Below are 57,671 nucleotides of genomic sequence, written 5' to 3' on the forward strand. Positions count from 1 at the left end.
CCGCATGCCGAAGACTTGCTTGGCTACCCGCTCAGCGACTGGCTCAAACCGGGGTTCTGGCGCAGCATCCTGCACCCGGAGGACGCCCTCTGGGCCCAGGCCTACTGCGACAGCGAAACCGCAGCCGGGCGCGACCATAGCCTGGACTATCGGGTGATACGGGCAGACGGCCAGCCCCTGTGGGTACGCAACATCGTCAGCATGATCGAACACGGGCCCCAGCCGGTGATGCGCGGGCTGATGATCGACATCAGCGAAACCAAGCGCACCGAGGACGCCCTGCGCCTCTCCGAGCAAAAGTTTGCCTCGGTGTTCCAGCAGTGCCCCGACATTCTGCTGATCGCCCGCCACAGCGACGGCTGCCTGCTGGAGGTGAACGAAGCCTTCGAAGAGCAGATTGGCATGACCCCGGACCAGGTGCTTGGCCGCAGCGCCACCGACCTCAACCTGTGGGGCGTCGAAGGTTCCGGCCCGCCGCTGCTCGAGCGCCTGCACCAGGGCGGTATCCGTAACCTGGAAATGAGCTTCCGCCGCAGCAACGGCCAACTCTTTACCGGCCTGACTTCGGCCGAAACGTTCGAACTGGACGGCACCCCCGCGCTGGTAGTGGCAGTACGCGACATCAGCCAGCTCAAGGAGACCCAGCAGCAGCTGCAAACCTCAGAAGAAAAGTTCGCCAAGGCTTTCCACGCCTCGCCCGACGGCCTGCTGCTGTCGCGCCAGAGCGACGGTTTGCTGCTTGAGGTGAACGAAGGCTTCTGCCGCCTGACCGGCTACGACCTCAATCCGACCATCGACCAGACCTCGCTGGACCTGGGTATCTGGGTCGACCTCAACGAACGCAAACGCATGGTCGACCAGCTCAACCGTGACGGTTTCGTGCGTGACTTCACCTGCCATATCCGCCGCAGCGACGGGCAGATCCGCCTGTGCGAGCTCTCCGCCAGGCCCCTGCCGATTGGCGGCGTCGACTGCATGCTGACCATCGCCCGCGATATCACCGAGCGCCACCTGATGCAGGAAAAACTGCAGCTGGCCGCCACCGTGTTCGAGAACACCGCCGAAGGCGTGCTGATCACCGACATCGACCAGCGCATCAGTGCCGTCAACCGCGCTTTCAGCGAAATCACTGGCTACAGCGAGATCGAAGCCCTCGGCCAGACCCCGCGCCTGCTTGCCTCCGGCCAGCACGACAGCGCCTTCTATGCCGCCATGTGGCACCAGCTGACCGCCGAGGGCCACTGGCAAGGCGAGATCTACAACAAGCGCAAGAACGGCGAACTGTACCCCGGCTGGCTGACCATCAGCGCCGTACGCAACAGCGAACGCGAGATCACTCACTTCGTTGCCGTGTTCGCCGACATTTCCAGCCTCAAGCATGCCCAGGCCAAGCTCGACTACCAGGCCCACCACGACCCATTGACCGGCCTGCCCAACCGGGCCTTGTTCGAGAACCGCCTGCAGGCCGTGCTCACCTGCGCGCAGGTGTCCAACCGCCAGGGCGCGGTGCTGTTCCTCGACCTCGACCGCTTCAAGCACATCAACGACAGCCTCGGCCACCCGGTCGGCGACTTGCTGCTCAAGGGCATTGCCCAGCGCCTCAAGGAGCAGGTGCGTGACGTCGACACCGTGGCCCGCCTGGGCGGCGACGAGTTCATCATCCTGCTGCCGGGCCTGCACAAGCCCAGTGACGCCAGTACCATCGCCAACAAGCTGCTGGCCTGCTTCATCGCCCCGTTCCAGGCCGGTGAGCACGAATTCTTCACCAGCGCCAGCATCGGCATCAGCCTTTATCCACAGGACGGTACCGACGTTGCCACGCTGATCCGCAACGCCGACGCTGCCATGTACCGCTCCAAAGCCAAGGGCCGCAACCGCGTCGAAGCCTACACCCGCGACCTCACCGCCCAGGCCAGCGAGCGTATCGCCCTGGAGCATGAGCTGCGCCGTGCCGTCGAACGCAACGAAATGAGCCTGTGCTTCCAGCCCAAGCTCAGCCTCAAGACGCAGAGCCTGGTCGGCGCAGAGGCGCTGATCCGCTGGAGCCACCCGACCTTTGGTGAAGTGCCTCCGGAGCACTTTATCCACCTGGCGGAGGAGAACGGCACCATCCTCCAGCTCGGCGACTGGGTACTGGAACAAGCCTGCCGGCAGATGCAGGCCTGGAAGCAGCACTACGAACCCTTCGGCCCCTTGTCGATCAACCTCGCCGGCGCCCAGCTACGCCAGCCACACCTGGCCCGGCGCATCGAGCAGTTGCTCAAGCACCACCAGCTCAAGGCGGGCGACCTGCAGCTTGAGATCACCGAAAACTTCATCATGAGCCAGGCTGAAGAAGCCCTGGCCGTGCTGTACCAGTTGAAAAAACTGGGCGTGCAACTGGCCATCGACGACTTCGGCACCGGCTATTCATCGCTGAGCTATCTCAAGCGCCTGCCGCTGGACATCCTCAAGATCGACAAGTCGTTCATCCGCGGCCTGCCCGACGACCCGCACGACGCCGCCATCGCCCGTGCGATCATTGCCCTGGGCCGCAGCATGCAACTGACCATCATTGCCGAGGGCGTGGAAAACCAGGCTCAGCAACGCTTCCTGGCGGCCGAGGGCTGCGAGCAGATCCAGGGCTACATCGTCAGCCTGCCACTACCGCCAGGGGAATTCGCGGCAACGTTTCTTCGCATAGCACTATCGGATCTTTCAGATGGCACTGGTGCGAAACCCTCGTTATAATCCGGCCACTTACTGAGGGCCTATAGCTCAGTTGGTTAGAGCAGAGGACTCATAATCCTTTGGTCCACGGTTCGAGTCCGTGTGGGCCCACCAACCTTGAAGCCGCGTACTACGCGGCTTTCGGCTTTTTGGGTTTGTGGCAGCCGGATCAGTCCTATGGTCCGAAGGTACAAATTAGGTACAGTGCGGCTTCGCTTGCACGCCTTTGGAGTCCTTCAGATGGCCACAATCGTCAAAACCCCTGCCGGCACCTGGAAGGCCGTCATCCGCAAGACCGGATGGCCGACCAACGCCAAAACCTTCCGCACCAAGCGCGACGCGGAGGATTGGTCACGACGCACCGAAGACGAGATGGTGCGGGGTGTGTACATCCAGCGCAGCGGTTCTGAGCGCATGACGCTGGAAATAGCGCTCAAGCGCTACCTGACCGACATTACACCCACAAAGAAGCCTACGACTCAACGCGGTGAGATCTCCAAGGCTAAAAAGCTGACGGAGCATCTGGGCAAGTATTCTCTCGCAGCCCTTTCCGCTGAAACCATTGCCAACTATCGCGACAAGCGCCTTAACGAGCCAGGCCGCGCAGGCACGACCAGCAACAACACCGTTCGCCTGGAGCTGGCTCTACTGAGCCACGTTTTCACGGTCGCGATCCAGGAGTGGGGGCTGGGCCTGACGTTTAACCCCGTGTTGAATATACGCAAGCCAAGCCCCGGGGAGGGTCGCAATCGTAGGCTCTCGCCGGATGAGGAACGGCGGCTGTTCGCAGAGGTGAATCGGCATAGCAATCCAATGCTTGGGTGGATCGTTGGCATCGCTCTGGAAACTGGCATGCGCTCAGGTGAAATCGCTTCGCTACGCAGACCTCAGGTGGATATAGAGCGACGCATCGTAAGACTGGTTGACACGAAAAATGATGGTCAACGAACTGTGCCACTGAGCAAGCGAGCCACAGAGCTTTTCAGAGCCGCGATGATGAATCCAGCTCGCCCTAGCGAGTGCAACCTGGTGTTTTTCGGTGAGCCCGGTAGAGATGGAAAGCGCCGCCCCTATGCGTTCACAAAAATCTGGGGGCTGTTGGTTAAGAAGCTCCAGCTATCCGACTTTAGATTTCACGACTTGAGGCATGAGGCTGTCAGCCGCTTGGTGGAAGGTGGTCTTTCCGACCAAGAGGTATCAAGCATCAGTGGCCACAAATCGATGCAAATGTTGAAAAGATACACACATCTACGCTCCGAAGATCTAGTAGCCCGGCTGGACAACATGTCAAAAAACAAAAAAGTTTAGCTAAAAATTCAAAACAGTTTAGCTAAACCCCAGCACTATAGCCGCACCACACCAAGTGAAGTTAAAATTTAGCGGCTAAAACAGCTACGACTCTAAATAAGTTGAGCTAAAACAAGAACGGAGAACTATAGCTAAACTATCCAGCTGTCAAGCCAATATTCAAAAAGTTCTTTATAAATTTGCGCTAGGTGTCATAGGATATGCGAAATTAAGCGGAGGACACCTAGCATGACCACTGAAGAATATATACGCGACTTATTCTCTGGGGCTCCACTTTTGTCCCTCGAACAGCTTGCGGAGGTGCTACACAGAAGCAAGGATGGCTTGAGGATCAGTCTGAGTGGCGACAATGAGATATCGAGAAAATTCCTCCCCTGTAAGGTGAGAATTGGCAGGAGGATTTATTTCAGAACCGCAGATGTAGCCAAGGTGCTTGAGCAGGGCTGACGAAGATGTCTATATCCCTAGTTGTAAAAAGAAAGGTATCCAGCCATTTCACAATTATCCCTAACGATGTAATAAGCGACTCAAACCTGAGTTGGAAATCGTTGGGCCTACTTGTGAAATTACTATCACTACCTCCAGGCTACCCATACCTGACGGTGGAATCGCTATCTAAGAAAAACGGCACTGGCACAGCCGCAACCAGGAGCGGATTGCAGGAGTTGGAGGACGCAGGCTACTTGAGTATCAAGCGCACCCATGACTCCCGCGGACGATTCGCAAAAACGGTATGGCATATATCTGACGAGCCCCATAGCCAAGCCTCCGCTGCACCATATTGCGATAACCCGAACATGGATAAACCGCACACGGAGCAGCCGCACCAGGGAAAACAAGCACATATAAATACTAACAAAACAATAAAACCAAGAAATAAGAAAACTACTACGTCCCTCGACGATGTACCGGTAGCCGATGGTCCGCCGCTGCGGTTGACGGCATTGGTATCAGCTGAAACGAGAAGCCAAATTTTCAAGGCGCTGGAGCAGGTTGCTCCCGTTGACCAGCAACGCATGCTGGACGAACTGTCGGCTGCGATCAAAGCGGGATCTATCAAAACTACAGCAGTCCGGTGGTTTCACGGAATCATCAAGCGATATCGAGATGGCAGCTACAACTTCAAGGACCGAGCACCTGCGGGGAAACCTACGCGTGACGATAACGCACCTCACTTTACCTCGGCAGACAACCCGGAAATAGGCCCGTCAAGTGTCAAGAACGAGAACCGGTCGACCGTAGGAAAGGAGTACTTGAAGAAGTTAAGGACAAATAGGTCTAGCTCTGGCATATCACCAGTCCGAATTTTGACAAATGAGAAACCAGGCCCTAGCTCTGAGGTTTAGTCATCCATGAGGTTGAGATGAAACCCCTTACCATACGGATCGCAGAACGAGTAATCGCGACCTACCCTCCTTCAGACCCGAGTACCAATTTGGCCAAGTTCATCTTGCTACGCGAGGAAATTCTGCAAGCGATTGAAGGTGGTTGGTCCTTACTAGGGATCTGGAAGACTTTGCATGATGAAGGATCTATCGACTTTGGCTATCAAGCTTTTCGTCGTTACGCCAGGAAATTACTACCCATAAACTGCGGTGTTCATTAGCTATTGAGCACCGTTGCTTAGCCGAACAATCGTTGTTCTAGAGTTCAACAACCGACCATTTCCGTTGTTCAAGCGATCAGCTCATAATTAAACGCTCTAGCGCACATGTTGCTTGCCTGAGTTCACTACTGACGCTCATCTCAGCTACACGAATATTCAGGGCAAGACAGGTGAAGTTAGCTAACCGACAAGTCGGCTAGCTAACTTCACTTGCGTATTCGCGCCTGTAGCACTCAAAGCAGGGAGTCGCTGCCGCGACTTTCTGAGCACCACAAGCCTCATCATGCCCGGCATCAAAATTAGGATGTAGCATCTTGAAGGCCGCCGCAACGTACCGTGCTAGGGGCCAGTGCAAAAATAGGCCTTCATTAAGAACCACTCCTCTGTCAGCTCTTCAAGGCCCATCCCAACCGCTAAGGAGTCTGGCTGGCCAGACCTGAATCTACCCGAGCCCGAGAAGACGAACGGCCACTCAGATTGACCATGGCAGCTTATCTGGGAGTAGAAGAGGTCTAAGACTACCGCAAATTCACGATGACCCACTTGGGCAGGGATAAGGATGCGAGGGGAATCGCGACTTACATTTGATGCCCGCGGAAGGCGCTGTAGTCGCAAACGGGCAGTCGGCCACGACTGAAAGCCAATATTAGCCTCACCGATCACCTTGCGCGGCAGTTCAATGTCACTGAGCCAAATTACACAATGAACAATAAGCTAGAACGCTTAATTAATGCCAAAAGCTGCCCCCTCAGCAGAGAGCTTCAGGAGCAACTCTCAAAGTTCTTATGCGGTATGAGCCATACCCTTTTGCTCCGCCTCAATCTCGGCGATCAACATAGCTACTAACCTCTCGGAGTCGATATCCGGGACACCGAAACGTCCGTAATACCTTGCAAATTTAGCCTGTATTGCCTCTGCAAACGGCGTATCAACAGTCGCAACCCGATTATATCTTGCGAAAGCTTCGAGTTCGCCGTACTGCACCTGAGACAACATTTGAAAATCGGCAACCAAATGCGGAAGGAACGAGGTTCCAGGCAAATACTTATATCTTTCCGGCTGCAATCCTGCCAACTTTCTATTATCAGCCAGAATACCTTTCAACTCAGTTCTTTTTGTTTTGCTGACTGCCGAATTTTGCATTATTAATTCCCTAATGCTCGAAAGCTCAGGAATTTCCTTGAGGGGGGTGCAGCGCACCAACAAAACATTATCAACTTTCCCTTGGGCGAAATCACACGCAGGGTTAACAACTAAGTAAAACCCGCCCTGCTCGGAATCTACAACAATATCTCCCAGCCCAATTCCATAGCTCACTGGAGGATATATATAGTATTCAACAGGGTGGATTTTTTCCAGGCCAAGGTCATGTTCCGGATTGAAAAATTTTCTTATTGAACTTGAACTCAATGAGCTAGCAAGTCGTCTCGCTAGAAGATATGCAACCTCACCGTCTTCGCTCAAGTCATCAGCCGAAATTCCACCATTCTCGACATGATCCCAGAGGTACTTCCTCTGCTGCTCTTTGATGTACCTTATCAGGCTTGGTAGTTTTGTATCGAAGGAATATTTAACTGCCGCACTAAGCTCTTCATGGGCGCCCTTTCTGACAACCTTAACAAAACGACCTTCAAGATCCTTGATTTTTTCAGCGTAGCCAGTATGAAAAACAACAGGGGTAAATTGATGCTGCTTCAAGCTTGCAAGAATTCTTTCCCCTCCGTAACTCTCAGAACTTGCATCATCCTCTGCGTCATCTTGAAGATCGAGAACTAAAAGATCAAAGCTGCTGTTTTCGACCAACACAAGCGCTTCGTTAAAGCTTTTTGCAGTCACGCACGAGACAACGGAGTCTCCCAGAAAACCTTCAGATTCGAAAGTCTCCTTGAGCATTTCCAGTATTTCTTCGTCGTCGTCTACGATCAAAAAATTCCATTTATTACTCATTAAACTCTCCTGCGCAAAGTAATTCTAAATGCAGCGCCGCCCAGCGAATTGCTCTCCATCAGTTCCAGGCTTCCGCCGTAGTAGTCGCTCACAATATCGCCAACTATAGATAACCCAAGCCCGACTCCATCACTTTTGGTGCTAAAGTATGGCTCGAATATGGACTCTCGATTTTCCCAAGCCACGCCTGGGCCACTATCAGCAAGGATTATCTCAACCGAAGTGTCAGCGTTCCGTTTCACGGTAGCCGCAACGATGCGGGAATTATCTGGGACCAAGCTCAGCCAATACAAACTGTTCTGCATAAGATTAACGAATACTTCTTGCAGCTCAGCGGGGTCTACTTTAACGAGTGTCTGAGTATCTGAAATGGTGAATTTAATCTTCAGCCTCGTAAAATCATCACTTAACAACTCCTGAGAGTCTTTGATTATTTGCTCCATGTATAGCTGGGCCGGACGCCCTCGCCTTCGACCGCCAAAAGGTTCTATCCGTTTAAAAACACCATCAAGGACCTGGCCCTGTTTCAGTATTTTTTCAAAGCGATCTAGTAGAGATGTTAAGTTCGGTCTTTCTATAGACTTGGATATTTCCCGAGCAACACTATCGTACCCCAACTTAGCATAGCCCACAATTTTTGATAAAGGGTGCCGACCTTGATGTAGCAGCCCATCAATTAGCTGACCTAAGGTCGCCAAGCCGTGATACCTGGCGACTACCAGCTTGAGCTCACCTAATCTACTGGCAAAATCTTTCTCGACTTTCTGAACCATTTCAAATGCAACTTTGTCAGACGGGTGATTATCTGACAAATGAGACTTAATCTGGTCAAAATCTATTGGATCAAAAAGACTTGGCTTGTTTGTTTGTTCGGTCTTAGACCCACCCGGATCTGCTTTCTTTTTGTACTGTCGTCTGTACGTCTCCATCCGAGAAAGTATCGTAATCATGATCTCTCGCAAATCATAATAAGCTTGACTTTCCCTCAACCCTTCCCGGTTCGACTGATCTTTTAACTCCGGGTTTCCATCCGCAGTTATTTGAACATACCCAAATATTTGGTTATTGGACAGTCTAAGTGTTGGATTTTGTACACGACGCAAATCTAACCTTAACCAGTCATTGTTTGGTTCGCCGTAAGGGAGAACTCGAAAGCCATCCCTATAAATGTTTACACCCGCAAAAGAGTCTAGATCTTTCCTTACATTCGAAATCGAGCTTTTTACCATCTGCACAATGTTGCCAAGATCATCCCTATCCCAAATCCTAAGCTCAATGTCTAGCGGGCCACACTCTGGTGATCGGAAATTTTCTTTGTCGGGCAGAGCTGACTCTCCGACCAGCTCCCAACGCCCATCAGATGTAGGAACTAATCGGCCTGTCAGTGGTATAGGGTCTCCATTAGCAACAACAGTATAAACCAGCTTGAAACTACCGTCGGCGTTGACTCTTCCCGAGACCGTGTAATGTGGGTATTTTATTGATTGAGGCGGCTCGATATTTTTCGAGAATTTACTATGCGAGCTAGGGGCAGATATTCTTATCTTAAATCCATCTACTTCTGAAAAAGGGGAAACCAAACGTGACAATCCTCGCTGCAAAGCAAGAAAAGTCATTTCATCCCAAGTATTTCGCAGCCCCCTCATCCTCAAAATTGTTCCTTGAGGTTGATTATTTACATCAAAAAAATCATTCGGCAATATTTCTTTTGGCGCACGCACATCAGTTTGTATTTTTATTTCATCAAGAAATTTTTCTTCATCATCAAACTGGGTCCAATCGAAGAACGCATACGCTTCATTGGGACTTGCAGATTTTTTGCTAATCAGTTCAAGCGAGTTTGCCAGTCTCGACGCGGCAAAGCGGCCAACACCTTTCTCTCCTAATACTCTCCGCGAGCCATTAGGGCTACTCTTATCTTTTTTCTTTGTAGGTGTTGCTGGCTCCATCCAAGCGTTTCGGATGGTGTTGATATCCATGCCGGCGCCATTATCGATTACCTCAACAAAACCTTTACCTTCCTCAACATTATCGTCAAACTTTATGAGTACGTCTTTTGCGTCCGCGTCATAAGCATTTTTTACTAACTCTATTATGGCAACGGTATCATTACTAATCAGTTCCTCACCTAAAGTCTTCATTATCCTTGCTCTAGGACGAAATATTGAAGGAGGTGATTTTTGATTGTCATTCATAAAAAATCCTTTTCGACATAAAAGACAGTTAAGCCCGAGCCAAAATAATTAAGCCGCCTTGTACTCTTGAGCACCCTTAAGGAGCGATGCAACTATCGCCTCCATTACAGGAGAGCAAACAGCGTTCCCCATTAATTTAACTTTTTCACGCCTAGTCACGTCGGGAAATTTATAATTATCAGGAAACCCCATGGCTTTGCGAAGTTCATCCGGCTGAAGCATACGCATCATATGCCCACTGGGGGTAGGAGTTACATAAGCGAAACGGTCGATGGTGGTAACCGTACGTAGCGGCTCATCCATCCGTTGCCAGCCGCCTCCACCGTCGGAACCGTAGTAGACGATGAGGAACGCTTTGTTCTCTCCCAGCTCGGCTATAGCCCTATCAGCTCGTGCAAGCGTGTCTTTAGCGCGCCGCGGGGTTCTGAGCGGAGTCATCTTATATGTGCCTTCCGGCGCCAAAATGTCCCAGACGTTACGATAAAACGGATTCAGGGGTTCTATCGCCTCAGGTTGACCTCGCAGTTCAGCAATCATGAACAGCCGCCTTCTGCGTTGGGCAACGCCGTAGTGGGAGGCATCAATGATCTGCTCATGCACGTTGTACTTGAGCTTCTCCAGTGCTTTCTTCAGCTCACCATAGCGCGACCAAGGTTTCATATGCACAACGTTTTCCAGGGTGATCCAGCGAGGCTTCATTACCTTCGCATATCGGATGACCTGGAAAGCAGTATCACGACTCTCATCCGAACGTGGCTTGTTACCACGGGCGCAGGTGTGGTGGGTGCACTCAGGGGAGGAGATCAGCAGATCTATAGGCCCTGTCTTGGCTAGAACCTGCTTTGGAGTGAGCTTGCGAAGATCCTGCTCGAAGACGTGGGCTTCGGGGAAATTGAGACGAAACGATTCGACTGCCGGCCCCCAAAGATCAACCCCCCCGACGATTGTGGCGCCGCCTTCACGGGCACCTAGGCTGGCACCGCCAGCACCGCAGAACATATCAAATGCGCGTATCTGATCCATTGGAAAACGTTCCATTTTATCGTTGTAGCCAGGTTACCAGGTTACCGGCACCATTCAAGTCCTTACGGCTAAGGGGCAGTCTAAAAAATGAGCAGCAACCAGGTTTTTTCTTTGAGCGAGCTGGAGGGTGCCGACCTACTGATTGACGCCTGCTACGCCGGCAGTCGGAAAGGCAACGCAGGCGACGAACCACTGACGCATTTACTGAAGGTCAGCAATGAAGGCGGTTTCCGCATCAGAGGGAAGCGAGACGATCCGTTGCTCATCACATTGGTGTCCAGTCTGCAGGATCCTGACTGGCCTGATGAGTTAGATCTCTCAACGGGTACCTTCACCTATTACGGTGACAACAAGGAGCCTGGCCGCAAACTGGACCAGACCAAGCGCTACGGAAACAACCTACTCGAGCTGATCTTTGAAAGTCTGCATTCCGGCCAGCGAGAGCGTATACCTCCCATTTTGGTGTTCACCAAAGCCGGAAATTATCGAGACAAAATCTTCCGCGGCTTGGTCGTTCCAGGAACCATCGGGAGCACCCATAACGATGACCTGATCAGCGTCTGGCACACCAGTGAGGGGCAGCGCTTTCAGAACTATCGAGCGACCTTCACTATCCTGGACATCTCCAAAATTCCCCGTGCATGGCTCAGCGACATTATCAATCATTCAATCCGTGGGATCGACAGCAAACACGCCCCGAAGGAGTGGATAGACTGGATCAAGAGTGGACGTTTCAAGCCACTGATTAGTAAGCGCACCCAGCCAATACGGTCGAAAGCAGAGCAGTTACCCTCCTCAGCTTCAGAATTTCGGATGCTACAGACTCTGCATAGCTACTTCCAAGCAGACCCATATGCCTTCGAGGTCTGCGCAGCTCACTTGGTCAGGCAATGCCTGCCAGATACGGTCGAGCTCGATCTGACCAGACGCTATCGGGACGGAGGACGCGATGGTATTGGCAAATTACGCATTGGACGGCCAGAGTCATCGGTTCTGGTTGACTATGCGATTGAAGCAAAGTGCTACCAGCCTGAAATTTCGGTAGGTGTCAGCAAGGTTTCACGATTGATATCACGGCTCCGGCATCGGCAGTTCGGGGTTCTGATCACCACCTCGTGGGTGAACTCTCAAGCCTACAAGGAGATCGTAGAAGATGGACATCCCGTAATGATTCTTTCGGGAAGGGATATTGTTGAGTTACTCAAGGAGGCTGGATTGCAGAGTGCAACCGAGCTGACCAAGTGGCTCAAGACTAGCTTCCCCATCGAGCAGGCCTAAAATGTGCGCGGACATCGTCTCACCAGCTCAACGCTCCAGCATCATGAGGCGAATCCGTGGCAAAGATACGAAGCCGGAGATCATCGTGCGTTCGACTTGCCATGCGATGGGTTTACGTTTCAGATTACATCGCAGAGATCTCCCCGGTTCGCCTGACTTGGTATTTCCGAAGTTCCATCTGTGCCTTTTTGTACATGGCTGCTTTTGGCATCGTCACCCCAATTGCAGATATGCCTACACACCAAAATCTAGATCTGAATTTTGGCTGTCAAAGCTCTCCAGAAATGCGGAGCGGGATCTAGAGGTTCAAAAAGCCTTGCGGTCTCTAGGTTGGAGCACAGAGGTGGTCTGGGAATGCGAGACCAAAGACCTGGAGCGGCTACACAGAAGACTCGAATCAATCTTTTCCTGAAAGCATGGCCTTGCTCTTTTGGGGCGTCACAGCCCAGTACACCAGCGGTACAGTGCCCAGTTCGGACTTTCTCTGTTAAATTACGCTAAACACCAGCAACGATGGTGCTTTCAGCTTACTGTACATGCGCTATGCTATGGTCGATTTCACCGGGCTTGCAGTGTTTCTTGGCAACTCATAATCCTTTGGTCCACGGTTCGAGTCCGTGTGGGCCCACCAGATACGATAAAGCCGCGCTGTTGCGCGGCTTTTTTTGCCTATGGATCGGCTACGCAATTACGCTCGCTTCTTCCGTGCATGCCCCGCCCCCACCAAACTGTCTGTGTACTTGCCAGACGTGCGACGAGACGCGCTGTTTGCTCGCGCCTCAGCCAACCGAAGTGCTTCCCATCCTTTCATAGCCAGGGCCACAGTCTTCGGCACGGGTTTTTCGCCACTCCGGTAATAAGCCAACATCCGCCTGCTCAGCCCGAGCTCCTGTGCAGCACGATCCAACGTCAACTCATGCTTGGCCATCCAATTCCAGATGAGTTCATGTGAACACTCCCCTGCCTGTTCAACCGCTCTTGCACGCAAGTTGTCAGCAGCAAGTTCAAGATTGTCGTCGCCGGCCCAGATGACCGTGTCTTTCCACTCACCAATTGCAGCCGTTGCGAATACCTCGGGGTCGGCAAGCGGGGCCAACGTCGTGTGTTTCCCGATGATTTCATCCAGCGCCACCGTGAATTGCAGCCCGTCCGCAAAGGTCAGCAGCAATGAAGCGGGGGCCACAACGGCGACCTCTGTCAGCTGGAATTGTTTGTTGGTCATGGATTCAGCTCCTCCCAAATTGCTAGCAGTCGAGCCCTGTTCCGCGAAGCCCATTCAAGCGCTTCGCTCATCTCGCGCTGGGAAACCCGCGAACCACCGAAGCCGGCCACCGGAGTCAGGTCATTGATCGCGATCAGTGCCTGACGACCATCACTGAATCGCAGATGGAAATGCGGGGGCAGATGATCATTTGCATACAGGCAGATTACGCAATTGGACAATCGATGGATCGTGGGCATGGGCTAATCATACAGTGCAATGGTTGCACTAGACAGTACCATTCGAGCAACACGCCTACAGCCTCAAAAATGTAACGTTTTTGGTTACGTCTCTCTCGGCCGCATCTCGACCTGCCGCGGGTTGTAGAACGTCATGCCAGCCGGGATGTCCCGCGTAACCAGCGACATCGCGCCAATCACCACGTCGTCGCCGATGTCGATACGGTCGGCAACGATGCAACTGTTGGCGCCCATGCTCACGTTGTCACCAATGCGCAGCGCGTATTCCGCCAAGCCGAGGGTCTTGATGCCGATCGAGCAGTTCTGCCGAACAAAAAAATTGCGCCCGATGCTCACGTGCCGGGTGATCACCACCCCCGGCAGGTGCGCGATGCGCAGGCCGGGCGCGATCTGTGCGCCGATGTCGATATCCACCCCGTACTTGAGGTTGAGCCGCTGCTGCATGCGCTGGGCGTGACGCCGGGCCAGGCCACCGCGAGCGTCGAGGTATTGGGCAAGGCGGAAGGCAAAGAGAAAGCGCAGCTTGTTGTCCTTGCGTGCACGGCGCAGCACGTTGAACAGCAGGCTGGTACGGCGTCCGGGCCTTTTCTTGTTGGAGACTTCCAGTCGCCAGCATTCGAGCAGGTGGTCGAGGTTCACACCGAAACTCCCGATGGATAAGCGCTTCATCATGCCGAAATAGCGTCGAAGACGCAGCCTCAGGGTTATCACGGTCGTTGTGGGAGCGGACTTGCCCGCAAAGCAGACTGCGTGGTGGATGGCACGGGCTTCGCCCGTGTTCGCGGGCACGCCCGCTCCAACAGTGTGACGTGCCCTTGCCCTGCTTGCCGTTGGCTGGCTAGGCTAGCGGGCCAACCGCAGAGACTCGCCATGTCGGATTCCCGCTCCATCACGCTGGATGAAATCGATCGCCAGCTGATCGCCCTGCTGCAAATCAACGCCCGCGAAAGCGTCGCCACCCTCGCGCGTCAGCTGGGCATCGCCCGCACCACCGTCAACTCGCGCCTGGAACGGCTGGAGAAGAACAAGGTCATCTCAGGCTATGGCGTGCGCCTGGGTCAGAGTGTGATAGGTGGCGGGCTGCAAGCGTACGTGGGGATCAAAGTGCAGCCGCGCTCCGGGAAGGAAGTGGTACGCCGCCTGAGTGCCATGGGCCAGGTGCAGCAGCTGTGTGCGGTAAGCGGCGAATTCGACTATGTGGCCTGGCTGCGTACAGACTCGCCCGAGCAACTGGACCAGCTGCTCGACCAGATCGGCAGTGTCGACGGGGTGGAGAAAACCACCACGTCGATCATTCTCAGCAGCAAGGTGGATCGCGGTCAGCCAATCTGAGCGACACCCTCCAGCACCGTCAAATATCTAGAGTGGAACGCTGTATCGACCGATCGAGGCCTGTTCCTGCGTTACTTGCTGCAATTCATTCGTGCTTAGGCGCAGCGTCAATGCGTAATAGGCTGGCTAGAGGCAGGATTGACAGGCCTCACCACCTCTCCCAAACTATACGCAGATAACGTACACAGAATGGACGCCGTTTTTGTTGAGCTTCCCCCGTTCGAACGTCATCGTCCCAGTTACCTGAGCGACGAAGACTTTCGCTCCATGCAACAGTTCTTGTTGAAGAATCCGCTTGAGATTTGCTCCAAGGCACAGGAGGCCTCCGGAAGCTGCGATTTTCGGACTCCCAACGCCAGAAGGGCAAGCGAGGCGGCATCCGCGTCATCTACTACTTCTGGCTTCCGGGGACTCAATTCTGGCTGTTTACCCTATACGGCAAAGACATGCAGGATGACTTGACCGACTCCCAGCGAAAAGCTCTGAGAACCATGCTCGAACGCGAATACCTGTCGAGGACCCACCATGCCACGCAACCTGTTCACTGAACTCACTGAAGGCTTCGACGCCTTGGCCGAAGAACGCCAAGGCAAGAAGACCCTGCGCTCGCACAAAGTCAGCTTCATCGAACTGGCCCCCTTGGCGCCTAATGAACTGTTGGAACTGCGCCAGCGCCTCAACATGTCCAGGGCACTGTTCGCGAACTGTCTACGGACCAACGCCAGAACACTGGAGAACTGGGAGCAAGGCCGTTCCAGACCTAACGCACAGGCTGTTGCGCTCATTCGCCTTGTGCAGAAATACCCCGAGACCGTGGATCACCTGGCATCCCTTATCTGATTCATCATAATTGATCTTTTATTAGTAAATATGACGAGTAAAGCTACATTCAGACACCACTCTGAACCTTAATTACGAACGCCCCACTCCCTAAAATGACCGCCAGGCATCTCCTATACTCAGGCTCCGCTCCCCGCGCAGCCCCTCTGGCAAGGTCACTTCATGAACAAGAAAAACCGCCACCCCGCCGACGGCAAGCAGCCCATCACCATCTTTGGCCCCGACTTCCCCTTCGCCTTCGACGACTGGCTGGAACACCCCGCAGGCCTGGGCAGCATTCCAGCCGAGCGCCAGGGTGAAGAAGTGGCCATCGTGGGTGCCGGTATCGCCGGCCTGGTGGCCGCCTACGAGCTGATGAAGCTGGGCTTGAAGCCGGTGGTGTACGAGGCCTCCAAGCTGGGTGGCCGGCTGCGTTCGCAAGCCTTCAACGGCACCGACGGGATCATCGCCGAACTCGGTGGCATGCGCTTCCCGGTGTCGTCCACCGCCTTCTACCACTACGTGGATAAGCTGGGCCTGGAAACCAAGCCCTTCCCCAACCCCCTGACCCCGGCCTCGGGCAGTACAGTGATCGACCTGGAAGGCCAGACCTACTACGCCGAAAAAACCACCGACCTGCCCAAGCTGTTCCACGAAGTGGCCGACGCCTGGGCCGATGCCCTGGAAAGTGGCGCCCAGTTCGCCGACATCCAGCAAGCCATCCGCGACCGGGATGTACCGCGCCTGAAAGAACTGTGGAACAAGCTGGTCCCCCTGTGGGATGACCGCACCTTCTACGATTTCGTCGCCACCTCGCGCTCGTTCGCCAAACTGAGCTTCCAGCACCGCGAAGTGTTCGGCCAGGTCGGCTTTGGCACCGGCGGCTGGGACTCGGACTTCCCCAACTCGATGCTGGAAATCTTCCGCGTGGTGATGACCAACTGCGACGACCATCAACACCTTGTCGTCGGCGGTGTGGAGCAGGTGCCGCAAGGTATCTGGCGCCATGTGCCGGAGCGCTGCGCCCACTGGCCGCAGGGCACCAGCCTGAGCGGCCTGCATGGCGGCGCGCCGCGCACCGGGGTCAAGCGCATTGCCCGTGCCGCCGATGGCCGCCTGGCGGTCACCGACAACTGGGGCGACACCCGGCACTACGGCGCCGTGCTCGCCACCTGCCAGACCTGGTTGCTGACCACCCAGATCGACTGCGAGGAGTCGCTGTTCTCGCAGAAGATGTGGATGGCCCTGGACCGCACCCGCTACATGCAGTCGTCGAAGACATTCGTCATGGTCGACCGGCCGTTCTGGAAGGACAAGGATCCGCAAACCGGCCGCGACCTGATGAGCATGACCCTCACCGACCGCCTCACCCGCGGCACCTACCTGTTCGACAACGGCGACGACAAGCCGGGGGTGATCTGCCTGTCCTACGCCTGGATGAGCGACGCGCTGAAGATGCTGCCGCACCCGGTGGAAAAGCGCGTGCAACTGGCCCTGGATGCGCTGAAGAAGATCTACCCCAAGACCGATATCGCCGGGCACATCATCGGCGACCCGATCACCATCTCCTGGGAGGCCGACCCGCACTTCCTCGGCGCCTTCAAGGGCGCACTGCCGGGCCACTACCGCTACAACCAGCGCATGTACGCGCACTTCATGCAGCAGGACATGCCCGCCGAGCAGCGCGGCATGTTCATTGCCGGTGACGACGTGTCGTGGACCCCGGCGTGGGTGGAAGGAGCAGTGCAAACGTCGCTGAATGCGGTGTGGGGTATCATGAACCACTTCGGTGGCCAGACCCACCCGGACAACCCCGGCCCGGGCGATGTGTTTGACGAGATCGGCCCGATCGCCCTGGCAGACTGATACAAGGAGGCACCATGCGCATTGCTCTGTTCCAGGGCGCCCCCCAGGCATTGGACGTGCCCGGCAACCTGCAACGGCTGCGCCACCAGGCGCAGCTGGCAGCCGAACGCGGCGCTCAGCTGCTGGTGTGCCCGGAAATGTTCCTGACCGGCTACAACATCGGCCTGGCCCAGGTCGAGCGGCTGGCCGAAGCCGAGGATGGCCCGGCGGCGATGGACGTGGTGGAGATCGCCCAGGCGCACCGCATCGCTATCGTCTATGGCTACCCCGAGCGTGGTGATGATGGGGCGATCTACAACAGTGTGCAGTTGATCGATGCGCACGGCCGCAGCCTGAGCAACTACCGCAAGACCCACCTGTTCGGGGATCTGGACCGCTCGATGTTCAGCCCTGGCCCCGACCACTTCCCGGTGGTGGAGCTGGACGGCTGGAAAGTCGGCCTGCTGATCTGTTACGACATCGAGTTCCCGGAGAACGCCCGACGCCTGGCGCTGGACGGTGCCGAGCTGATCCTGGTGCCAACGGCGAACATGACCCCGTACGACTTCATCTGCCAGGTGACCGTGAGGGCGCGGGCGCAGGAAAACCAGTGCTACCTGGTGTATGCCAATTATTGCGGCTCGGAAGACGAGATCCAGTATTGCGGGCAGAGCAGCATCATCGGCCCGGATGGCAGCTTGCTGGCCATGGCCGGGCGGGATGAATGCCTGTTGCTGGCGGAACTGGAGCACGAGCGGGTGGTGCAGGGGCGGGAGGCATTTCCTTACCTGACAGACCTGCGCCAGGCGTTGCACCTGCGTAAGCGCTGACGCCCCATTCGCGGGCATGCCCGCTCCCACAGGATGGGTGTCAGTCTGCAAGCCACACGATACCTGTGGGAGCGGGCGCGCCCGCGAAGAGGCCGGGCCTGCTCACACAAATGGGTTAGCATGAACACCTGCCCGGAGTTCCCATGCCTGACACCACCCGCCACCTCACCCTCGCCAACGGCCTGCAGCTGTCCCTGCGCCACGCCCCGCGCCTTAAACGCTCGGCCGCCGCATTGCGGGTGCACGCGGGCAGCCATGACGCTCCCGCCCAATGGCCCGGCCTGGCCCACTTCCTCGAACACCTTTTCTTCCTCGGCACCGCGCGGTTCCCCCTGGACGACGGCCTGATGCGCTACGTGCAAGCTCTCGGCGGCCAGGTCAACGCCAGCACCCGGGAACGCGCCACCGATTTTTTCTTCGAAGTCCCGACCAATGCCTTGTCCGGAGGGCTTGAGCGCCTGTGCCAGATGCTGACCGAACCGGACCTGGGCATCGAGCGCCAACGCCGCGAACGCGAAGTGATCCACGCCGAGTTCATTGCCTGGTCGCGCAACCCGCAGGCTCAGCAGCAGTTCGCCTTGCTGCAATCGGTGTCGCCAGGCCATCCGCTAGGCGCTTTTCACGCCGGTAACCGGCATACCCTGGCCTTGCAGAACCCTGCCTTCCAGCAAGCCCTCGAAGGCTTTCACCAACGGTATTACCAGGGCGGCCAGATGACCCTGAGCCTGTGTGGCCCACAGTCGCTGGATGAACTGGAACAGCTGGGCAGGCAGCATGCCAGCTTGTTCGCAACGGGCACGCATGCGCCACAAACGCTGCCGCCGCCACTGTCGCCACCGAACGCGCGCCTGGTGTTCACCCATGAAAAGCTCCCGGCAGGTACCGAGCAGGCCCTCGAGCTACTGATCAGTTGCCTGGACGACAACCGCCCAGGTACCTGGCTGCATGCGCTGCGCCAACGTGGCTGGCTGCAAAGCTTCAAGGCCGAGATGCTCTACAGCTTCGCCGGGCAGTTACTTTGGCACATCGACCTGCAGCTCAGCGCAAGCGCCAACACGGACGAAGCAGATGCCCTGCTGCAAGGTTGGTTCAGCTTCATCCGCCAGGCCGACCTTGAGCAGATGAACCACGCATTCGGCCTGCTGCAGCGCAGCCGCGAACGCAACGCCGGCGCGCTTGAGTTGGCCCGCCGGGACAGCACGGGCCAGCCGTTCGCCAACCTCGACGCGCAAGGCCTGCAAGCCCTCAGTTCACTGCTCAAGGGCCTGCCGGGCCAAGCGCATGGGCAATGGCAACTGCCCCCGGTCGACCCCTTGCTGATGGCAGATTTACCCAATGCCCCCACGCAACCTCTACCGGCGGCCCTGAAGACCAGCAACCTGCTGCCTGGGACTCGTCAGTACGCCGCGCTTTACCTGCGCTGGCACGTGCCTTCGTCCTTGCGCCAGCGCTTGCAGGGCGTGCTGGAACAGGCGCTGGCGCCACTGCAGGAGCGCTGCGAGCGCGCGTCGGTGCAACTGCTGTTCAGTGCCGTTGGCGAATACTGGCAATTGCGCTGCGCCGGGCAACCGGCAGCTGTGCTTCGGGCAGTGGAGCAGGCCTTGGCCCTGATGCTCAACCCAGCAACCAGTTGCTGGCAGCCCAGCACGGCGACGCCACCACCACTGATCCCGATCAGGGCCTTGCTCAAGCAACTGCCCGACGCGGTACTGGGCGCCCAACCCGCAAATGCGCCTGCCGGGATGCCGACGCAGTCGCAACTCGACAGCCTGTGGCAGGACGCCCACTGGCATGGCCTTGCCACTGGCTTCGACAATGCTGCTCTGGCCGCCTTGGGGGCTGCGTTGCTGCACTGCCCTGGGCAAGGCTTGTTGCCTGGTCCCCTGCCCACATGGGCCGGACACCGTTGGCAGCACGCCGACGTGCCGGGTAGTGAGCACGCATTGCTGCTGTTCTGCCCGCTACCTGCAGCCAGCGAAGCCAGCGGGCGGCTGCTCGCGCAACTGCTGCAAGGGCCGGTTTACCAACGGCTGCGGGTAGAGCTGCAACTGGGCTACGCGGTATTCAGTACCTTTCGTCAGGTCGAGGGCGTTGGCGGCCTCCTGTTCGGCGTGCAGTCGCCGCATACCCGTCAGGCGCAGATTCTCGAGCACCTGCTTGCCCTCCTGCGTCAAGGCATCACGCTGGATCCGGGCGCTCGCCTAGCCTTGGCGGGGCAGTTCGACGAGCCCGCCATGGCCAACGCCGAGGTTGCCGAATGGGCATGGCAGACACACCTGGCTACACAACCCGGAACGCTGGATGAGCTGCGCGGGGCTATCTTGAAGACGCGGCAGACGGATCTGGACCAGCTGCTGGGCACCCTGCTCGATAAGGATTGCCCTTGGCTCTGCTTGGCCAACGCTGCCGCGCCAGCCCTTGAATGGCAGTGAACAACCTCCCGATTGTTACGCCAACTGCAACGGCGCTTTTCGAATAATTAACCTTTCGGTACAAATTTTTCTTGTAAGATAGCGCAATCCCAGTTTCAGGGAACTGCCAGCCCATGGCGGTACCCAAGTAGTAGCTGAGCAACCCAACCCTCATTCGGAAGGAGTAATTCCATGTGGACCAAACCTGCTTACACTGACCTGCGTATCGGTTTCGAAGTCACCATGTACTTCGCAAGCCGCTAAGCCAGGCTTGCGCCTCAACGCCTCGGCCCGCCGGGGCGTTTTCGTTTTTACGACACGGTTTTCTGCATAGAGAGTGGCCATGTACATCCAGGTTCTCGGCTCCGCCGCCGGTGGCGGGTTCCCGCAGTGGAACTGCAACTGCGTCAACTGCAAGGGCTACCGTGACGGCACCCTGCGGGCCACGGCGCGCACCCAATCGTCCATCGCCCTGTCCGACGACGGCGTGCACTGGGTGCTGTGCAATGCCTCGCCCGACATCCGCGCCCAGCTGCAGGCCTTTGCGCCGATGCAGCCGGCCCGTGCCCTGCGCGACACCGGCATCAATGCCATCGTCCTGCTGGACAGCCAGATCGACCACACCACCGGCCTGCTCAGCCTGCGTGAGGGCTGCCCGCACCAGGTGTGGTGCACCGACATGGTCCACCAGGACCTCACTACAGGTTTCCCGCTGTTCAACATGCTCAGCCACTGGAACGGTGGCCTGCAGTGGAACCGCATCGAGCTGGAAGGCAGCTTCGTGATCGACGCCTGCCCCAACCTGCGCTTCACCCCGTTCCCGCTGCGTAGCGCCGCGCCCCCCTACTCCCCGCACCGCTTCGACCCGCACCCGGGCGATAACCTAGGTTTGATGGTCGAAGACACCCGCACCGGCGGCAAGCTGTTCTACGCCCCGGGCCTGGGCCAGGTAGACGAAAAGCTGCTGGCGATGATGCACGGTGCCGACTGCCTGCTGGTCGACGGCACCCTGTGGGAAGACGACGAAATGCAGCGCCGTGGCGTGGGCACCCGCACCGGCCGCGAGATGGGTCACCTGGCCCAGAACGGCCCTGGCGGCATGCTGGAAGTGCTCGACGGCTTCCCGCGCCAGCGCAAGGTACTTATCCACATCAACAACACCAACCCGATTCTCGATGAAGACTCCCCCGAGCGCGCCGAAGTCCTGCGCCGCGGTGTGGAAGTGGCCTTCGATGGCATGAGCATCGAGTTGTAACACCCAGATCACACAAGCAATACAGTCCCCCTGTGGGAGCGGGTTCACCCGCGAAGAATCCAACACAGTGTATGGCACCGGCTTCGCCGGTGTTCGCGGGTAAACCCGCTCCCACAGGGATCGAGCCGAGACTCAGCTTTACAGGAGCCAGCCGAATGAGCGACGCACTGCCAATGTCCCCTGCCGAATTCGAGCAGGCCCTGCGCGCCAAGGGCGCCTACTACCACATCCATCACCCGTACCACGTGGCGATGTATCAGGGCCGCGCCACCCGTGAGCAGATCCAGGGCTGGGTAGCCAACCGCTTCTATTACCAGGTCAACATCCCGATGAAGGATGCCGCGATCCTGGCCAACTGCCCGGACCGCGAAGTACGCCGCGAGTGGATCCAGCGCCTGCTCGACCACGACGGCGCACCCGGCGAGGACGGTGGCATCGAAGCCTGGCTGCGCCTGGGCCAGGCCGTCGGCCTCGACCCAGATCAGCTGCGCTCCCAGGAGCTGGTACTGCCCGGCGTGCGCTTTGCCGTGGACGCCTACGTCAACTTCGCCCGCCGCGCCAGCTGGCAGGAAGCGGCCAGCAGCTCGCTGACCGAGCTGTTCGCCCCGCAAATCCACCAGTCGCGCCTGGACAGCTGGCCCCAGCACTACCCGTGGATCGACCCGGCCGGCTACGAGTACTTCCGCACCCGCCTGGGCCAGGCCCGGCGTGACGTGGAGCACGGCCTGGCGATTACCCTGCAGCACTACACCACCCGCGCGGGCCAGGAGCGTATGCTGGAGATCCTGCAGTTCAAGCTGGATATCCTCTGGAGCATGCTCGACGCCATGAGCATGGCCTACGAGCTGAACCGCCCGCCTTATCACTCCGTCACCCAGGACCGGGTGTGGCACAAGGGGATCACCCTATGAGTTTTGATCGCAAGCAGGTGCCGAACTGGCGCCCTGGCTACCGCTTCCAGTACGAGCCGGCGCAAAAGGGCCATGTATTGCTTTACCCCGAGGGCATGATCAAGCTCAACGAAAGCGCCAGCCTGATCGGTGGCCTGGTAGACGGCCAGCGTGACGTGGCAGCAATCATCAGCGAACTCGAACAGCAATTCCCCGATGTTCCGGAAGTAGCCGAAGACATCGAGCAGTTCATGGAGGTGGCCCGTGCCGAACACTGGATCGTCCTCGCCTGAATTACCGCCCACGCCCGAGGTCGGCCTGCCGCTGTGGCTGCTGGCCGAGCTCACCTACCGCTGCCCGCTGCAGTGCCCGTACTGCTCCAACCCGCTGGACTTTGCCGCCCAGGGCCAGGAGCTGAGCACCGAACAGTGGTTCAAGGTGATGGCCGAAGCGCGGGAAATGGGCGCCGCGCAAATCGGCTTTTCCGGCGGTGAACCGCTGGTGCGCCAGGACCTAGCCGAGCTGATCGGCGAAGCCCGCCGCCTGGGTTACTACACCAACCTGATCACCTCGGGTATCGGCCTGACCGAAGCGCGCATCGCCGATTTCAAGAAGGCCGGCCTGGACCATATCCAGATCAGCTTCCAGGCCAGCGACGAGCAGGTCAACAACCTGCTGGCCGGCTCGAAGAAGGCCTTTGCGCAAAAGCTGGCGATGGCCCGAGCGGTAAAGGCCCACGGCTACCCGATGGTGCTCAACTTCGTCACCCATCGGCACAACATCGACAAGACCGACCGCATCATCGAGCTGTGCATTGCCCTGGAAGCCGACTTCGTCGAGCTCGCCACCTGCCAGTTTTACGGCTGGGCGCACCTCAATCGCCTGGGGCTGCTGCCAACCCGAGAGCAACTGGAGCGGGCCGAACGCATCACCAACGCGTACCGGGACAAGCTCAAGGCCGAGGGCAACCCGTGCAAGCTGATCTTCGTCACCCCGGACTACTACGAAGAGCGCCCCAAGGCCTGCATGAACGGCTGGGGCAACCTGTTCCTCACCATCACCCCGGACGGCACCGCGCTGCCCTGCCACGGCGCCCGCCAACTGCCGGTGCAGTTCCCCAATGTCCGCGACCACGACCTGCACCATATCTGGTATGAGTCGTTTGGCTTCAACCGCTTCCGTGGTTATGAGTGGATGCGCGAACCGTGCCGCTCGTGTGACGAAAAAGAAAAGGACTTCGGCGGCTGTCGCTGCCAGGCCTTCATGCTGACCGGCGATGCCAGCAACGCCGACCCTGTGTGCGCCAAGTCGGTCGAGCACGGCATCATCCTCAAGGCCCGCGAGGAGGCGGAAACCGCCCAGCTCGCCATTGAACAGATGACTTTCCGCAATGATCGAAACTCCCGTGTCATCGCCCGCGGCTGAATTCAGCGCGGCCCAGGCAGTTGCCGCCGGTACCGACTTCGCCGAACTCAAAGTCAGTGCCGACGGGCTGTTCTGGGTCGAATTTCGCCCCGCCGACGGTGCTTGCCGTATCTGGCACTGGCTGTACCACCAGGCCCGCTGCCTGACCCCGGATGGCTTCAGCGTGCGCAGCCGGGTCTACGAGTACGGCGGTGGCAGCTTCTGCCTGGGTGGCGACGGGCTGGTGTTCGTCAACGAAAAGGACCAACAGGTCTACACCCAGCCGCTGGACGATTTGCCACCGCGTGCCCTGACCCAGGATGCCAGCTGCCGCTACGGCGATGTGCAGTGGCACGATGGCCAGGTGCTGGCCGTCGAGGAACGCCATGCCGAGCAGGTGGAGCATCGCCTGGTCGCGTTGGCTGAAAGCAGCCGCGAAGTGCTCGCAGAGGGCGCCGATTTCTACGCCTCACCCACTGTGAGTGCCGATGGCATGCGCCTGGCATGGGTGGAATGGGACCGCCCGGCACAGCCCTGGACCCTCACCCGATTGATGTGCCGCGTACGCGACAGCAGTGGCCACTGGGGGCCCGCGCAGTGCGTGGCCAGCGATGATGAGTCGCTGCAACAGCCGCGCTTCGATGAAGAAGGCCGGCTCTACTGCCTGTCCGACCGCAACGGCTTCTGGCAGCCCTGGGGCGAAGTCGATGGCCACTGGCAGGCGTTACCTGCCGAGCCTGCCGACCACGCGGCTGCGCCTTGGCAACTGGGCAGCTGCACCTGGTTGGCGCTGGGGCCGCAAAGCTACCTGGCCAGCTGGTTCAAGGACGGCTTCGGGCAATTGGGGCTGCGCCATGAAGACGGCCGCATGGCGCGTTACGCCAGTGCCTACACACGCTTTCGCAGCCTGGCCATGGACAGCGAGCACCTGTATGCCATTGCCGCCTCGCCCATCAGCCCGCCAGCAGTGATTGCTATCGACCGCCGCAACCACGAGGTCCGCGTGCTGGCCGGTGGTGCCGAGATGCTGCCGGCAGCGCAGATCAGCCTGCCGCAGCCGATCCACTATGGCAGTGACGGCGAGCAGGCCCATGGTTTCTTCTACCCGCCAGCGCAGGCGCAAGGCGCCGCACCGCTGGTGGTGTTCATCCACGGCGGGCCGACGTCGGCCTGCTATCCCGTGCTGGACCCACGCATCCAGTACTGGACCCAACGCGGCTTTGCCGTGGCCGACCTGAACTACCGGGGCAGCACCGGCTATGGCCGGGAATACCGCCAGGCTCTGCACCTGCGCTGGGGCGAGAGCGATGTGGCCGATGCCTGCGCGGCGGTCGAATACCTGGCTGCTCAGGGCTTGGTCGACAAGCACAAGGCGTTTATCCGCGGCGGCAGCGCCGGTGGCTACACCACCCTGTGCGCCTTGGCGTTCCGTGACGTGTTCCGCGCCGGCGCCAGCCTGTACGGGGTCAGCGACCCGGTTGCCCTGGGCCGTGCCACCCACAAGTTCGAAGGGGACTACCTGGACTGGCTGATCGGCGACCCGCAGCAGGATGCCGAACGCTATCGCCAGCGCACGCCGCTGCTGCATGCAGGGCAGATCAAGGTGCCGGTGATTTTCTTTCAGGGTGAGCTGGATGCTGTGGTGGTGCCAGAGCAGACCCGCGCCATGCTGGCGGCGTTGCAGGCCAACGGGATCGAGGCTGAAGGGCACTTCTATGCGGGTGAGCGGCATGGGTTCCGCCAGGCTCAGAACCTGGCGCATGCGTTGGAAGAAGAGTGGAAATTCTATTGCCGGGTGTTGGAGGGCTGAGATTTTGGGGCCGCTTTGCGGCCCATCGCGACACAAGGCCGCTCCTACAGGAATCGCACAAGCTCGAATGTGGCGCAGTACCTGTAGGAGCGGCCTTGCGTCGCGATGGGCTGCAAAGCAGCCCCAATGGCCTCACCGCTTGGCGATGATATACACCGCGTGCACGATCCCCGGAATGTAACCCAGCAAGGTCAGCAGAATATTCAGCCAGAACGCCCCGCCAAACCCCACCTGCAGAAACACACCCAGCGGTGGCAGAAGAATGGCGATGATGATGCGAATAAAGTCCATGCGAGTCTCTCCTGAAGGGTTACATCAAAGACTAGCCGCCCGCCACAGAGGTTCCACAGGCAAAAAAAAACGCCCCGGGCCGAATGAAACAGGCCAGGGGCGATGCGCAGGAACGCCAGACGGTTCGTAGAATTCTCAGTCTTGCTATACCGCTAAGCCGGTACTTCGCGGCGGGCCTGCTGCTGGGCATGCAGGCGGGCAAAGGCTCGGGCCAGGCGCAACAACATTTCATCGATGTTGCCCTTGCTCACGGTCAGCGCTGGCGACAAACGCACCACATCCGCTTGCGGTGCATTGAGCAGCAGGCCTTCGTGCAGGGCCGCTGCCACCAGCTCTTTGGCCAGGTTTTCTTTCAGTTGCAGGGCCCACAACAGGCCTTGCCCGCGTACTTCACCCTGGCCATAGCGCCCAGCCAGGCGGCTCAGGCCTTCACGCAGGTGGCGGCCGTTATCCTGCACCTGGGCGAAGAAGCCAGGCTCCAGCACGGTGTCCAGCACAGCCAGGCCGGCGGCGCACATCAGCGCATTGCCGTGGTGGCTGCCTTCCAGTTCGCCAGGTTCGGCGCAGCATGCTGTGCCCCGGGCGAGCAAGGCAGCCAGTGGCACACCGCCGCCCAGGCCCTTGCCCAAGGTAATGATGTCGGCGCGCACGCCATACAGCTCCTCGGCCAGTAGGGCGCCACAGCGGCCAATACCGGTCTGCACTTCATCGAGGATCAGCAGGATGCCCAGTTCACGGCACAGCGTTTCCACACCTTTGAGGTACTCCTGCGTGGCGGGGATAACACCCGCCTCGCCCTGGATTGGCTCAAGCATGATGGCCACGGTGCGTGAGTCCACCGCGGCGTGCAGGGCGGCCAGGTCGTTGAACGGCACTTTGCTGAAGCCCGGCAGGCCAGGCTCGCAGCGGTTGCACGGCAACGGGTCGGACGCCGACAGCGCGCCCAGGCTGCGGCCGTGGCAGGCCTGGCTGGCAGTGATGATGTGGTAGGCGCCGTTGCGGTGCAGCTGGCCCCATTTGCGCGCCAGCTTGATCGCACCTTCACAGGCTTCCGCACCGCTGTTCAGCAAGTAGGCCTGCTCGCTGCCGGTACTCTGGCACAGGCGGTTCACCAACCCCAGCAGGCCACGGCTGTGGAAGCCCGAGCCCGGGTTGATCAGCGCCTGGGCCTGGTTGCCCAGCGCTTTTACCAGCACACTGGGGCTGTGGCCGAGGCTGTTGACCGCACCACCCTGGGTAAAGTCCAGGTAGGCATGCCCTTCGTTGTCCCACAACCACGAGCCCTGACCACGCACGAACACTTGCGCTGCACGTTCGGCGCTGGGCATCAGGCGATCACGCGACAACTCATCAGCCTGCGGCACCATCACCGGCGCACGCTTGGGCTCGGCGGCAGCGGCAGGGGCCGAGCGGCGCAGGTTGAACAGGTTCATCAGGGCTCCAACCAATCACGGTAAAGGGCGGCTAAGGTGCGGTCTTGGTGCCGACACTCTATATTTTGCCTTGCCTATCAAAAGTGTTTTTCATCCGGGGTAACAATCGGCCTAATGACCGCTGTAACCCGTTGGAATACGGCGATAGACTAGGCTTCGCGAGGGTTTTCGACCATTTCGTTTTTCCAGCATTTTCGATAAGTGTTACTTATGGATTTCCGCCAACTGCGTTATTTCGTCGCGGTGTACGAAGAAGGCCACGTAGGCCGTGCCGCCGAGCGACTGTCGCTTTCCCAGCCAGCGCTCTCCCAGCAGATCCGCCAGCTGGAACACAGCCTCGACCTGAGCCTGTTCGAGCGCAGCAACAAGCGCCTGCTGCCCACCCTGGCTGCCCACACCCTGTACAACCACGCCTTGCCATTGCTCGACGGCCTGCAACGCGCCCACGAGGCCATGCGCAATTTCAAGGGGCAATCGCTGCGCACCTTGGCGATCGGCGTATTGCAGACCGTGCGGCCCAGCCTGGTGCCGCAGTTGCTCGAACGGCTGCGCAAGGCTCAGCCGCACCTTGTGGTGCAGATCTACGAGTTGTCGGGGCTGGAGATCGAACGGCGGCTGCTCAACGGCAGCCTGGATATCGGCATCAGCTACCTGCCACCGCGCCAGCCCGGGCTGCATGGCCTGCTGTTGTACGAAGATGAGCTGCAACTGGTCATACCCGATACCCACCCGCTGAAGGATTTCAAAAAGGTGTCCATCCGCCAGGCCGCCGAATTGCCCATGCTGATGCTGGGCGAGGAATTCCAGATCCGCCAGATCTGGCAGGCGCAGCTGGCCAGCCAGGGCCGACGGCCACACGTGCAGGCAGAGATGAACAACATGGCGGGGATTCTCGACAGCTTGGCGCACACGGCACTGGCCACCATCCTGCCGGGCCGGGCCAAAGAAGCCGCCGAGGATGATCAGGGCCTACTGTGGAAGCCGTTGAGCGAGCCGCGGGTACCGCTGAAGGTTGGCCTGGTGTTTCGCGATGCCCAGCGCCAGCAGGCGTCTGTGGAGCTGCTGCGTACCCTGCTGGAGGAAGAGACGGACGCTCGCCTGTTGGGCGCATCGCCGCTGGATGTGCTGGCCTGAAAAAACACGCGCACAAAGAAAACCCCGCCGAAGCGGGGTTTTCCAGACTGTTTCCCTGTGACATCCGTATCGCCCCGCCATCCTGGCAGGTGGTCCTTCGTCGTCTTCCTTGATCTGTCCTTTGCGCTTCCTGCGCAACGTCCATGTGGTAAAGATTAACCGTGGATCCAATCTCAGAACAGTGGTGAAAAGTCACCACGTCGTGTAGGAAAATGCTTACAAAGAGGGTTCGTTCCCAGACATCCCGGGAATTGGGGCTGCTGCGCAGCCCATCGCGACACAAGGCCGCTCCTACAGGGACCGCATAAGCCTTACGGCATACGCTGCACTTGTAGGAGCGGCCTTGCGTCGCGATGGGCCGCACAGCGGCCCCAAAATCTGTCAGAACTGCTCAGCATCCAGCAGGTAAAGCGACTCGCTCCCCGCCTTCACCGAAGCCACCAGCGAATCCACCCGTGGCAACAACCGTGCAAAGTAGAACCGCGCCGTCCCCAGCTTGCCCGAATAGAACGCTTCATCCCCCTCGCCCGCCTTGGCCGCCCGCGCCATCAGCGCCCACATGTAGGCATAGGCCACATAACCAAAGGCATGCAGGTACTCGACCGACGCCGCGCCAATTTCATTCGGGTTGCCCTTGGCCTGTTCCAGCACCCATTCGGTCAGCCCGTCGAGCTGGTCGAGGCTGGCAGCCAACGGCTTGGCAAACTCGTCCAGTTCGCTGCCCGCACTGGCAATGAATTGGCGGATCTCATCAGAGAACAGCCTGTAGTACGCCCCACCGCTGGCCACCACCTTGCGCCCCATCAGGTCGAGGGCCTGGATGCCGTTGGTGCCTTCGTAGATCTGCGTAATGCGCACATCACGCACCAGCTGCTCCTGCCCCCACTCACGGATATAACCATGCCCACCGAATACCTGCTGGCCGTGCACAGTGCTCTCCAGCCCCAGGTCGGTGAGGAACGCCTTGGCCACCGGTGTCAGCAGTGCCACCAGCTCTTCGCTGCGCTTGCGCACGGCAGCGTCTTCGCTGTACTTGGCACTGTCCAACTGCATGGCTACATAGGTGGAGAAGGCGCGGCCACCCTCGATCTGCGCCTTCATGGTCAGCAGCATGCGGCGCACGTCCGGGTGGACAATGATCGGGTCGGCGGCCTTGTCCTTGGCGTGCGGGCCGGTCGGGGCGCGGCTCTGCAGCCGGTCGCGAGCGTATTCCACCGCGTTCTGGTAGGAGCGTTCGGCGGAGGCCAGGCCTTGGATGCCCACACCCAGGCGCTCGTAGTTCATCATGGTGAACATGGCCGCCAGGCCTTTGTTCGGCTCACCGACGATGTAGCCCACCGCTTCGTCGAAGTTCATCACACAGGTAGCCGAGGCCTGGATGCCCATTTTGTGCTCGATCGAGCCGCAAGTAGCCGGGTTGCGCGCCCCCAGGCTGCCGTCTTCATTGACCAGGAACTTCGGCACCAGGAACAGCGAAATGCCTTTCGGCCCCGCCGGGGCATCCGGCAGCTTGGCCAGCACCAGGTGGATGATGTTCTCGGTCAGGTCGTGCTCGCCGCCGGTGATGAAGATCTTGGTACCGCTGACCTTGTAGCTGCCGTCGGCCTGGGGCTCGGCCTTGGTGCGGATAATGCCCAGGTCGGTACCGGCATGCGGCTCGGTCAGGCACATGGAACCTGCCCACACACCGGCGTACATGTTCGGCAGGTACTTGGCCTTCAGCGCTTCGCTGGCGTGGGCATTGACCGACAGGCAAGCGCCAGCAGTCAGCATCGGGTACAGGCCAAAGGCCAGGCTGGAAGCATTGACCATTTCCTCGACCTGAGCCGAGATGGCCTTGGGCATGCCCATGCCGCCGAACACCGGGTCACCGCCCACGCCCACCCACCCGCCTTCGGCGTAAGTGTTGTAGGCCTCGATGAAACCGGCCGGTGTGCTGACCGCGCCGTTGTCCCAGTGGCAGCCTTCTTCATCGGCGGCGCGGCTGAGCGGCGCGATGGTCTTGGCGGTGACCTTGCCGGCTTCTTCCAGCACGGCCATGGCCGTGTCGGCATCGACCACCTCTGCCAGCCCGGGCAACTGCGCCCACTGCTCGGCCACGTTGAAGACTTCATTCAGTACGAAGCGCATGTCGCGCAGGGGCGCTTTATAGTCAGCCATGACAACCTCTCGCTAGTCGGGTCGGGGCGGTCTCGGGGAACCGCGACACTGGGTTACTGGCAGTGTAACCGAACAACTTTTACGAGACATAGGGTCATCAACTGACCGCACAGTCTTGCTCAGTCACGCCGTACGCACTGCACCGCGCTGCGATTGTTGCCCATGCACCATGACACAATTGCGCCCCGCGCCTTTGGCGCTATACAACGCCTGGTCCGCAGATTTCAGCACCGCCTCAGGGTTACGGTGGTCAACCTGGCGTTCGGCCACACCGATGCTGATGGTGACCGACACCGTTCCGGCGCTACTGCCCGCCCGCCGCTGGCGCCCACTTGTATCGTCCTGTGGGCGGCTGCTCTGGTCGCGCAGGTGCATCACATAGTTGGCGATCACCTCGCGCACGGCCTGCACGTGGGGCACACATTCCTCGGCGGTCTTGCCGGCGAACACCAAAGCGAACTCCTCGCCGCCATACCGATACGCGCGGCCACCGCCGGTCACCTTGGACAAGCGGCTGGCGACCAGGCGCAGCACCTGATCGCCCACATCGTGCCCGTGGGTATCGTTGAATTTCTTGAAGTGGTCGACATCGGTCATGGCGATCACGTAATTGCGCCCCAGGCGCTGCATGCGCTCGTTCAGCGCACGGCGGCCCGGCAGGCCGGTCAGCTCGTCACGGAAGGCCATCTGGTAGGCCTCGTGGGCAACCGCTGCGGCGATCATCAACATCACCTGGCTGCACATGATGTTCAGGGTGAACGGCAGGATGAACGTTTGCGGCAGCATCCAGAAAATGCCCAGCAGGCCGGTTATCAACGCAGCGTGCAGCGGCCGCGGTGCGCGCAGGTATTGCACCACCAGCAGGATGAACACGCCGATGAACAACGGGTAGACCATCTGGATCAGGCTCATCCACTGGCCGTGCAAGGTGGGCCAGCGGATGTCCGCCAGCCAGGCCAGCAACGCTTCGGGGAAGCTTTGTTCAAGGGCTACCGCCACGCTGCCCACGGCGAACAGCACGGCGCCGCGGGCGACCATGTCCTGCAGCAGGTGGGTACGTTCCTGCCAGGCGCCGTACAGCCCGAACAGGGCGGGCAGCAGCAGGCACACCAGGTGGAAGATCACTGCCGCGTCCTCGCGCACGCGGCCATGGTCACGGTAGAAGTCGGTCTGGGTGTCGAGCAGGTAGTAGGCGATGTACACCGTGAGCATCATGAACAGCTCACGCTGGCGGCGGTACACCGCGCAGTAGGCACCGCCCAGCAACAGGACCAAGGTGGGCAGGACGTTGAACAGCGATGTGAAAAAGACACTGAGGTCTCTCACATAGGCTGCGGCGAGCCCTGCCAGCAACAGAAACAGCGAAGGCAGGAAGTGGCTTGCGCGAACAGCGTTAAGACGAAACAAGGGTAATCTCCAACCCGGCAGATCAATAGTGGCATTGTGCCCTTACTTCATCGGCAGTGCACATGAACAGTTGAATTTCCGTTCAGACGCGGCCCCGTGCAGGAGCGGCCCGATCGCGACACAAGGCCGCTCCTACAAAGGGTTCGCAGTTGGGCCCAAAAAGCAAAAAACCCGCCTGCCGGTGAGGGCAGGCGGGTTTTGGGTACAGCGGGTGAATCAGTACGACAGGCCGAAGTGCTCTTCGTCCATCGCCATCAGGTTGTTGGCACCCGACAGCATGGTCGCCACATGCGTACGGGTACGCGGCAGGATGCGTTGGAAGTAGAAGCGCGCAGTCTGCAGCTTGGCGGTGTAGAAGGCCTCTTCGCTGGTGCCGGCTGCCAGCTTCTCGGCTGCCAGGCGGGCGATGTCGGCCCAGAAGTAGGCCAGGCAGGCGTAGCCGGAGTACATCAGGTAATCCACCGAGGCCGCACCCACTTCTTCGCGGTCCTTCATGGCGGCCATGCCCACTTTCATGGTCAGCTCGCCCCACTCCTTGTTGATGGCCGCCAGCGGTTCGACAAACTCCTTGAGCCCGTCATTGCCTTCCTGCGCCTGGCAGAACTTGTGCACGATCTTGGTGAAGCCCTTCAGGGCCTCGCCCTGGGTCATCAGCACTTTGCGGCCGAGCAGGTCCAGGGCCTGGATGCCGGTGGTGCCTTCGTACAGCATGGAGATACGGCTGTCGCGCACGTTCTGCTCCATGCCCCACTCGGCGATGAAGCCATGGCCGCCGTAGATCTGCACGCCGTGGTTGGCCGCTTCGAAACCGACTTCGGTCATGAACGCCTTGGCGATCGGGGTCAGGAACGCCAGCAGGGCGTCAGCCTTCTTGCGTTCTTCCTCGTCCTGGCTGTACTTGACGATGTCCACCTGCTTGGCGGTGAAGTACACCATCGCGCGGTTGCCTTCGGCAAAGGCCTTCATGGTCAGCAGCATGCGGCGCACATCCGGGTGGACGATGATCGGGTCAGCGGCCTTGTCCGGTGCTTTCGGGCCGGTCAGGGAGCGCATTTGCAGGCGCTCGCGGGCGTACTTCAGGCCACCCTGGAACGCCACTTCGGCGTGGGCCAGGCCTTGCAGCGCAGTACCCAGGCGAGCCGTGTTCATGAAGGTGAACATGCAGTTCAGGCCTTTGTTGGCCGGGCCGATCAGGTAGCCGGTGGCAGCATCAAAGTTCATCACGCAGGTGGCGTTACCGTGGATGCCCATCTTGTGTTCGATGGAACCGCAGCTCACGCCGTTGCGCTCGCCCACGCCGCCTTCGGCATTGGGCAGGAACTTCGGCACGATGAACAGCGAAATACCTTTGGTACCGGCTGGTGCATCCGGCAGGCGGGCCAGGACGATATGGACGATGTTATCGGCCATGTCGTGCTCACCGGCCGAAATGAAGATCTTGGTGCCCGACACTTTGTAGCTGCCGTCAGCCTGTGGCTCGGCCTTGGTGCGCAGCATGCCCAGGTCGGTACCGCAGTGCGGCTCGGTCAGGCACATGGTACCGGTCCACTCGCCGGACACCAGTTTGGTCAGGTAGGTGTGCTGCTGCTCGGCAGTGCCGTGCGCGGAGATGGTGTTCATCGCGCCATGCGACAGGCCTGGGTACATGCCCCACGACCAGTTCGAACCGCCGACCATTTCGCTCAGGGCCAGGCCCAGCGATTCCGGCAGGCCTTGGCCGCCATGCTCGACGTCATGCGCCAGGCTCGGCCAGCCGCCTTCGACGAACTGCTCGTAGGCCGCTTTGAAGCCAGTCGGGGTTTTAACGCCCGATTCGCTCCAGGTGCAGCCTTCCTGGTCACCCACACGGTTCAGCGGCGACAGCACCTGCTCACAGAACTTCGCGCCTTCTTCGAGGATCGCGTCGACCATGTCAGGCGTGGCGTCCTGGCAGCCCGGCAGGCTCTGATAGTGCGCCTCATAGCCAAGCAGTTCGTCGCGAACGAAGCGGATATCACGCAAGGGGGCTTTGTAATCAGGCATTGCGATGAACCTCTGGGTCAGTTCTGTGGGGGTGACCAGCTCTTGGTGGCCGTCTATCAAACAGTTGTTTGAAACTTACGTTTAGCTCCGCATTCTGTCAAGGATGGACTATGGTGCCATTTACGCCACGAAAAATGGCGTTTACGCCAAGGCATGGTGCAACCCCTGTGGGAGCGGGTTTACCCGCGAATAGGCCCGCGCCAGAAAAAAAGTTGTCTGGGCTGACGCATTCGCGGGTAAACCCGCTCCCACAGGGATAGCGGTAGATTCAGGGGAGACGCCGACAATCAGGCGTAGGTGTCGATGATCCGGCCGAGCATTTCGTCGGATGCCTTGACTACCTTTGCGCCAAGCTCGACTTCGGTTTTGCCCACGGCCATTTGCACCACGCTGGTGGCCATGTCCATCTGCTGGCTGCGGTCGACCGAACGCAGGCGTTCAGCCTGAAAATCGCTGGACTGGCTGGTGGCGGTACGTTCGGCTGTGGTGTTGGCGATCTGGCCGGCGGCCTGATCGACGCGGTGCTGGCCGGTGTGGATTGCGCCCAGGCCCGCGTAATAAGCGGAGCTACCGGTGATTTCCATGTCAGGACTCCATTGACGCTGGATGACGAACAGGCCTAATTAAAGCAGGCTGGGCGCGAAAAGGCCCGTTTAAAAGCCTAATGGCCTGGTGCCAGTTGATAGGCCTTGGGTATTCCTGCTCCGGCCCATCGCCGGCAAGCCAGCTCCTACAAGAGCGGGTTCCCACGCGAAGGGGCCGGGCGTGGAAACAGCTAATCCAGCAGATCCAGCTGAAGGTGTTCAGCCACCATATCGGCACTGGCTTGCTTCAATTTGGGCACCCGCCCAAGGCAAGGCGCGGGCAAGCGCTCTGCCAGGCTGGCCAGGTTCTCTTCAAGACGCGAAGTACGGGGCTCGATGATGTTCGCCACCCACCCGGCCAATTGCAGCCCATCCCGCTCGATCGCCTCAGCGCTGAGCAAGGCATGGCTGATGCAGCCCAACCGCACCCCTACCACCAGAATCACCGGCAACTGCAGGGCAACGGCAAGGTCGGACAGGTTCTCCAGACCCGACAGCGGCACACGCCAGCCACCGGCCCCTTCGACCAAGGTGAAATCGGCATTTTGTTGCAGCACATTGCGCATTGCCGCCAGCAGCTCCGGAACAGCCAGCGTCACCCCCGCCTCGCGCGCCGCCACATGCGGGGCAATCGCAGGCTCGAAGGCAAACGGGTTGACCTGCTCGTATGGCAACTTGATCGTGCTTTCGTCGATCAGCGCCTGGGCATCGCTGTTGCGCAAGCCCTTCGGTGTCATCGTGCAGCCGGAGGCCACCGGCTTGGCACCCAGTGTGCTCATGCCCTGCAAGCGCGCCGCGTGCAAAAGCCCGGCGGCGATGGTGGTCTTGCCGACATCGGTATCGGTACCGGCAATGAAATAGGCCTGACTCATCTCGCTCCCCTTACGCCTGTGGCTTGCGCAACACACCATAGACCACCTGATAGGTGGCTGGCAGCCCCTCAGGCTGGCGAAATGCTTCGTAGGCCTGCAAAAGGCCCTGCATGCGGGCCCGGCCGGTGAGGCCTGAAGGGCGGCCCGGGTTGAGGTTGTGCGCGCCCAGCGCCTTCAGTTCATGGGTCAGGCTGCGCACATCCGGGTAGTGCAGCACATGCGGGCAACGCTGCAGCCCAAGTTGTTCAAAGCCGCTGTCGGCACACAGGCGCTGGTAATCCTCAAACCGCCGAAAGCGGTTTACATGCACCAGGCCATCCACCGCCTGCCAGCTGGCACGCAATTCGTCCAGAGTACCCACGCACAGGCTGCTGAAGGCCAGCACGCCGCCGGGGCGCAGTACCCGCAACGCCTCTGCCAGCACACTGGCGAACTGGTCGCACCACTGCACCGCCAGGCTGGTGAACACAAGGTCGAGGCTGGCATCTCGCAGCGGCAAACGCTCGGCATCACCGGCCACGTGGTAGTGCGCCCCACCCTGTTCATGCCGGGCGTGGCGCAGCATGCCTTCGGCGATGTCCACTGCCACACCGCTGGCCGGTGCAAAACACTCGGCCAGCTTTCGGCTGAAATGGCCAGTGCCGCTACCCAGGTCCAGCCAGTGCGACGGCTGCAAGCCTGCCGGCAACTGCTCCAGCAGGTTCAACCCTACAGCGCGCTGCAAGGCTGCCACGCTGTCGTAGCTGGCCGCAGCGCGGGAGAACGAAGCCGCCACCTGGCGTTTGTCGGGCAATGCGCCGGGCAGGGTCGGACGGGAAAGGTCAGTCATCGCCACTCTCATGCAGGAAACTCTTGATGCCCGCCGCCAACTCCTGCGGATACTCCAGCAGGAACGCGTGGGAACTGTCTTCGACCAGGCCCACTTCCACATCTGGCAGCAGCTCGCTCAATGCCTTGGCTGCCTCTGCCGGCACCAGCGCATCGCTGCCGGCGAACAGGTGCAATTGCGGGCCGCCGTATGCCTGCAGGGCCTCGCGGGTGTCCAGCTTGGCCAGCACTTCAAGGCCGGTGGCCAGGTACAGCGGGTCGGTGTCCGGCACGCCGACACCCAGTTGGCGCAGCAACGTGCGTGGCTGTTGGGCGCCATCACTGCACAAGGTACGGAAGCGCTTGAGGGTGACCTGTGTATGGCTCCGGCAGCCATCGAGGAAGGTGCCGAAGGTGTCTTCGGGCATGCCGTAGGGCCAGTCGGGCCGGGCCACGAAACTGGGGTTGCTGGCCAGGGTCAGCAGGCCACAGCAGTGATCGCCACGCTGGTGCGCCAACGCGCTGGCCAACATGCCACCGAGCGACCAGCCACCCAGCCAGACATTGCTGGGCAGCTTGCGGTCCAGGTGGTCGACCCAACCCTGCACATCGCTGTGGTCCAGTTCGGGCAGGGGCATCAGCTCTACCTGCAGGCGGGCATCCTGGGCGCGCAGGCTGGCTGCCAGCGGCTCCAGTGAAGCAGTGCCCAGGCCCCAGCCGGGCAGCAGTACAAGACGATTACGCATCGGCGTTCTCCAGCTGTGGATAACACTCGGCCAATGCATTCAACAATAGCTGCACCTGCGCCTCGCTGTGCGCGGCGCTCAGGGTCACCCGCAGGCGTGCGCTGCCAACTGGCACGGTGGGTGGGCGGATGGCCGTCACCAGCAAGCCGCGCTCGCGCAACATACGCGACAGGCGCAGGGCCTGTGCGCTGTCGCCGATCATGATCGGCTGGATCGGCGTCGGGCTGTCCATCAACACCAGCCCGATCTGCTGCGCGCCTTCGCGGAACTGGCGAATCAACGCTGCCAGGTGTTCACGACGCCAGGTTTCGCGGCGCAGCAGCTCCAGGCTCTTGAGCGTGGCGCAGGCCAGCGCCGGTGGCTGGCTGGTGGTGTAGATGTAGGGGCGGGCAAACTGCACCAGCGCCTCGATCAGCTCTTCGCTGCCGGCAACAAAGGCGCCCGCTGTACCACAAGCCTTGCCCAGCGTACCGACCAGCACCGGAACATCATCCACGCCCAGGCCGAAGTGCTCGACGATGCCACCGCCCTGTGCGCCAAGAGTGCCCAGGCCATGGGCGTCGTCGACCATCAGCCAGGCCCCGCGGGCACGGGCGACCTCGGCCAGCGCAGGCAGGTCGGCCAGGTCACCGTCCATGCTGAACACGCCATCCGTCACCACCAGTGTATTGCCAACGGCCTTGTCCAGGCGGCTGGCCAGGCTGGCTGCGTCGTTGTGCAGGTAGCGGTTGAAGCGGGCACCGCTGAGCAGCCCGCCATCCAGCAGCGAGGCATGGTTCAGGCGGTCTTGCAACACCGTGTCGCCCTGCCCTACCAGCGCGGTGATGGCGCCCAGGTTGGCCATGTAGCCCGTGGAGAACAACAATGCACGCGGGCGCCCGGTCAGTTCGGCCAGCGCCTCTTCAACCTGGTGATGCGGCGTGCTGTGGCCGACCACCAAGTGCGAGGCACCGCCGCCGACACCCCACTGCTCGGCGCCGGCCTGCCAGGCGGCGATCACCTCGGGGTGGTTGGCCAGGCCCAGGTAGTCATTGCTGCAGAAGGCCAGCAACTGCTGGCCGTCGACCACCACTTGCGGCCCTTGCGGGCTGCCCAGCAGAGGCCGCTGCCGATACAGGTCTGCGGCGCGCCGTTCGGCCAGGCGCGCCGCCAGGTCGAAGGCCATGTCAGGCCGATGCAGCGTTGTAGAACATCTCGCTGCTGCGCTGTTCGACCAGCGCCTGCTCGATGGCCGCCTGATGCACTTCGTCGGCGTGCTCTTCACGCGCTTCGGGCTTGATGCCCAGGCGTGCGAACAATTGCATGTCCTTGTCGGCCTGCGGGTTGGCGGTGGTCAGCAGTTTTTCGCCGTAGAAGATCGAGTTGGCGCCAGCCATGAACGCCAGGGCCTGCATTTGCTCGTTCATCTGCTCGCGGCCGGCGGACAGGCGCACGTGCGACTTGGGCATCAGCAGACGAGCCACGGCGAGCATGCGGATGAAGTCGAACGGGTCGACGTCCTCTTCTTCGGCCAGCGGCGTGCCAGCAACCTTGACCAGCATGTTGATCGGCACTGACTCCGGGTGCTCGGGCAGGTTGGCCAGCTGAATCAGCAGGCCGGCGCGGTCGTCCAGCGACTCGCCCATGCCCAGGATGCCGCCGGAGCAGATCTTCATCCCCGCATCGCGCACGTAGGCCAGGGTCTGCAGGCGCTCGCTGTAGGTGCGGGTGGTGATGATGCTGCCGTAGAACTCCGGCGAGGTGTCGAGGTTGTGGTTGTAGTAATCCAGGCCAGCCTGGGCCAGGGCTGCGGTCTGCTCCTGGTCGAGCTTGCCGAGGGTCATGCAGGTTTCCAGGCCCATGGCCTTTACACCTTTGACCATCTCCAGCACGTAGGGCATGTCTTTGGCCGACGGGTGCTTCCACGCCGCGCCCATGCAGAAGCGGGTGGAACCGATGGCTTTGGCGCGGGCAGCCTCTTCCAGCACCTTCTGCACTTCCATCAGCTTCTGTTTTTCCAGCCCGGTGTTGTAGTGGCCGGACTGTGGACAATATTTGCAATCTTCCGGGCAGGCGCCGGTCTTGATCGACAGCAGGGTCGAAACCTGCACCCGGTTAGGGTCGAAATGCGCGCGGTGCACGGTCTGCGCCTGGAACAGCAGGTCGTTGAACGGTTGCTGGAACAGCGCCTTGACCTCGGCCAGGGACCAGTCGTGACGTGTTGTTGCAGTTGTGCTGGCGCTCATCGGCGTTTCCTTGTTTAGGCTGTAGCTGGCGCCGGGACAGGAAAGCCCACAAGCGCATCACGGATAGCTGGCATAGTTACGGAAGGCCCATGAACTGTCAACCACACTGGAAAAGACTGGTTTACAAGTGCTCACTTATTAACCAACTGTGTTTGTTGTGTGATGAACCGGCCGAGCAGCACTACCCATTGTGCACCGCCTGCGAGCAGGAACTGCCCTGGCTGGCTGATCACTGCCTGCAATGCGCCCTGCCCTTGCCCATGGCCGGCCTGATCTGCGCCCAGTGTTCCCGCCGCTTGCCGGCGTTCGAGCACGTCATTGCGTTGTGGCATTTCGGTTTTCCGGTGGACACGTTGATCAGCCGCTTCAAGCACAATCGTCAATGGCCTTTGGGGCGCTTGATGGCCGAACTGCTGGGGTATGGGCTGCTGCATCGCTTTGCAGAAGGCCTACCCCGCCCTGACCTGCTGTTGCCTGTGCCCTTGGCCAAGCGTCGACTACGCGAGCGCGGGTTCAACCAGGCAGGGATGCTGGGACGGTGGCTGTCTGGGCAACTTGCGCTACCTTGCGATGAGCGAATGCTGGTGCGCACGCGCGAAACACCTGCCCAGCAACAGCTGGATGCCCGGGCAAGGCAGCGCAATTTGCGACAAGCGTTTGCGGTCTCGGGTGAACTGACGGACAAACACGTCGCCATTGTCGATGATGTGTTGACCACCGGTGCTACCGCGCAGGCCATCGCCGAGGTGCTGCGCAAGGCCGGAGCGCGGCGGGTGGATGTGTATTGCCTGGCACGCACGCCCAAGCCGGGGTATGTATGAGGAAACGCGGATCGCCCTCTGTAGGAGCGGCCGTGTGTCGCGATCGGGCTGCACAGCAGCCCCAGCGATATTAGCCACGGCTGAAATCCCGGGGCCGCTTCGCGCCCCTTTCGCGACACAAGGCCGCTCCTACACACTATCCACCTTCTTGCGCCACTACGACCGAATACCCATGCCCCTACCCACCCTGCTTACCCAGCACATCGCCCGCCGCCCCCAACGCATCGCGCTGCTGCAGCACATTGCCGAACAAGGCTCGATCACCCGCGCCGCGAAGGCTGCGGGTATCAGCTACAAGGCGGCCTGGGATGCCATCGACGAGCTCAACAACCTGGCCAGCCAGCCGCTGGTAGAACGCAGCACCGGTGGCCGTGGCGGTGGCGGTGCGCGTTTGTCGCCGGAAGGCGAGCGGGTGCTGCGCCTGTATCAAAGGCTGCAGACACTGCAGGCGCAAATTCTTGAGGCCGCCGAAGAAACCAGCGACCTCGACCTGCTCGGGCGCCTGATGCTGCGCACCAGTGCGCGTAACCAGCTGCAGGGCCAGGTCAGCGGCCTGCGCCGGGAAGGCCGGTATGACCGCATCAGCCTGGCATTGGGCGGCGGCCTGGAGATTGATGCGCTGATCACCCACGACAGTACCGCGCGGCTGGAGCTGACACTGGGGACGATGGTGGTGGCGCTGCTCAAGGCGGGGTGGGTACGGTTGCTGGCGGAGGGGGAAGCAGCCGACGCCGGCAGCAACTGCTTGAGTGCAACGGTGGAAGAAGTGTTGGCAGAGGATGAGGCGCCCAGTGAGGTGCGGCTGGCGTTGGGCAATGGGCAGACGTTGTGTGCCATCGCCGAGGCGGACTGGTTGGCTGGGCAGCCGGTGGCGGCGGGCAGTGCGGTGCGGGTGCAGTTTCATCCGTCCTATGTACTGATTGGAGTTCCTGCATAAGCCTGTGCCGGCCTCTTCGCGGGTAAACCCGCTCCCACAGATATTGCGCACATGCCTGAAGCGGTGCGGTCCCTGTGGGAGCGGCTTTAGCCGCGAAGAGGCCGGTACAGGCATAACGCGTTACCATGGCCCCACGCTGCTTACCCTCCGGAGTCACCATGTCCCACCCCTTCGACACCCTTACCCCCGACCTGGTCCTGGACGCCGTGGAAAGCATCGGCTTTCTCAGCGATGCACGGGTGCTGGCGCTGAACAGCTACGAGAACCGCGTCTATCAGGTGGGCATCGAAGACGCGCAGCCGCTGATCGCCAAGTTCTACCGCCCAGGCCGCTGGAGCGATGCGGCGATCCTCGAAGAGCACAGCTTCACCGCCGAACTGGCCGACTGCGAAGTGCCGGTGGTTGCGCCGATGCAGCACGACGGCCGCACCCTGTTCGAACATCAGGGCTTCCGTTTCACCCTGTTCCCCCGCCGCGGCGGCCACGCACCGGAGCCGGGCAACCTCGACCAGCTCTACCGCCTTGGCCAGTTGCTCGGCCGCCTGCATGCCGTGGGCGCCACCAAACCATTCGAGCACCGTGAGGCCCTGGCTGTGGACAACTTCGGCCACGCCTCGCTGAACACCTTGCTGGACGGTGGTTTTGTCCCTCGCGAACTGTTGCCCGCCTTCGAGTCCGTGGCCCGCGACCTGCTAAAACGTGTCGAGGATATCTACGCCCGCACACCGCACCAGCTGATCCGCCTGCACGGCGACCTGCACCCCGGCAACCTGATGCACCGTGACGAGGTGTACCACGTGGTCGACCTCGACGACTGCCGCATGGGCCCGGCGGTGCAAGACCTGTGGATGATGCTGGCCGGCAGCCGCGAGGAGCGCCTTGGGCAACTGGCCGAACTGATCGACGGCTACAACGAGTTCCACGACTTCGACCCGCGCGAACTGGCCCTGATCGAGCCCCTGCGCGCCCTGCGCCAGTTGCACTACAGCGCGTGGCTGGCACGGCGCTGGAGCGACCCGGCGTTCCCGCCCAGCTTCCCGTGGTTCGGCCAACCCCGCTACTGGGGCGACCAGATTCTCGCCCTGCGCGAACAAATGGCCGCGCTGGATGAAGCACCGCTGAAATTGTTCTAGAAGCATGCCTGCCTCTGTCTACAATAGGCGTCGCTTTATTTAGCTACCTAAGCAAGGATTCTGCATGCACGCCGCAAACCCGCGTCGCGGGTACATCCTGGGCCTGAGCGCCTACATCATCTGGGGCCTGTTCCCCATCTACTTCAAGGCCATCCAGAACGTCCCGGCGGTCGAGATCATTGTCCACCGGGTACTGTGGTCGGCGCTGTTCGGCTCGCTGCTACTGCTAGTGTGGAAACACCCCGGCTGGTGGCGCGAACTGCGCGACAACCCGCGCCGGCTGGGCATACTGGCGCTGAGCGGGGCACTGATCGCCGGCAACTGGCTGACCTATGTGTGGTCGGTAAACAACGGCCGCATGCTCGAGGCCAGCCTGGGGTACTACATCAACCCGCTGATCAACGTGTTGCTGGGCATGCTGATTCTTGGCGAGCGCCTGCGCCGCCTGCAATGGCTGGCGGTAGGCATGGCGGCCGTGGGCGTGGCCCAGCAGGTATGGCAAGTGGGCAGCCTGCCTTGGGTGTCGTTGGTGCTGGCGCTGAGCTTTGGCTTCTACGGGCTGATTCGCAAACAGGCGCCAGTGGCGGCGTTACCGGGCCTGGTGGTGGAAACCTGGATGCTGGTGCCGCTGGCCCTTGGCTGGCTACTGCTGCACCCGGCGGCGATGAGCGCCCAGGGGGCGTTCTACTCCAGCAGCGAAGCACTGTGGCTGATGGCAGCGGGGCCGGTAACACTGGTACCGCTGGTGTGCTTCAACGCTGCGGCCCGGCACCTGCCGTATACCACCCTGGGCTTCCTGCAGTACCTGGCACCTACCCTGGTGCTGTTGCAGGCCGTACTGCTGTTCGATGAGCATTTGTCGTCGAGCACGTTGGTGGCGTTCATGTTCATTTGGGCAGGTTTGGCGATCTACAGCGTCGATGCGTGGATGAATCTGCGCAAGCGCAGCTGATCAAAAAACGATCAAAACTCTGCAGGCCATGCGGTTCGTGGTCTGCAGAAACATCTCCAAAGGTTATCCACACCCTCGTCCCCGTGCTTTGTGCACAAGCTGCTGATTATTGGGTGTTTTTTGATCAAAACTACGCAGGGCACAGAGGGCCTGGGCTGGAGAGGTACGCCCCCAGGTTATCCACAGGGCCTTCCCCGTGATATCGGGATAACCGCAAGGGGCCGCTTCCACTAAGGTTATGCATTCCCCTGTAGGAGCGGCCTTGTGTCGCGATGGGCCGCAAAGCGGCCCCGGCAATCCCGAATCAATCCTCCGCCCGCAACTTCAACTCCACCATCAAATCATCCGCCAGGCTCTCCAGCTTCTGCTGCAGTTCATCCAGCGAAAGGGTCAGCGGCAGCGCCAGCAATGCATCGGCATGAAACAGCGGCTCACTGCTCATCGGTGCCGGCCGCACCTCAGTGGTAAACCGCTCAAGGTTCACCCCCAGATCCGCCAGCAACCGGGTAATGTCCCGCACGATCCCCGGCCGGTCATTCCCCACCAGCTCCATCGCAATCGGCTTCCAGTTACACGACGGCTCGATGCCGCTCTCGGCAATCAGCACCCGAATGTCATACCGGGCCAGCCCCTGCAAGGACGCCACCAGTTCAGCGTAGTTCTCAGCCGGCACCGCCACCCGCAAGATACCGGCAAACTGCCCGGCCATACGCGACATGCGGCTTTCCAGCCAGTTGCCACTGTGGTCGGCGATGCACTGGGCAATGCGTTCGACCTGGCCGGCCTTGTCAGGGGCGATAACAGTCAGTACAAGATGATCCACAAGCCCTTCCTCGTGTCGGGCCGCGCCCGGCGGCAGAAAATCGGGGGATCGGGTCAGTATAGGCAAGGCGCGGCAACCTGCCGCAGGGCGGCCAGCACAACGAATCGTGTACTGTTTCAAGATTTATCTGGAACAATCCACCTGTTTTTTGCGAACATACCCACTCCCAGCGTGACCATACGCGACCAACGGGTCGCATAACGGCGCTTTTAGTCTGATTTTGCCCCGCCTACTGCTTCATGTAGTATCCCGTGGCGCGGACTACAAAACGTCGTTTGGATGTCTGCCAAGGCGCCTGTGAAAATACGCACACTGCCTGCCGGCCTGTCTGGCAAGCCGCACCCAGCCGCGCCCGGTACAACCCGGGGGCACGCACTGGTGCCGTGTTTAGAGAAGCGCTACAGGCTTAATACAGAAGAGCGAAATAGCTGAGCAGAGTGAGGCAAGCAATGACTGGATACGTTCAAGTCGGTGGCCTTCAGGTCGCCAAGGTCCTGTACGACTTCGTGAACAACGAAGCCATCCCCGGGACCGGCATCGTCGCCGAGCAGTTCTGGGCAGGTGCAGAGAAGATCATCAATGACCTCGCTCCAAAGAACAAAGCCCTGCTCGCCAAGCGCGACGAGCTGCAAGCCAAGATCGACGCCTGGCACCAGGCACGCAAAGGCCAGGCACACGATGCCGTAGCCTACAAGGCATTCCTCCAGGAAATCGGCTACCTGCTGCCACAAGCCGACGATTTCCAGGCCACCACCCAGAACGTGGACGAAGAAATCGCCCACATGGCCGGCCCGCAGCTGGTGGTGCCGGTAATGAACGCCCGCTTCGCCCTGAACGCCGCCAACGCCCGCTGGGGTTCGCTGTATGACGCCCTGTACGGCACCGACGCCATCAGCGATGAAGGCGGCGCCGAAAAAGGCCAGGGTTACAACAAGCTGCGTGGGGACAAGGTCATCGCCTTCGCCCGCGCCTTCCTCGACGAAGCCGCGCCACTGGCCGCCGGTTCGCACGTCGATTCCACCGGCTACCGCATCGACGGCGGCAAGCTGGTTGTTGCCCTCAAAGGCGGCAGCAACAGCGGCCTGCGTGACGACGCCCAGCTTATCGGCTTCCACGGTGACGCCGCCGCACCGACCGCCGTGCTGCTCAAGCACAACGGCCTGCACTTCGAAATCCAGGTCGATGCCAGCACCCCGGTTGGCAGCACCGACGCCGCTGGCGTCAAAGACATCCTGATGGAATCGGCACTGACCACCATCATGGACTGCGAAGACTCGGTCGCCGCCGTCGACGCCGACGACAAGGTAATCGTCTACCGCAACTGGCTGGGCCTGATGAAAGGCGACCTGGCCGAAAGCGTGAGCAAGGGTGGCAAAACCTTCACCCGCACCATGAACCCGGACCGCGAGTACGCCGCGCCCAATGGCGGCAGCGTCACCCTGCATGGCCGTTCGCTGCTGTTCGTGCGCAACGTTGGCCACCTGATGACCAACCCGGCGATCCTCGATGCCCAAGGCAACGAGATCCCCGAAGGCATCCAGGACGGCCTGTTCACCAACCTGATCGCCCTGCACAACCTCAACGGCAACACCAGCCGCAAGAACACCCGCAGCGGCAGCGTGTATATCGTCAAGCCGAAGATGCACGGCCCGGAAGAAGTCGCCTTCGCCGCCGAAATCTTCAGCCAGGTCGAAGACCTGCTGGGCATGCCGCGCAACACCGTCAAGGTCGGCATCATGGACGAGGAGCGCCGTACCACGGTCAACCTCAAGTCCTGCATCAAGGCAGCCGCCGAGCGCGTAGCGTTCATCAACACCGGTTTCCTCGACCGCACCGGCGATGAAATCCACACCTCGATGGAAGCCGGCGCCGTGGTGCGCAAAGGCGCCATGAAAAACGAGAAGTGGATCGGCGCCTACGAGAACAACAACGTCGACGTAGGCCTGGCCACCGGCCTGCAAGGCCGTGCGCAAATCGGCAAGGGCATGTGGGCCATGCCCGACCTGATGGCTGCCATGCTTGAGCAGAAGATCGCCCACCCGCTGGCCGGTGCCAACACCGCCTGGGTACCGTCGCCAACTGCCGCCACCCTGCACGCCCTGCACTACCACAAGGTGGACGTGCAGGCGCGTCAGCGTGAACTGGCTTCGCGCACCCCGGCATCGGTGGACGACATCCTCGCCATCCCGCTGGCCGCCGACACCAACTGGTCGGACGAAGAAATCCGCAACGAGCTGGACAACAACGCCCAGGGCATCCTCGGCTACGTGGTGCGCTGGATCGACCAGGGTGTGGGTTGCTCGAAAGTGCCGGACATCAACAACGTCGGCCTGATGGAAGACCGTGCCACCCTGCGTATTTCTGCCCAGCTGCTGGCCAACTGGCTGCGCCATGGTGTGGTCAGCCAGGAGCAGGTGCTGGAAAGCCTCAAGCGCATGGCCGTGGTGGTCGACCAGCAGAACGCCGGTGACGCCCTGTACCGCCCGATGGCGCCGAACTTCGACGACAACGTCGCGTTCCAGGCGGCTGTAGAGCTGGTGGTAGAAGGTGGCAAACAGCCGAACGGCTATACCGAGCCGGTGCTGCACCGCCGTCGCCGCGAGTTCAAGGCGCGTAACGGGTTGTAAGTAACACCTGCGAACGGGGGCCGCTGTGCGGCCCATTCGCCGGCAAGCCAGCTCCCACAGGCACTGCACAGGCCTTGAAATCTGTGCGGTCCCTGTGGGAGCTGGCTTGCCGGCGATGAGGCCGGAACAGGCCACTACTTACTCGATCTTCAGTTCTTTCTTCACCAGTTCCAGCAGCTTTCCCAGGTCCACCGGCTTGAGCAGGAAATCCACCACCCCCAGGTGCATCACGTCCACCGCCTCTTCCACATCGGTGTCGCCCGACACCACGATGATCGACAACGCTGCGCGCTCCGATGCGCGAATCGTGCGGATCAGGTCCAGGCCATCTTCGGGCTGCATGCGCAAGTCCGTAATCATCAATGCGATGCGCTTCTGGTAGTGCAGGTAAAGCCTGGCTTCCTCGGCCCCGTCCGCCCCCACCGCGTCAATGCCCCGGCTTTTCAGGTACACGATCAGCGCCTCGCGGTTAACCGCGTTGTCATCCACCACCAGCACCAACGGCCTGGGTGCCACAGGCGCACTCACCACGGCCAATGCCTCACGCTCGGCGTCGCTCAGGATGTCGGTGTGCTCAGGCATGCTCATCTCGTCAAAAATTCCGCTTCAGCATTAGGACCACATTACTTGCATCACCCGATTCACCTTTCGTCGGGTCTTTGACAGGGGCGTTCATAGACTTACGTCCAATGGGCACCACCCCGCCGCAAGCCGACCATGGAGGCAGAAAACAACAGGGCCGGCACCTATATATAGATATATATAGTTCGGCGTAGCGATACGGTCAGTTTCATGAGCAAAAATGACGCCTACAGCCAGGCGGGCAGGACAGCAATACTGCAGAACATCCAGGGCACCTTGCAGTTCCTGCAGCGCTTCCCTCCGTTCAACCAGATGGAACACAGCCACCTGGCCTACCTGGTCGAGCAATGCCAGCTGCGCTTCTATGCCTGCGGCGAGAGCATCGTCAAGCCTGCCGACGGGCCGGTCGAGCACTTCTACATCGTCAAACAGGGCCGCGTGGTTGGCGAGCGCCAGCACCTGGTCAAGCCTGGCGTGGAAACCACCTTCGAAATCACCAGTGGCGAGTGCTTCCCGCTGGCCGCCCTGCTGGGCGAGCGAGCCACCCGCACCGAGCACCTGGCCGGTGAAGATACCTTCTGCCTGCAGTTGAACAAGGCCGCGTTCATCCGCGTGTTCTCGATGTCTGAAGTGTTTCGGGATTTTGCCCTGCGCGGGGTCAGCAGCCTGCTCGACCAGGTCAACCAGCAGGTACGACAGCGTGCCGTGGAAACCCTCGGCACCCAGTACTCGCTGAACACCCCCCTGGGTGAACTGGCCATGCGTCACCCGGTGGTGTGCACTGGCGACACGTCCCTGCGCGAGGCCGTGCGGCTGATGCACGAGCAACAGGTCGGCAGCATCGTGGTGATCGACCCGCAGCGCTACCCCACCGGCATCTTCACCCTGCGCGACCTGCGCCAGGTGGTGGCCTCGGCGGATGCCGACCTGGGCGCCCCCATCGAGCGGCACATGACGGTCAAACCCTTCTACCTCAGCCCTCAGGCCAGCGCTTTCGACGCGGCCATGGCCATGACCGAGCGGCATATCGCCCACGTGTGCCTGGTGGAAAACCGGCGCCTGTGCGGGGTGGTTTCCGAGCGCGACCTGTTCTCGCTGCAACGGGTCGACCTGGTGCACCTGGCGCGCACCATCCGCCATGCGCCCCGGCTGGACACCCTGGTCTCGCTGCGCGGGGAAATCAGCCAGCTTGTGGAGCGCATGCTGGCCCATGGCGCATCGTCCACGCAGATCACCCAGATCATCACCCTGCTCAACGACCACACCGTGTGCCGGGTGATCGAGCTGGCGCTTGCCGAGCGTGGCGACCCAGGCGTGCCGTTCAGCTGGTTGTGCTTTGGCAGCGAAGGGCGCCGCGAACAGACCCTGCACACCGACCAGGACAATGGCATCCTCTTCGAAGCTGCCGACAGCGCTGAGGCCGATGCCGTTCGTGCCCGCCTGCTGCCGCTCGCGCAATACATCAACCAGTGCCTGGCCCAGTGCGGCTTTACCCTGTGCAAGGGCAACGTCATGGCCGGCAACCCTGACTTGTGCCTGTCGCGCAGCGAGTGGGCACGGCGCTTTGCCGGCTTTGTTCGCGAAGCCAGCCCGGAAAACCTGCTGGGTTCGAGCATCTACTTCGACCTGCGCGTGGTGTGGGGCGATGAGCAAGGTTGCGAGCAACTGCGCCAGGGCCTGCTGGACCAGGTGGCCGACAACCGCATCTTCCAGCGCATGCTGGCTGACAATGCCCTGCGCCAGCGCCCGCCGGTGGGGCGCCTGCGCGAGTTCGTGCTGACCCGCCAGGGCAACGACAAGGCCGCCACCCTCGACCTCAAGGTTCAGGGCCTGACGCCCTTCGTCGACGGTGCCAGGCTACTGGCATTGGCCAATGGCGTCGGTGCCTGCAATACCCTGGAGCGGCTGCGCCAGCTGGTAGCCAAGGGTGTGATCGAGCCACTGGATGGCGCGGCCTATGAAGAGGCCTACCACTTCATCCAGCAAACCCGGATGCAGCAGCACCAGCGCCAGGCCCGCGACAACCTGCCCTACTCCAACCGGCTCGACCCGGACAGCCTCAACCACCTGGACCGGCGCATCCTGCGCGAGTCCCTGCGCCAGGCCCAGCGCCTGCAAAGCAGCTTGAGCCTGCGGTACCAGCTATGAGCCTGTTCGCCTGGCTGCGCCCCACCGCGCCCGAACTGGACCACGCCACACGCCAGCGCCTGGCACGGTTGCCCAAGCCCGCGCCGCTGGGGGTATGTACCCTGCGCGAACAGCGATGGGTGGTGCTGGACCTGGAAACCAGTGGCCTCAACCCCAACCGTGACCAGGTATTGTCGATCGGGGCAGTGGCTATCGAGGACGGTGCCATCGACTTTGCCCAGCAGTTCGAGCGTACGCTGCACCGGCCTTTGCAGAAGACCAACGCCAGCGTGCTGATCCATGGCCTGGGCCCCAGCGCCCTGGCTGCCGGTTGCGACCCGGCCGAGGCCTTGCTCGATTTGCTCGATTTCATTGGCAACAGCCCGGTGCTGGCGTTTCATGCGCCATTCGACCAGCGCATGCTGGCCCGTGCGCTGAAGGAGAGCCTTGGGCATCGCTTGCAGTCACTGTTCCTCGACGTTGCCGAACTGGCGCCGATGCTCAACCCCGACACGGTGCTGCGCGAGGCCGGGCTGGATGACTGGGTGGCGCGGTTTGGTTTGCAGGTGGAGGAGCGTCATCATGCCAGTGCCGATGCCCAGGTGACCGCAGAGCTGGCGCTGATCCTGTTCAGCCAGGCCCGGCGCCAGCAGCTGGACAGCCCGTTGCAGCTGGAGCAGCGGTTGCGCGGGTGGCGGCGGCGCCAAGCCCACAGCCATGGGTTGTAGGGCTTTTCCATGATGGCAATCCGATAAGCGTCCATTGCACCCACCCCCTCCCCTCTGCAACAATCGAGAATAGTTATCGTTAGTTAATGCATTCGTTCCGGGGGGACGCTGCTTGTCTTCTGCACACAGCCCACACGCCGATCTGGTCGGTGCGCTATACCGCGACCACCGCGGCTGGTTGCTCGCCTGGCTGCAGCGCAGCATGGCCTGCCGCCAACGTGCCGAAGACCTCAGCCAGGACACCTTCGTGCGCCTGCTCGGCCGTGAGCAGCTGGACACGCCCCGTGAACCCCGTGCGTTTCTGGCCGCCGTGGCCAAGGGGCTGATGTTCGACCACTTTCGCCGCGCCGCGCTGGAACAGGCCTACCTGGCCGAGCTGGCCCTGATCCCGGAAGCCGAACACCCTTCACCAGAAGTGCAGCACCTTATTCTCGAAGACCTCAAAGCCATCGACCGCCTGCTCGGCAAGCTCTCGAGCAAAGCCCGCGCAGCGTTCCTGCACAACCGCCTGGACGGCATGGGCCATGCCGAAATCGCCGAGCGCCTGGGCGTTTCGGTATCGCGGGTGCGCCAGTACATCGCCCAAGGCATGCGCCAGTGCTATGTGGCCCTGTACGGGGAACCGACGTGAGCAATGCACCGGTTTCGTCCCAGGTACTGGAAGACGCCATCGCCTGGAAACTCAGCCTGGGCGACGCCAGCGGCACGCCCGATGAACGCAGCGAATTCATGCGCTGGCATGCCGCCAGCGAAGAACACGCGCGTGCCTGGCGCCAGCTCGGCGCCATGGACCAACGCGTCAGTGCGGCAGCCGGCCCGGCACGCCAGGCCTTGCTGCAATCACGCGCCGGCCTGCGTCGACGCATCGGCAAAGTGGGCGGCGGGCTGGCCGGCATGTTCCTGCTCGGCTCGCTGCTGGCCTGGGTCGGCGCACCGTCGCTGGCCCCAAGCTACTGGCTGGCCGACCAGCGTACCGCTACCGGCGAACTGCGAACCCTGCGCCTGGAAGACGGCACCCTGCTGAGCCTGAACACGCACACCGCCGTAGACATCGACTACGCGGGCGAGCAGCGGGTAATCGTGCTGCACCAGGGCGAAATCTCGGTCGAAACCGGCCACCAGGACCCGCGCCCGCTGCTGGTACGCACCGACGACGGTCGCCTGCGCCCCCTTGGCACGCGCTTCCTGGTGCGCCGCGAAGCCGGTGGTACGCGCCTGGAAGTGCTGCAAGCCTCGGTTGCTGCCATGCCGCACAACAGTGGCGACGAGCAAGTGCTGCGCGAAGGCCAGCAGGTGCTGATGAATGCCAACGGCCTCGGCAAGATGGGCACCGTGCCTGCCGGTGCCGATGCCTGGACCCGCGGCATGCTGGTGGTGGACAACGTGCGCCTGGGCGACCTGCTGGCCGCACTTGGCAAATACCGCAGCGGCTACCTCGGGGTAGACGAGCAAGTCGCCGACCTGCGAGTGACCGGCAGCTTCCCGCTGACCGACACCAATCTGGCGCTGGAGTCGTTGGTACCGGCCTTGCCGGTGAAGATCGAGCGGCATACCCAGTGGTGGGTGAACGTCGTTCCCAAGTAGACCTGTAACGGCCTCTTCGCGGGTGAACCCGCTCCCACAGGTGTTTCACAGTGCCTGGCCCCGTGGGGTCCCTGTGGGAGCGGGTTCACCCGCGAAGAGGCCAGTGCAGGCAAATATTCATTTCAAATAATTCTCAATATTTTTCAGATTCACCCTGTCACTTTTCAATTCTCGCTCGGCAAGGAAGCAGCAAGCACTTACCCGTCGAGGAACCGCCGCATGTCCCGTGCCGTTGATCGTATCCTGCGCCCCAGTTTGATGGCCCTGGCCATCGGCCTGGCTGCCCCGCTGGCAAGCCCCGCCTTGTTCGCCGCCGAGCAATCCACTGCCCGCGCCTACAACCTGCCCAGCGCGCCGCTAGCCACCACCCTCAACCAGATCGCCAGCCAGGCCGGCATTGCCCTGGCCATCGACCCGGCACTGGTCAGCGGCCGCACCTCGGCCCCGGTGAGCGGCCAGTACGACGGCCTTGGCGCTCTGCAAGCAGCCCTGCGCGGTACCGGCCTGCAGTTGCAACAGAGCAGCGTCGGTAGCTACAGCCTGGTGGCCGTGCCGGATGGCGCCCTGGCCCTACCGGAAACCACCGTGGACGCCGCCAGCGTTTCTGAAAGTGCCTGGGGCCCGGTAGAGGGTTACCTGGCCAAGCGCACCGCCGCTGGCACCAAGACCGACACCGCGCTGGTGGAGGCCCCCCGCTCCATCTCCATCGCCACCCGCGAGCAGATGAAAGACCGCGGCGTGCACAGCCTGGATGACGCCGTGCGCTACATGCCGGGTATCGTGTCGGCCAGTTTCGGTAGCGACACGCGGTATGACTGGATGCGCGTGCGCGGCTTCGAGCCCACCCAGTTCCTCGATGGCCTGCCGCTGCCACGCGGCGTGTACGCCAACCCCAAAGCCGAAACCTGGAACCTCGACCGCCTCGCCCTGCTGCGTGGCCCGGCCTCCTCGATTTATGGCCAAACCCCGCCCGGCGGCCTGCTGGACATGGTCAGCCGCCGGCCGCAGGCCGAAAGCGCCCATGAGATCGAGCTGCAATATGGCAGCGACAACCATCGCCAGATCAACTTTGCCAGCACTGGCAAGATCGATGATGAAGGCCGCTTTCTGTACGGCGTCAGTGGTGTGATCCGCGACAGCGGCACACAGATCGACCACATCGACAACAAGCGCTACAACATCGCGCCAAGCCTGACCTGGAACATCGACGAAGACACTACGTTGACCTTGCTGACCCAGTTCACCCGTGACGATACCGGCGCCACCAGCCAGTTCCGGCCGATCCAGGGCACCAAGATCGACATGCCGTTCGGCAAGATCTCGCACCACAAGAACCTGGGTGACCCGGACTACGAGTTCTACGACCGCACTTACTACGCGCTGGGCTACGCCTTCGAACACCGGATCAACGACGTGTGGCAGTTCCGTCAGAACCTGCGCTACACCAAGTCGGACCTGTCGTTCCAGACCATCACCCCTGGCAGTTACTACGCGCCGGGTGGCCCGGTGCAAGACGATGGCACGGTCAGCCGCATGTCCACCAACACCGACGAAGACATCAGCCAGTTTGCGGTGGACAACAACTTCCAGGCCGACTTCGCCACCGGGGACATTACCCACACCCTGCTGATCGGCCTGGACCACCAGCGCGTCAATACCAACTACCTGTCGATCTTCGGCTTCAACGTGCCGGACAGCAACGTCAACAACCCAGTCTACGGGCTGCCGATCACCCGCCCGGATCGCTCGACCGCGTTTTATGACTACAACCAGAAAACCCGTCAGACCGGCCTGTATGTGCAGGACCAGATGGCACTTGGCAACTGGCGCCTGACCCTGGGTGGTCGTGAAGACTGGGTGCATACCGGCACCAAGTTCTTCAACCAGGACGACGCCACCAGTACCCAGCGGGACAAGAAATTCAGCGGTAACGCAGCCATCAGCTATGTGTTCGACTCGGGCTTCGTGCCGTACCTGTCGTATGCCGAGTCGTTCCAGCCGTCCAGCAATGCCAGTGTGTCGGCAACTAACCCGCTCAAACCCACCGAAGGCAAGCAGTGGGAGCTGGGCGTGAAGTACCAGCCGCCAGGCTCCAACACCCTGCTGTCGGCGGCCGTGTATGACCTGACCCAGAAAAACGTCGCGGTCACCGACACCGTCGGTGGTGTGACCATCACCAGCCAGACCGGCGAAGTGAAAGTCCGCGGCCTTGAGCTGGAAGCGGTTTCCGATGTTACCGAAAACCTGAAGGTGATAGCCGCCTACACCCTGGCCAAGTCCGAGGTGCAGGACGGCGATTTCAAAGGCAACCGCTTGCAGCTGATGCCTAACCAGCAGGCGTCCGTCTGGGGCGACTACACCTGGCATTCGGGCGTGCTCGACGGCTTCGGCATCGGCCTGGGCGCGCGTTATACCGGCAATACCTACGGTGACCAGGCCAATACCTACCTGGGCAAGGCCAAGGCCTACACCGTGTTCGATGCGTCGGTGCACTACGACCTGGGTCGCCTGAACAGCAGCCTGAAGGGCGCGTCGGTGGCGGTCAATGCCACCAACCTGCTGAACAAGGATTACCTCTCTACCTGTGACTCGTACTACTGCTACTACGGCGATGAGCGCAGCGTTGTCGCCAGCGCCACTTACAAGTTCTGAGTGAGCGGGGCCGCTTTGCGGCCCTTTCGCGACACAAGGCCGCTCCTACAGGGGATCGCATTCTCATGTAGAAGCGGCCTTGTGTCGCGAAAGGGCTGCGCAGCAGCCCCACGAACCAACAGACAAAAATCGGTACCGTGATGAAAAGCCCAACCATCCGCCGCTGGTCCGTGATCCATACCTGGAGCAGCCTGGTCTGTACCCTGTTCCTGTTGCTGCTGGCACTCACCGGCCTGCCGCTGATCTTCCACCACGAACTCGAACAGCTGCTCGGCGACGCCCCCGAACTGCGCGTGATGCCGGCAGGCACCCCGCACCTCGACCTGCAGCAGCTTGTAGTGAAAGCCGAACAGCACCGCCCCGGCGAGGTGATGCAGTACTTCGGCTACGACGAAGACGAACCCAACGGCGTGGTCGCCATAACCGCCGCCACGGCCGACACCGACCCCAACCTGTCGCACACCTTCATGCTCGACGCCCGCACCGGCGAAGCGGTGGCCATGCCGGCTGCCAATGGCGGTTTCATGATGGTCATGCTGCGCCTGCATGTGGACATGTTCGCCGGCTTGCCCGGCAAGCTGCTGCTGGCCTTCATGGGCATACTGTTCATTGTCGCGATCGTCTCCGGCACCGTGCTCTATGCGCCGTTCATGCGCCGCCTGGCGTTCGGCACCGTGCGCCACGAAAAGTCGCGCCGCCTGCGCTGGCTCGACCTGCACAACCTGCTCGGCGTGGTCACCCTGGCGTGGGCGTTGACGGTGGGCGTGACCGGGGTGATCAGCGCCCTGTCCGACCTGGTCATCGCCGCCTGGCGCAACGACAGCCTGGCCACCATGGTCGCGCCTTACCGCGATGCCCCGCCGCTCACCGAGCGCGCGCCAGCCACCCGCCTGCTGGAGATTGCCGAACAGGCCGCCCCCGGCATGCGCCCGGACTTCATCGCCTTCCCCGGCACGCGCTTTTCCAGCGAACACCACTACGCGGTGTTCATGAACGGCTCCACCCATCTCACTTCGCACCTGTTCACGCCGGTGCTGATCGACGCCCGCACCCTTGAAGTGACTGCGGTAGGCGACCGCCCTTGGTACATGGACGCGCTGGGCCTGTCGCAGCCGCTGCATTTTGGCGACTACGGCGGCCGGCCGATGCAGATCCTCTGGGCCGTACTGGACGTGCTTACCATCATCGTGCTCGGCAGCGGCCTCTACCTGTGGTGGGGCAAGCAGCGCAAACCCAGAGAGACGCGAACATGAGCCACAAGTCGCAATCCACTGCGCGCCTCTTCGCCTGGCCAGCGTTGATTGCCCTGCTGGGCTTCCTGGGGCTGTTCGCCGCCCTGCTGGGCGACGGAGGTTGGGATGTGCTGGCCTGGGCCGGTTTGGGCCTTCCGGCCCTGCTGAGCCTGCGCGGGCTGTTCTGGCGTCGGCGGCGCTAGCCGGCTACCACCCCGCAGCCGCGGGTATTGCCAAGCATGGGGCTTTCCTCAATCAAGGATCAGCCCCATGCGCCCCCTCGAACGTCTGGAACAGATCGACCGACAGATCGGTGACCTGCTCGATAGCCTCCCCACCGTCGACCCCAAACAGCCCATCAGCCCCGCCACGCGCACCTGGCTGCACGGCGAGGTGGCCAGTTTCTGGGCCACGGCCGATGAGCAAGGCAACACGCGCAGACAGCTGTTGCTGACACTGCGCAAGGCACTGATGCTGACCGAGATCGAATTGCGCGTCGCCGACCAGACCTTGGGCAACGGGCAGGCCGAACTGTTGCGCACTTGCCTGGAGAAGCCACTGCCCTCACAACGCCGGCACCTGCCTCTGGCCGAACGGCCACAGGTCTACCGCGTCCTGCTGGAAAACCGGCGGCCAAACTGGCGCAGCTACCTGCCAGGCACTCTGGTCATCGTTGCCAGTACCGTCGAGGGCCAAATGCTCACGGCTGAAGACTCCGCAGGGAGTGCCTTGCTGTGCAGCCTGTCCCAAGGTATCGAGGCCTTCGAGTCCCTTGCCGCACTGCACAAAGAGCTTTGCGAACGCCTGGAGGATCCGCTGCAGAGCAAGCCACTGCTGCACCTGTACCTTGATGAACAGGCAGACCGCGCTCGCCGGTCACAACGCCTGCGCTATGACTGGTACGCCGACAGCCTGCTGGGGGCCCAGGTCGACTGCGTGATCGAGGCCCAGCGCCAGCGCTTGACTGAACCCGGTTTGTGGGGCAGTCACACAGCCGACCAGCACACCCGCTTGAGTAGGGCCATGGCGCTTCGGCACGAAGTCGGTGCCAAACCCAGCGTGCAGACACGCTATTCGCAACTGCTGGAAAAGAACCTGCCAAACTGGCTGCGCAACACCTCCGCGCAAGGCTTGAGCCATATCATGCAGGCTGTGCAGGAGCTGGTGGCAACCGCCGAGCGGGCGGCAGCCCCCGGAGTGCTGAGCCTCAATGATTTCAAGCAGCGCAACAGCCTGCTGTCCTGGGCCAATGCACGCCTGCGCGAGCGCCTGAGCCATGACCTGAGCTACGACACGGACCCTGGCGAAATTCAGGTCAGTGTCGTCCGCGCCCGCCGCACCGGCGCTGTCATGCATCCCTTCGCCACCTCCTCCTATTTGGCCTATGCCGGCATGCAACGCGTGGGCAATGAGATGGTGGAGATGGTCGAGGAAAGCAACACGCTCGAGCAACTGGCGCTGAAGAACCTGCCATGGTTCGACACCGACTACTGGCTTACCGCGCGCATCGTCCACGCCCGGGGGGGTGCGTTGCCCGCCGCGCTCACGCCGCACTATGTGAAGAACATGATCCGGGAACTGAACGTGGGTGACAGTTATGCCAAGTACCTGCACACCCAGCTCATCAGCTCCAGGGCGGGCAAGTGGCGCCAGGCCGCACACAGCCGGG

General features: G+C 61.0%; 49 protein-coding genes, 1 tRNA gene and 2 pseudogenes (2 of these 52 running past the window's edge). 33 read left to right on the forward strand and 19 right to left on the reverse strand.

Annotation, left to right across the window (positions count from 1 at the left end; all coding sequences use genetic code 11):
• The 5 genes from N805_RS20310 to N805_RS31335 form a co-directional block, all read left to right on the forward strand.
• A protein-coding gene (locus N805_RS20310) for a bifunctional diguanylate cyclase/phosphodiesterase (protein ID WP_019471276.1) crosses the window boundary here: on the forward strand, positions 1–2,730 show its 3' portion. The gene continues 1,014 nt to the left of window position 1, outside the view; the window shows 2,730 of its 3,744 coding nt (coding positions 1,015–3,744); its start codon lies beyond the left edge, outside the window; its stop codon occupies positions 2,728–2,730.
• 16 nt (positions 2,731–2,746) lie between these two features.
• Positions 2,747–2,823, forward strand: a tRNA-Ile gene (locus tag N805_RS20315).
• A gap of 126 nt (positions 2,824–2,949) precedes the next feature.
• A complete protein-coding gene (locus tag N805_RS20320; protein WP_026034438.1) occupies positions 2,950–4,017 on the forward strand; it encodes a site-specific integrase in 1,068 nt (355 codons plus the stop codon).
• 228 nt (positions 4,018–4,245) lie between these two features.
• Complete coding sequence (locus N805_RS20325) at positions 4,246–4,464, forward strand: DNA-binding protein (protein ID WP_019471274.1); 219 nt, start codon at positions 4,246–4,248, stop codon at positions 4,462–4,464.
• Positions 4,465–5,380: 916 nt separating this feature from the next.
• Positions 5,381–5,623 (forward strand): TraK family protein, encoded by a 243-nt coding sequence (locus tag N805_RS31335; protein ID WP_196305291.1) that lies wholly within the window; start codon positions 5,381–5,383, stop codon positions 5,621–5,623.
• Between the two features lie 783 nt (positions 5,624–6,406).
• Here N805_RS31335 and N805_RS20330 read toward each other — a convergent pair.
• Genes N805_RS20330 through N805_RS20340 form a run of 3 tightly spaced genes read right to left on the reverse strand, consistent with a single transcriptional unit; the run spans position 6,407 to position 10,788 of the window.
• Positions 6,407–7,570 (reverse strand): response regulator, encoded by a 1,164-nt coding sequence (locus N805_RS20330; protein ID WP_019471273.1) that lies wholly within the window; start codon positions 7,568–7,570, stop codon positions 6,407–6,409.
• Entirely contained in the window at positions 7,570–9,765 is a 2,196-nt protein-coding gene (locus N805_RS30115; protein WP_046811334.1) for a sensor histidine kinase, read from the reverse strand. Before N805_RS30115 ends, N805_RS20330 begins: the two co-directional genes overlap by 1 nt.
• Before the next feature lie 48 nt (positions 9,766–9,813).
• On the reverse strand, positions 9,814–10,788 hold the full coding sequence (locus N805_RS20340) for a DNA cytosine methyltransferase (RefSeq protein WP_019471270.1): 975 nt from the start codon (positions 10,786–10,788) through the stop codon (positions 9,814–9,816).
• A gap of 87 nt (positions 10,789–10,875) precedes the next feature.
• Between N805_RS20340 and N805_RS20345 the strand changes: the two genes are divergently transcribed.
• Positions 10,876–12,066: a restriction endonuclease gene (locus N805_RS20345; protein WP_019471269.1), complete on the forward strand. Its 1,191-nt coding sequence runs from the start codon at positions 10,876–10,878 to the stop codon at positions 12,064–12,066.
• A gap of 1 nt (position 12,067) precedes the next feature.
• Positions 12,068–12,478, forward strand: a complete 411-nt coding sequence (locus N805_RS30120) for a very short patch repair endonuclease (RefSeq protein WP_019471268.1) — start codon at positions 12,068–12,070, stop codon at positions 12,476–12,478.
• Between the two features lie 276 nt (positions 12,479–12,754).
• On the opposite strand, the gene N805_RS20350 is transcribed toward N805_RS30120, so the two are convergent.
• The 3 genes from N805_RS20350 to N805_RS20355 form a co-directional block, all read right to left on the reverse strand.
• Complete coding sequence (locus N805_RS20350; RefSeq protein ID WP_019471267.1) at positions 12,755–13,288, reverse strand: DUF2442 domain-containing protein; 534 nt, start codon at positions 13,286–13,288, stop codon at positions 12,755–12,757.
• Complete coding sequence (locus tag N805_RS30125; RefSeq protein ID WP_016497692.1) at positions 13,285–13,527, reverse strand: DUF4160 domain-containing protein; 243 nt, start codon at positions 13,525–13,527, stop codon at positions 13,285–13,287. Before N805_RS30125 ends, N805_RS20350 begins: the two co-directional genes overlap by 4 nt.
• A gap of 84 nt (positions 13,528–13,611) precedes the next feature.
• On the reverse strand, positions 13,612–14,166 hold the full coding sequence (locus N805_RS20355) for a serine acetyltransferase (RefSeq protein WP_019471266.1): 555 nt from the start codon (positions 14,164–14,166) through the stop codon (positions 13,612–13,614).
• A 231-nt stretch (positions 14,167–14,397) separates the two neighbouring features.
• On the opposite strand from N805_RS20355, the gene N805_RS20360 reads away from it, so the two are divergent.
• The 12 genes and pseudogenes from N805_RS20360 to N805_RS20410 all read left to right on the forward strand — a co-directional run bounded on the left by N805_RS20360 (position 14,398) and on the right by N805_RS20410 (position 26,123).
• The gene (locus N805_RS20360; protein ID WP_019471265.1) at positions 14,398–14,859 is read left to right on the forward strand and encodes an Lrp/AsnC family transcriptional regulator; all 462 of its coding nucleotides are present in this window, start codon (positions 14,398–14,400) and stop codon (positions 14,857–14,859) included.
• Between the two features lie 189 nt (positions 14,860–15,048).
• Positions 15,049–15,407 (forward strand): annotated as a pseudogene (locus tag N805_RS31040) (toxin).
• On the forward strand, positions 15,385–15,699 hold the full coding sequence (locus N805_RS20370; RefSeq protein ID WP_019471263.1) for a helix-turn-helix domain-containing protein: 315 nt from the start codon (positions 15,385–15,387) through the stop codon (positions 15,697–15,699). The pseudogene N805_RS31040 and the gene N805_RS20370 overlap by 23 nt, the downstream one beginning before the upstream one ends.
• Positions 15,700–15,861: 162 nt before the next feature.
• Positions 15,862–17,544, forward strand: a complete 1,683-nt coding sequence (locus N805_RS20375) for a flavin monoamine oxidase family protein (protein ID WP_019471262.1) — start codon at positions 15,862–15,864, stop codon at positions 17,542–17,544.
• 14 nt (positions 17,545–17,558) lie between these two features.
• A complete protein-coding gene (locus N805_RS20380) occupies positions 17,559–18,353 on the forward strand; it encodes a carbon-nitrogen hydrolase family protein (RefSeq protein WP_019471261.1) in 795 nt (264 codons plus the stop codon).
• A gap of 143 nt (positions 18,354–18,496) precedes the next feature.
• Positions 18,497–20,785, forward strand: coding sequence for a pyrroloquinoline quinone biosynthesis protein PqqF (gene pqqF, locus N805_RS20385; protein ID WP_019472538.1), 2,289 nt, complete (start codon positions 18,497–18,499; stop codon positions 20,783–20,785).
• 171 nt (positions 20,786–20,956) lie between these two features.
• Positions 20,957–21,028, forward strand: coding sequence for a pyrroloquinoline quinone precursor peptide PqqA (pqqA, locus tag N805_RS30130; protein WP_008365141.1), 72 nt, complete (start codon positions 20,957–20,959; stop codon positions 21,026–21,028).
• A gap of 79 nt (positions 21,029–21,107) precedes the next feature.
• Positions 21,108–22,019 carry a pyrroloquinoline quinone biosynthesis protein PqqB gene (pqqB, locus tag N805_RS20390; protein ID WP_019472539.1) on the forward strand — a complete coding sequence of 304 codons (912 nt, stop codon included), beginning with the start codon at positions 21,108–21,110 and terminating at the stop codon, positions 22,017–22,019.
• 155 nt (positions 22,020–22,174) lie between these two features.
• Positions 22,175–22,930, forward strand: coding sequence for a pyrroloquinoline-quinone synthase PqqC (gene pqqC, locus N805_RS20395; RefSeq protein WP_012270176.1), 756 nt, complete (start codon positions 22,175–22,177; stop codon positions 22,928–22,930).
• Complete coding sequence (gene pqqD / locus N805_RS20400; RefSeq protein WP_019472540.1) at positions 22,927–23,202, forward strand: pyrroloquinoline quinone biosynthesis peptide chaperone PqqD; 276 nt, start codon at positions 22,927–22,929, stop codon at positions 23,200–23,202. Before pqqC ends, pqqD begins: the two co-directional genes overlap by 4 nt.
• The gene (gene pqqE, locus N805_RS20405) at positions 23,174–24,334 is read left to right on the forward strand and encodes a pyrroloquinoline quinone biosynthesis protein PqqE (protein ID WP_019472541.1); all 1,161 of its coding nucleotides are present in this window, start codon (positions 23,174–23,176) and stop codon (positions 24,332–24,334) included. The genes pqqD and pqqE overlap by 29 nt, the downstream gene beginning before the upstream one ends.
• Positions 24,300–26,123, forward strand: a complete 1,824-nt coding sequence (locus N805_RS20410) for an alpha/beta hydrolase family protein (RefSeq protein ID WP_019472542.1) — start codon at positions 24,300–24,302, stop codon at positions 26,121–26,123. Before pqqE ends, N805_RS20410 begins: the two co-directional genes overlap by 35 nt.
• A 132-nt stretch (positions 26,124–26,255) precedes the next feature.
• Here N805_RS20410 and N805_RS30140 read toward each other — a convergent pair whose 3' ends face one another.
• Both N805_RS30140 and N805_RS20420 read right to left on the reverse strand, forming a co-directional pair.
• On the reverse strand, positions 26,256–26,414 hold the full coding sequence (locus tag N805_RS30140) for a YqaE/Pmp3 family membrane protein (protein ID WP_003177654.1): 159 nt from the start codon (positions 26,412–26,414) through the stop codon (positions 26,256–26,258).
• A gap of 152 nt (positions 26,415–26,566) precedes the next feature.
• A complete protein-coding gene (locus N805_RS20420) occupies positions 26,567–27,847 on the reverse strand; it encodes an aspartate aminotransferase family protein (RefSeq protein WP_019472543.1) in 1,281 nt (426 codons plus the stop codon).
• Between the two features lie 210 nt (positions 27,848–28,057).
• Here N805_RS20420 and N805_RS20425 point away from each other — a divergent pair, with 210 nt between their 5' ends.
• Positions 28,058–28,981 (forward strand): LysR family transcriptional regulator, encoded by a 924-nt coding sequence (locus N805_RS20425; protein WP_016484586.1) that lies wholly within the window; start codon positions 28,058–28,060, stop codon positions 28,979–28,981.
• Between the two features lie 381 nt (positions 28,982–29,362).
• Here N805_RS20425 and N805_RS20430 read toward each other — a convergent pair whose 3' ends face one another.
• The 9 genes from N805_RS20430 to bioB all read right to left on the reverse strand — a co-directional run bounded on the left by N805_RS20430 (position 29,363) and on the right by bioB (position 39,804).
• Positions 29,363–31,141 (reverse strand): acyl-CoA dehydrogenase C-terminal domain-containing protein, encoded by a 1,779-nt coding sequence (locus N805_RS20430; RefSeq protein WP_019472544.1) that lies wholly within the window; start codon positions 31,139–31,141, stop codon positions 29,363–29,365.
• A gap of 123 nt (positions 31,142–31,264) precedes the next feature.
• Positions 31,265–32,548: a sensor domain-containing diguanylate cyclase gene (locus N805_RS20435; RefSeq protein ID WP_019472545.1), complete on the reverse strand. Its 1,284-nt coding sequence runs from the start codon at positions 32,546–32,548 to the stop codon at positions 31,265–31,267.
• A gap of 216 nt (positions 32,549–32,764) precedes the next feature.
• Positions 32,765–34,570, reverse strand: coding sequence for a phenylacyl-CoA dehydrogenase (locus N805_RS20440; protein ID WP_019472546.1), 1,806 nt, complete (start codon positions 34,568–34,570; stop codon positions 32,765–32,767).
• 287 nt (positions 34,571–34,857) lie between these two features.
• The gene (locus tag N805_RS20445) at positions 34,858–35,154 is read right to left on the reverse strand and encodes a hypothetical protein (RefSeq protein WP_019472547.1); all 297 of its coding nucleotides are present in this window, start codon (positions 35,152–35,154) and stop codon (positions 34,858–34,860) included.
• A gap of 191 nt (positions 35,155–35,345) precedes the next feature.
• Positions 35,346–36,026 (reverse strand): dethiobiotin synthase, encoded by a 681-nt coding sequence (gene bioD / locus N805_RS20450; RefSeq protein ID WP_019472548.1) that lies wholly within the window; start codon positions 36,024–36,026, stop codon positions 35,346–35,348.
• 10 nt (positions 36,027–36,036) lie between these two features.
• Positions 36,037–36,855, reverse strand: coding sequence for a malonyl-ACP O-methyltransferase BioC (gene bioC / locus N805_RS20455; RefSeq protein WP_019472549.1), 819 nt, complete (start codon positions 36,853–36,855; stop codon positions 36,037–36,039).
• The gene (locus N805_RS20460; protein WP_019472550.1) at positions 36,848–37,579 is read right to left on the reverse strand and encodes an alpha/beta fold hydrolase; all 732 of its coding nucleotides are present in this window, start codon (positions 37,577–37,579) and stop codon (positions 36,848–36,850) included. The genes bioC and N805_RS20460 overlap by 8 nt, the downstream gene beginning before the upstream one ends.
• Positions 37,572–38,744 carry an 8-amino-7-oxononanoate synthase gene (bioF, locus tag N805_RS20465; protein WP_019472551.1) on the reverse strand — a complete coding sequence of 391 codons (1,173 nt, stop codon included), beginning with the start codon at positions 38,742–38,744 and terminating at the stop codon, positions 37,572–37,574. The genes N805_RS20460 and bioF overlap by 8 nt, the downstream gene beginning before the upstream one ends.
• A 1-nt stretch (position 38,745) precedes the next feature.
• A complete protein-coding gene (bioB, locus tag N805_RS20470) occupies positions 38,746–39,804 on the reverse strand; it encodes a biotin synthase BioB (protein ID WP_016497669.1) in 1,059 nt (352 codons plus the stop codon).
• A gap of 89 nt (positions 39,805–39,893) precedes the next feature.
• On the opposite strand from bioB, the gene N805_RS20475 reads away from it, so the two are divergent.
• The 4 genes from N805_RS20475 (at position 39,894) to rarD (ending at position 43,647) form a co-directional block, all read left to right on the forward strand.
• Positions 39,894–40,625 carry a ComF family protein gene (locus N805_RS20475; protein ID WP_019472552.1) on the forward strand — a complete coding sequence of 244 codons (732 nt, stop codon included), beginning with the start codon at positions 39,894–39,896 and terminating at the stop codon, positions 40,623–40,625.
• Between the two features lie 172 nt (positions 40,626–40,797).
• On the forward strand, positions 40,798–41,562 hold the full coding sequence (locus N805_RS20480) for a TOBE domain-containing protein (RefSeq protein WP_019472553.1): 765 nt from the start codon (positions 40,798–40,800) through the stop codon (positions 41,560–41,562).
• 158 nt (positions 41,563–41,720) lie between these two features.
• Positions 41,721–42,695: a serine/threonine protein kinase gene (locus tag N805_RS20485; RefSeq protein WP_019470553.1), complete on the forward strand. Its 975-nt coding sequence runs from the start codon at positions 41,721–41,723 to the stop codon at positions 42,693–42,695.
• 64 nt (positions 42,696–42,759) lie between these two features.
• Positions 42,760–43,647 carry an EamA family transporter RarD gene (gene rarD, locus N805_RS20490; protein ID WP_019470552.1) on the forward strand — a complete coding sequence of 296 codons (888 nt, stop codon included), beginning with the start codon at positions 42,760–42,762 and terminating at the stop codon, positions 43,645–43,647.
• Between the two features lie 304 nt (positions 43,648–43,951).
• On the opposite strand, the gene N805_RS20495 is transcribed toward rarD, so the two are convergent.
• A complete protein-coding gene (locus N805_RS20495; protein ID WP_019470551.1) occupies positions 43,952–44,470 on the reverse strand; it encodes a glycine cleavage system protein R in 519 nt (172 codons plus the stop codon).
• Between the two features lie 449 nt (positions 44,471–44,919).
• On the opposite strand from N805_RS20495, the gene N805_RS20500 reads away from it, so the two are divergent.
• Positions 44,920–47,097, forward strand: a complete 2,178-nt coding sequence (locus N805_RS20500; RefSeq protein ID WP_019470550.1) for a malate synthase G — start codon at positions 44,920–44,922, stop codon at positions 47,095–47,097.
• A gap of 138 nt (positions 47,098–47,235) precedes the next feature.
• Here the strand turns inward: N805_RS20500 and N805_RS20505 are convergent.
• A pseudogene (locus N805_RS20505) lies at positions 47,236–47,773 on the reverse strand (response regulator).
• Positions 47,774–47,889: 116 nt separating this feature from the next.
• Between N805_RS20505 and N805_RS20510 the strand changes: the two are divergent.
• The 8 genes from N805_RS20510 to N805_RS20545 all read left to right on the forward strand — a co-directional run.
• Positions 47,890–49,827 (forward strand): DUF294 nucleotidyltransferase-like domain-containing protein, encoded by a 1,938-nt coding sequence (locus N805_RS20510; protein ID WP_019470549.1) that lies wholly within the window; start codon positions 47,890–47,892, stop codon positions 49,825–49,827.
• Positions 49,824–50,534, forward strand: coding sequence for a PolC-type DNA polymerase III (locus N805_RS20515; protein WP_019470548.1), 711 nt, complete (start codon positions 49,824–49,826; stop codon positions 50,532–50,534). Before N805_RS20510 ends, N805_RS20515 begins: the two co-directional genes overlap by 4 nt.
• Before the next feature lie 112 nt (positions 50,535–50,646).
• Positions 50,647–51,165 (forward strand): RNA polymerase sigma factor, encoded by a 519-nt coding sequence (locus N805_RS20520; protein WP_019470547.1) that lies wholly within the window; start codon positions 50,647–50,649, stop codon positions 51,163–51,165.
• Positions 51,162–52,118 (forward strand): FecR domain-containing protein, encoded by a 957-nt coding sequence (locus tag N805_RS20525; protein WP_019470546.1) that lies wholly within the window; start codon positions 51,162–51,164, stop codon positions 52,116–52,118. Before N805_RS20520 ends, N805_RS20525 begins: the two co-directional genes overlap by 4 nt.
• Before the next feature lie 219 nt (positions 52,119–52,337).
• Positions 52,338–54,770 carry a TonB-dependent siderophore receptor gene (locus N805_RS20530; RefSeq protein WP_019470545.1) on the forward strand — a complete coding sequence of 811 codons (2,433 nt, stop codon included), beginning with the start codon at positions 52,338–52,340 and terminating at the stop codon, positions 54,768–54,770.
• Positions 54,771–54,910: 140 nt separating this feature from the next.
• Positions 54,911–56,023 carry a PepSY-associated TM helix domain-containing protein gene (locus N805_RS20535; RefSeq protein ID WP_019470544.1) on the forward strand — a complete coding sequence of 371 codons (1,113 nt, stop codon included), beginning with the start codon at positions 54,911–54,913 and terminating at the stop codon, positions 56,021–56,023.
• Positions 56,020–56,205 carry a hypothetical protein gene (locus tag N805_RS20540; protein ID WP_019470543.1) on the forward strand — a complete coding sequence of 62 codons (186 nt, stop codon included), beginning with the start codon at positions 56,020–56,022 and terminating at the stop codon, positions 56,203–56,205. The genes N805_RS20535 and N805_RS20540 overlap by 4 nt, the downstream gene beginning before the upstream one ends.
• A 67-nt stretch (positions 56,206–56,272) precedes the next feature.
• On the forward strand, positions 56,273–57,671 hold the 5' portion of the coding sequence (locus N805_RS20545) for a dermonecrotic toxin domain-containing protein (RefSeq protein ID WP_019470542.1). It continues 1,388 nt past the right edge of the window; the window shows 1,399 of its 2,787 coding nt (coding positions 1–1,399); the start codon lies at positions 56,273–56,275; its stop codon lies off the right edge, out of view.

This window comes from Pseudomonas putida S13.1.2 (assembly GCF_000498395.2).
GTDB classification, from domain to species: Bacteria; Pseudomonadota; Gammaproteobacteria; order Pseudomonadales; family Pseudomonadaceae; genus Aquipseudomonas; species Aquipseudomonas putida_Q.

Coding starts and splice junctions, on each gene's coding strand:
- N805_RS20530 (WP_019470545.1), top strand. CDS start 52,338: ATGTCCCGTGCCGTTGATCGTATCCTGCGCCCCAGTTTGATGGCCCTG.
- N805_RS20360 (WP_019471265.1), top strand. CDS start 14,398: ATGTCGGATTCCCGCTCCATCACGCTGGATGAAATCGATCGCCAGCTG.
- N805_RS20500 (WP_019470550.1), top strand. CDS start 44,920: ATGACTGGATACGTTCAAGTCGGTGGCCTTCAGGTCGCCAAGGTCCTG.
- N805_RS20510 (WP_019470549.1), top strand. CDS start 47,890: ATGAGCAAAAATGACGCCTACAGCCAGGCGGGCAGGACAGCAATACTG.
- N805_RS20350 (WP_019471267.1), bottom strand. CDS start 13,288: ATGACCAACAAACAATTCCAGCTGACAGAGGTCGCCGTTGTGGCCCCC.
- N805_RS30125 (WP_016497692.1), bottom strand. CDS start 13,527: ATGCCCACGATCCATCGATTGTCCAATTGCGTAATCTGCCTGTATGCA.
- N805_RS20460 (WP_019472550.1), bottom strand. CDS start 37,579: ATGCGTAATCGTCTTGTACTGCTGCCCGGCTGGGGCCTGGGCACTGCT.
- rarD (WP_019470552.1), top strand. CDS start 42,760: ATGCACGCCGCAAACCCGCGTCGCGGGTACATCCTGGGCCTGAGCGCC.
- N805_RS20330 (WP_019471273.1), bottom strand. CDS start 7,570: ATGAGTAATAAATGGAATTTTTTGATCGTAGACGACGACGAAGAAATA.
- N805_RS20420 (WP_019472543.1), bottom strand. CDS start 27,847: ATGAACCTGTTCAACCTGCGCCGCTCGGCCCCTGCCGCTGCCGCCGAG.
- N805_RS20375 (WP_019471262.1), top strand. CDS start 15,862: ATGAACAAGAAAAACCGCCACCCCGCCGACGGCAAGCAGCCCATCACC.
- N805_RS20440 (WP_019472546.1), bottom strand. CDS start 34,570: ATGCCTGATTACAAAGCCCCCTTGCGTGATATCCGCTTCGTTCGCGAC.
- N805_RS20340 (WP_019471270.1), bottom strand. CDS start 10,788: ATGGATCAGATACGCGCATTTGATATGTTCTGCGGTGCTGGCGGTGCC.
- N805_RS20410 (WP_019472542.1), top strand. CDS start 24,300: ATGATCGAAACTCCCGTGTCATCGCCCGCGGCTGAATTCAGCGCGGCC.
- bioD (WP_019472548.1), bottom strand. CDS start 36,026: ATGAGTCAGGCCTATTTCATTGCCGGTACCGATACCGATGTCGGCAAG.
- N805_RS20320 (WP_026034438.1), top strand. CDS start 2,950: ATGGCCACAATCGTCAAAACCCCTGCCGGCACCTGGAAGGCCGTCATC.
- N805_RS20515 (WP_019470548.1), top strand. CDS start 49,824: ATGAGCCTGTTCGCCTGGCTGCGCCCCACCGCGCCCGAACTGGACCAC.
- N805_RS20475 (WP_019472552.1), top strand. CDS start 39,894: ATGAACTGTCAACCACACTGGAAAAGACTGGTTTACAAGTGCTCACTT.
- N805_RS20425 (WP_016484586.1), top strand. CDS start 28,058: ATGGATTTCCGCCAACTGCGTTATTTCGTCGCGGTGTACGAAGAAGGC.
- pqqF (WP_019472538.1), top strand. CDS start 18,497: ATGCCTGACACCACCCGCCACCTCACCCTCGCCAACGGCCTGCAGCTG.
- N805_RS20430 (WP_019472544.1), bottom strand. CDS start 31,141: ATGGCTGACTATAAAGCGCCCCTGCGCGACATGCGCTTCGTACTGAAT.
- N805_RS20540 (WP_019470543.1), top strand. CDS start 56,020: ATGAGCCACAAGTCGCAATCCACTGCGCGCCTCTTCGCCTGGCCAGCG.
- N805_RS20485 (WP_019470553.1), top strand. CDS start 41,721: ATGTCCCACCCCTTCGACACCCTTACCCCCGACCTGGTCCTGGACGCC.
- N805_RS31335 (WP_196305291.1), top strand. CDS start 5,381: ATGAAACCCCTTACCATACGGATCGCAGAACGAGTAATCGCGACCTAC.
- N805_RS30115 (WP_046811334.1), bottom strand. CDS start 9,765: ATGAATGACAATCAAAAATCACCTCCTTCAATATTTCGTCCTAGAGCA.
- N805_RS20535 (WP_019470544.1), top strand. CDS start 54,911: ATGAAAAGCCCAACCATCCGCCGCTGGTCCGTGATCCATACCTGGAGC.
- pqqC (WP_012270176.1), top strand. CDS start 22,175: ATGAGCGACGCACTGCCAATGTCCCCTGCCGAATTCGAGCAGGCCCTG.
- N805_RS20325 (WP_019471274.1), top strand. CDS start 4,246: ATGACCACTGAAGAATATATACGCGACTTATTCTCTGGGGCTCCACTT.
- N805_RS30120 (WP_019471268.1), top strand. CDS start 12,068: ATGTGCGCGGACATCGTCTCACCAGCTCAACGCTCCAGCATCATGAGG.
- N805_RS20445 (WP_019472547.1), bottom strand. CDS start 35,154: ATGGAAATCACCGGTAGCTCCGCTTATTACGCGGGCCTGGGCGCAATC.
- pqqB (WP_019472539.1), top strand. CDS start 21,108: ATGTACATCCAGGTTCTCGGCTCCGCCGCCGGTGGCGGGTTCCCGCAG.
- pqqD (WP_019472540.1), top strand. CDS start 22,927: ATGAGTTTTGATCGCAAGCAGGTGCCGAACTGGCGCCCTGGCTACCGC.
- bioF (WP_019472551.1), bottom strand. CDS start 38,744: ATGGCCTTCGACCTGGCGGCGCGCCTGGCCGAACGGCGCGCCGCAGAC.
- N805_RS20380 (WP_019471261.1), top strand. CDS start 17,559: ATGCGCATTGCTCTGTTCCAGGGCGCCCCCCAGGCATTGGACGTGCCC.
- bioC (WP_019472549.1), bottom strand. CDS start 36,855: ATGACTGACCTTTCCCGTCCGACCCTGCCCGGCGCATTGCCCGACAAA.
- N805_RS20370 (WP_019471263.1), top strand. CDS start 15,385: ATGCCACGCAACCTGTTCACTGAACTCACTGAAGGCTTCGACGCCTTG.
- N805_RS20480 (WP_019472553.1), top strand. CDS start 40,798: ATGCCCCTACCCACCCTGCTTACCCAGCACATCGCCCGCCGCCCCCAA.
- bioB (WP_016497669.1), bottom strand. CDS start 39,804: ATGAGCGCCAGCACAACTGCAACAACACGTCACGACTGGTCCCTGGCC.
- N805_RS20345 (WP_019471269.1), top strand. CDS start 10,876: ATGAGCAGCAACCAGGTTTTTTCTTTGAGCGAGCTGGAGGGTGCCGAC.
- N805_RS30140 (WP_003177654.1), bottom strand. CDS start 26,414: ATGGACTTTATTCGCATCATCATCGCCATTCTTCTGCCACCGCTGGGT.